The organism is Streptomyces hygroscopicus subsp. hygroscopicus (assembly GCF_030269125.1).
Lineage (GTDB): Bacteria > Actinomycetota > Actinomycetes > Streptomycetales > Streptomycetaceae > Streptomyces > Streptomyces hygroscopicus_C.
The window spans coordinates 284,887-341,613 of record NZ_BSSM01000005.1; the positions used below are offsets into that span (position 1 = coordinate 284,887).

A 56,727-nucleotide genomic window follows, 5' to 3' on the forward strand; every position below is an offset into this window, starting at 1 on the left:
GTGCCTCGTCGGGGATGATGTTGTGCCGGGTGCCCGCCTCGATGCGGCCCACCGTGAGGACGGCGGACTCGCCCGCGGCGACCTCGCGCGAGACCACCGTCTGGAGCCGGGTGACGAGGTAGGCGGCGGTCACCACCGGGTCCACGGTGGCCTCGGGGCGCGAGCCGTGGCCGCCGCGCCCGTGCACCACGATGTCGACGTCCGTCGCGGCGGACATGATCAGCCCCGGCGCGTGCGGGTACAGGCCCGCCGGGCCGGGCACGGCATGCTGGCCGAGCAGGACGTCCGGCCGCCCGAAGCGCTCGTACAGTCCGTCGGCGAGCATCCGCCGGGCGCCCTGTCCGGTCTCCTCGGCGGGCTGCCCCACCACCAGCAGGGTGCCGCGCCAGGTGTCCCGGCCCGCGGCGAGCGCGGCGGCGGCGCCGGCCAGCCAGGTGACGTGCAGGTCGTGCCCGCAGGCGTGCATGACGCCGGCCGCGGTGGAGGCGTACGGCAGGCCGGTGGCCTCGGCGACGGGGAGCGCGTCCATGTCGGCGCGGAGCAGGACGGTGGGGCCGTCGCCGTTGCTCAACCGCCCGACGACGCCGGTGCCGCCGACGCCCTCGGCCGTCTCGAACCCGGCGTCCGTGAGCCGCCCGGCGAGCTTCTGGGCGGTGCGGTGCTCGCGCAGGGACAGCTCGGGGTGCCGGTGCAGATCCTGGTAGAGGTCCTCGAGGCCGGTCAGGGGGAGGTCGGCGGTGAGGTCCTGCGCGGTGCGGGCGGCGGCAGAGGTCATGCGGGCAGGTTAGGCGGGTTCCCGGGGTTCGCGACACCGCTCGTTCCCGGTGATCCGGCCGGGGCTTCGGCGGGGCCGGTCACCGGGCGGTCGGGAGGACCGTGTCACGGCCGGCCGGCGAGGGGCTCCCGCACCGGCGGGGGCGGGGCCGGCGCTCCCCGCCCGGAGGCTCTCACACCGCACTCGCGCCCTCGGCGGACGGAGGCGGCCGCCCGGCCCCCGCTGCCTCAGCGCTCGGTCGCCGGGGCCGAGGCGGTGACCCGGGCGTCGGGGGCCGTCGGTGCCGAGGCGTGGGCCGGGCCCGTGTTGGCCGCGAGTATCAGGGACGCCGCGGCTATCACGGCGGCGGCGAGCGCCCTCCGCGCGGTGGAGTATCCGTAGGGAGCGGATGGGCGTCCGTACACGGCGACCTCGCAACACGACAGCGGCGTATTAAGCAGGTTTAATCCGCCGTTTAACCTAGAGGCATTCCTTGCCGAACGGCAAGGTCCACCGGGGGAGTTGGGGGTGTTCCGGCGGTGCCTGAGCGGGACGATCCGGAGACCGTGGGGCGTCGGGTGCAGCAGTTGCGCGCCCAGCGCGGGCTGACCCAGCGGCAGCTGGCCGAGCCGGCCTACACACCGGCGTACGTGTCCACCCTGGAGGCGGGCCGGGTGCGCGCCTCCGACGAGGCGCTGCGGCACATCGCGCGGCGGCTCGGGGTGAGCTTCGAGGAACTGGCCCTGGGCCGCCCCGCCCATCTCGCCACCGAGCTGCGGCTGCGGCTGACCGAGGCCCAGCGGATGCTCGCCGACGGCCGGGCGGAGGAGGCGGCGCGGCGGTACACGGAGCTGCTGGACGAGGCGGAGTCGCACGCCCTGCCGGGCGAACAGGTCACCGCGCTGCTGGGGCTCGGTGAGTGCGCCGTGGAGACCGGCGAGCTGGCGACCGCTCACACCCACTTCGAGCGCGCCGAGGAACACCTCGCGGACGCCTCCCCCGCGGCCCGCGTCCCGGCCGTCCGCGGCCGCGCGGTCGCCCACTACCTGGCCGGTGAACTCCGCTACGCCGTCTACCTGCTGGAGTCCACCCTCGACGAACTCAACCGGAACGGCCTGCACGACCCGGACGCGCTGCTGCTCCTGTACGCCAGCGTCATCGGCCCCTACATGGACATGGGCGCGCACGCGCGTGCCGCCCAGGCCGCCGAGTTCGCGCTCGCGCTCGCCCCGCGGGCCGGGGACCCCGCGCTGATCGCCCGGATGCACCGCTCGGTCGCCCGCACCCTGCTCGCCCAGGGCCGTACCGCCGAGGCCGACGCCTCGCTCGCCAAGGCGGCCGAGCTGTACCGCCAGCTCCGCCTGCGCACCGAGCTGGCCAACTGCCACTGGATGCGCGGCTACGTCCACGCGCAGAACGGCCGGCTGGACGCGGCGGAGGCCGAACTGCGGCAGGCGCTCGCCATGCTGTCCGAGACCAGCGCCGCCCTCTACCGCAGCCAGGCGGCGGTGGAACTGGCCGACGTCCTGCACCGCCGCGGCCGTTCCGCCGAGGCCGCCACCCTGCTGGAGGGCGTGCTCGGGGACTTCTCCTCCGAACGCGGCGCGGTGCACGCCGCCGCCGCGCACCGCCTCCTCGGCATCATCGCCGAGGACACCCGCGACACCGAGTCCGCCGAGGAGCACTACGTACGCGCCCTCAGCCTGCTGGAACGCGCGGGCGCCGCGGGCGACCTGGCCGACCTGTGCCGCCTCCTGGGCGACCTGCTGCGCCGCACCGGCCGCACCGAGGCCGCCCTCGACGCCTACCGCACGGGACTGGGCCACCGCACGACCCCGGGCACCACGACACTGGGCCCGGCCCCGGCCCAGCCACCGCTCTAGACGTCCACCCGCCCCTGCCTCCGCACGTCCGCCAGCCGCAGCGCGCCCACCTGGACGGCCGCCTGGGTCGCGTCGCCCGCGACGCCGCCCAGGCCGCCGTTGGTGAAGGCGAAGGCGTCGTCGCCGACGCGGACGGTGGCGACGTCGAGGGTGAGGCGGATGTCCTGGTCGTCGTCGGTGGTGGCGGAGACGGTGATGTGCAGGCCCTGGCGGGCGTCGCCGACCTCGGGGAGGGCGAGTTCCGTGACCTGGACGTCCTCCTGGAGGTCCTGTTGGGTGGTGGCGGTGAAGCGGGCGCAGTTCGCCGGCATCGTGCGCAGCCAGTCCAGCGCGGCGTCCACGTCGGACGGGCGGCGGGCGCCGATCTGGTAGCGCAGCTGGGCGTCGGTGTCGGCGTCGTCCAGGCCGACGGCGACGCGGGCCGGGCCGCCGAGGAGCCGATCGGTGTAGAGGGCGTCGAGGAGTTTCTGGCACTCACCGGCCGACGTGCTCGCCTTCAGCATCCCGTCCCGCCAGGTCGCCGCGCCGCGCGTCGCGGTCCACGGGGCCCCGAGGTCGCTCTGCCCGATGAGCGCGGCCTGCGCCTGCGCGTCGGTGAGCGTGGAGCCGTCGGGCCGGGCGGACGCCCGGGGTCCCTGCGACGGACGGTCGATCGTCGGAAGCGGCTGCGGCGCCGTCTCCGGGTGCTTCAGCGTCAGTGCCGCACACCCGCCGACCCCGAGCAGCCCGAGACCGGTCAGGAACGTCAGAAGGCGTCCGCGCGGGCGTATGCCGTCGTACCTCACGCTGCCTCCCGGTCCTCGTCCCTGCTCCCACGCCACCACCACCCCGGCCGCCCCACCAGCGCGGAGGGCCGGAAGGGTGAGGCACGGACGCCCGGGTGAGGACATGCGGCGGGCCGGGGCCGGTGCCCCGGCGGGTGGCGGCCCGCGGTCCCGAGCGCGGGACCGGGCCGGGAGCCTTCCGCGTGCCTGGACCAGCGCCGCGTCAGCCGACGTCCGCCCCGCCGACGACCCGGCGCGGGCGTGGCGCGGCGGCGTGCACGGGGTGCGGCGGGGTGCGCGGAGCCGTCGGCCTGTCGGCCCGGGGCTGTGCGTCGCCGAGGTGGTACACGGCCCCGGACTCACGGCGGGGGGTGTCCACGACCAGCCGGCCCAGGGTCCGGCCGCGCGTGTCCCGGACCTGCCAGGGATCGGGGCCGGCCCCCCAGTACACCCGTTGGTCGCAGCGTTCTCCGGGTGCGAGCGGGCCGCTCATGTCGTGACAGCCGTGTCCACGGCTGTCGCCGCACTCGAACAGGACGGCCGGGGAGCCGGTGTCGTTGACGAAGACGACGGCGCTGAAGTCGGCCGGGTCCGTGGGATCCACGGTCGCCGGATCGCAGGCACACAGAAGCACCGGGACGAGTACGGCGGCCGGCCAGGCCCTGCGTGGACGAGCGCCCATGGCGAAACCTCCCGGTCGGCGGACGGAGCCTGCGGAAGGCGACACCGCCCGATGCGGCACTAGTGTGTGATCCCCCTCGGCGAAGGAGACCCTCATGGCCCGTCGGCCCGTGCCCGTGATCATGGATTGTGACACCGGTGTCGACGACGCCCTCGCGCTGTTGCTCGCCGTGCGGCACCCGGGGATCGAGCTGAGGGCCGTGACCTGCGTCGCGGGGAACACCGACGTGGACGGGGTGGTGCGCAACACGCTCACCGTGCTGGAGCGGGCCGGGGCGCCGGAGATACCGGTGGGGCGCGGGGCCGAGCGGCCGTTGCTGGAACCCGTCCGCCCGGCCACGCACGCGCACGGTGCGGACGGCATGGGGGACCTGGGGCTGCCGGCGCCGAGCCGCGGGCCCGCCGACGCGGACGCGGTGACCCTGCTGCGGCGCGAGATCCTCGCGTCGCACCGTCCGGTCACCCTGGTCCCCACCGCGCCGCTGACCAACATCGCGCTGCTGCTGCGCACCCACCCCGAGGTGACCCGCAACATCGAGCGGATCGTCTTCATGGGCGGCGCGGTCGAGGTCGGGAACGCCACGCCCGTCGCGGAGTTCAACGTCTGGCACGACCCGGAGGCGGCGGCCGTCCTGCTCACCGCCGGGGTGCCGATCACGATGTACGGACTGGACGTCTTCCGGCAGGTCGTCGTGGACGCGGGGGAGGTGCGCAGGCTCAGGGCGAGCGGTGATCCCGGGGCGCGGCTGGCCGGCGAGCTGCTCGCGTACCGGCCGGCCGCCCAGGGCAGGCCGCCCGGGGCCGACGAGGCGGGCGGGCTCGGGGACGCGGGGGCGGTGTGCGCGGTCGCCGATCCCGAGGGGCTGACCACGCGGCGGCTGCCCGTCGAGGTCTGCCTCGCGCCCGGACCGGCGCGCGGGCAGACGATCGTCGACCGGCGGCTTGGGCCGGGTGAGGCGGAGATCCACCACGGCGAGCGCGAACGTCCCCTGGTCGACGTGGCGTTGGAGGTCGACGCGGAGCGGTACGCGCGGCTGTACGTGGAGACGGTCGGGCGGCTCTGACGCCGGCCCGGTTTCCAAGGTTCCCTTTCCGGGCAATGTGGACAGATTCTCTACGTCTTGTCCGTGTCTCGCGCGGGCGGCATCCGTCTTCCCGAAGGGAGCCCGTATGGCAGACCTCTCCTCCAGGAACCCCGACTGGTGGCGGCAGGCCGTCATCTACCAGGTGTATCCGCGCAGCTTCGCCGACGCCGACGGGGACGGGCTCGGGGACCTCAAGGGCATCACCCGGCGCCTGGACCATCTCGCCACCCTCGGTGTGGACGCCCTGTGGCTGAGCCCCTTCTACCCCTCCGAACTCGCCGACGGCGGCTACGACGTCGCCGACCACCGGGACGTCGACCCGCGCCTCGGCAGCCTGGACGACTTCGACGCGCTGGTCGCCGAGGCCCACCGGCTGGGCCTGAAGGTCGTGGTGGACCTGGTGCCCAACCACACCTCCCATCAGCACCCCTGGTTCCAGGAGGCGCTGCGGGCCGGCCCCGGGTCCGCGGCCCGCGAGCGCTACGTCTTCCGGCCCGGACGCGGCGCGCACGGTGAACTCCCGCCCTCCGACTGGCAGTCCGTCTTCGGCGGCAGCGCCTGGCACCGGGTGCCCGACGGCGAGTGGTACCTGCACCTGTTCGCCGCCGAACAGCCCGACCTCAACTGGGACAACGAGGAGGTCCGCGCCGACTTCCGCACCACCCTGCGGTTCTGGTCCGACCGGGGTGTGGACGGGTTCCGGGTGGACGTGGCGCACGGCCTGGCCAAGGAACTGACCGAGCCGCTGCGGGACGTCGGGGACGTCGGTGCCACCGCGGAGACGGCTCTGCTCTGCTTCCCCTCCGGGGACCACCCCCACTGGGACCGCGACGAGGTGCACGAGATCTACCGCGACTGGCGCAAGGTCTTCGACGCCTACCGGCCGCCGCGCAGCGCCGTCGCCGAGGCCTGGGTGCCGGGCGCCCGCCGCGCCCTGTACGCCCGCCCCGACGAACTCGGTCAGGCTTTCAACTTCGAATACCTCGAAGCGCGTTGGGACGCCGAGGAGCTGCGCCGCGTCATCACCGACGAGCTGGCCACCGCGCGGGCCGCCGGCGCCTCCGCCACCTGGGTGCTGTCCAACCACGACGTCGTACGGCACCACTCCCGGCTGATGCTCCCGCCCGGCACCGACCCCGCCGCCTGGCTGCTGTCCGGCGGCCGGGCGCCCGCGCTGGACGCCGCGGCGGGGCTGCGCCGGGGGCGTGCCGCCACGCTGCTGATGCTGGCGCTGCCCGGGGCGTCGTACCTCTACCAGGGGGAGGAACTCGGGCTGCCCGAGGTCGCCGACCTGCCCGCCGAGGTGCTCCAGGACCCCATCTGGGAGCAGACCGGGCACGTCCGCAAGGGCCGCGACGGATGCCGGGTCCCGCTGCCGTGGACGGTGGACGGGGCGTCGTACGGCTTCGGGCCCGGCGGTGCCTGGCTGCCGCAGCCGCCGGTCTTCGCGGCGTACGCCGTCGAGGCGCAGCGCGGCGTCGAGGGCTCGACGCTGGAGCTGTACCGCACCGCGCTGCGGCTGCGCCGCAAACTGCTCGACGGGGAGACGCTGGCGTGGGCGCCCGAGGCCCCCGAGGACGTGCTGGACTTCCGCCGCTCCGAGGAGTGGCGGTGCGTCGTCAACCTGGGCGCGGAGGCGGTGGCGATGCCCGCGGGGGAGGTGCTGCTGAGCAGCGGGCCGTTGTCGGGGGACGGCGGGCTGCCGCCGGACACCACCGTCTGGCTCGGCTGACCAGCGCTTTTGGGGAGTCCGTGAGGGAACCGGCCCCGCGGGGCCGGTTCCATTGCCACGACTTGGTGTGCATGACACATGGTTGAGGAAACGTTGACCAGTGCCCGGGAGAGGCGGGGACAACGCGCGCCTAGATTCGCCGCATGTCCCCACCGCCACCACCCAGGACGCCCGTGGCCCGCACCCCGGGCGCGCTGCCCGTGCTGCCCTACCGCAAGCCCACCAAGGGCCGTGACTACTGGGTCCTGGACGACGTCCTGCCCGACGTGGACGGCGTGCGCGCGCGCTGCCTGGCCAAGGACGACTGGGTCGAGGGCCACCCGTACACCTCCGAGACCTGGCCGGGCCTGCGCGCCATGCCGGGCCTGGAGCCCGCCGAACTCGCCGTCGTCGAGAAGCTGGTGAAGAAGGCGACCGGCGCCAAGGAGCTGTGGGTGCAGAAGGCGCCCGGCGGCGGCACGCTCAACCACAACTGCGTCCAGGTCGTCGGCGCCGGCGAGAGCGAGCCCCGCCCGCACACCGACTCGCGCGCGCTGTGCCGGTACGCGGCCGTGCTCTACCTCAACCCGGGTGTCCCCAAGGACTGCGGCACCAGTTTCTACCGCCAGCACCTGCCCGGCGGCCGGCTCGGCGGCAACGTCGTGCAGGCCCCGCACAACAACCTGGTCGAGGCCCTGGGTACCCGCTTCGTCGCCCCGGACGCCTTCGAGGAGGACGTCCGCGTCCCGCACAAGTACAACCGCCTCCTGCTCTACAACGCCAACCTCGTGCACAGCGCGACCGGTTACACCGGCAGCACGCTGGAGGAGAAGCGCATGACGGCCGTCTTCTTCTGGATGGCCTGACGGTCGGCCCGGCGGTTCGGGCGCGAGGGGTACGACATCGCCCTCGTCGCCCGCGACCGGCTCGACGGCCTGGCCCGGGAGCTGTCCGAGGGCGGCGTGCGTGCGCGCGCCTTCCCCGCCGACGTGCGCGAACCGGAGCGGCCGCCGGGCACCGGCAGCTGACCGGCCCCGGCGGGTTCTCGGCGTACGGCCCCGTGGCCGCCGCGCGGCAGGTGCTGCCCGGGATGCGGCGGCTGGGGCGCGGGACCATACTGTTCGTGAACGGGGGTACCGCCGCCGTGCCTCATGTCGGGCGCGCCGGTACGTCCGTGGCGTTCGCCGCGCCGAGTGCGTACGGGCATCTGCTGCACGAACGGCTCGCCGCCGAGGGCATCCATGTCGCGCCACTCGTCGTCCCCGGCGCATCACGCCCAGACACCCCCGCAAGGACCCCGCCGTGCTCGCCGAGACGCTACCGCGAGCGGCACGGGTTCCGGCACTGCGCGGACGATCTCGGCAGCCCGTGACGGGCCCTGCTCACGCGAAGGGGTGACGGTCCTTCGACTCGCCCTGCATGAAGAGTATTTGTAGGCCAATATGGGGACGTTGGCCGTTTTGCTCCTCTTCAAGGGGGCCTTTCATGGCTGTCGAAATTCCGTCGCTGATCAAACCCTCCAAGCTGCGGGCCAGAGGTGGCCTGCTGGGCGAGTGCCTGGCGGAGTTCCTCGGGACGTTCGTCCTCGTCTGCTTCGGCTGCGGGGTGGTCGCGATGGCCGTCGCCGCGCTGCCCGGATCGGGCCGCGCCGCCACCCCCACCACGATCTTCCTCGCCGCGGGCGACTGGCTGCTGATCACCTGGGGCTGGGCGATGGCCGTCGTCTTCGGCGTGTACGTGGCCGGCGGCGTCAGCGGCGCCCACATCAACCCCGCGGTGACCCTCGCGATGGCGGTGCGCCGCGGCTTCCCCTGGGTCAAGGTGCTGCCGTACTGGTTCGCACAGGTGGTCGGCGCCTTCGTCGGCGCCGCGCTGGTGTACCTGGTCTACCACCAGGCGATCGGCGCGTACGACGCCGCCGCCTCCGGCCCCAAGGTGAACGGGCACACGAACGCCACGTTCTCCATCTTCGCGACCTTCCCGGCCCCGTACTTCCACGGCGGGATCTGGGGGCCCCTGATCGACCAGATCGTGGGTACGGCGTTCCTGGTGATGTTCGTCGTGGCCGTCATCGACCTGCGCAACCAGGCCGTGCAGGCCAACCTCACCCCGCTGATCATCGGCTTCATCGTGGCCGCCGTCGGCATGTCCTTCGGCGCCAACGCGGGCTACGCCATCAACCCGGCCCGCGACTTCGGCCCCCGCCTGCTCACCTACGCGGAGGGCTGGGGGAGTCTGGCCTTCCCGGGCAGCGTGGCCGGGGCGTTCAGCGGCTACTGGTGGATCCCCATCGTCGGACCGCTGGTCGGCGGCGTCATCGGGGTCCTGGTGTACGACCTCTTCATCGGCGACGTCCTCGTGGCCCGCGCCGCCCGGAACCAGCCGCCGGAACCGGGCCGCGCGCGCCCGGAGCCGCCGCGGTAGCCCGGTCGGGATCCGCCGGAGGGCTCCCGGCGGCGGGGTGAGGCGGACTCAGAGCGGCTGGCCGGGCCAGCCCAGGAGCCGGGCCCCGATGACCGCGGTCTGGAGCTTGTAGCGGTGGGCCGGGTCGGCCGGGTCGGCGGCGGTGAGGTGGTGGATGCGCTCCAGGCGGTAGGTGAGCGCGCGCACGCTGAGGGAGAGCCGGCGTGCGGCCTCGGCGGCCACGCAGCCCGAGTCGAAGTAGGCGACCAGGGTGTCCAGCAGGGGCCCCGCGCCGCCCCGGGCCCCGGTCAGCGGGCCCAGCGTGTGCAGCACCAGGTCGGCCAGCGCCTGCCGGTCGCGCGCGAGCACCGGGTAGACCAGCAGGTCGGCGGCGCGCAGCACCGTCCCGGGCAGATCGAGCCGCTCGGCCATCTCCAGGGCGGCGAGGGCCTCCTCGTACGACTGCACGACGCCGCCGGGACCGGACTGCGGGCGCCCGATGGCCACCCGGCCGCCTTCGGTGGCGGTGTACGCCTGCCGGGCGAAGTAGGCGAGGACCTCGTCGGTGTCGCCGGGCGCGATGCACAGCAGCCGGCCGTTCTTGGTGGTGAGCAGGATGCTGTGGGAGTCGAAGCGGGCGAGCACCTCGGCCTCCACCCGCCGGGCCACGGCGCCGCCCTCCGCGTAGGACCGCGCCCCCTCGGCGACCGCGACCGCGTGCGCGCGCGAGAGCCGCAGCCCGAACCGCTCGGCGCGCTCGGCCAGTCGGCCCAGGTCGCTGCGGCCGTAGAGCAGATCGTCGATGAACTCCCGCCGCGCCGCCTCCTCCCGGCGCACGGTCAGCCGCTGGGCGCGCTCGTACCCTTCCGCGAACACGTCGACGGCCTGTTCCACGGCGGCCAGCGCGGCCAGGGTGCTTTCGGTCGAACCCGGTCCGACCGGCCAGGCGGCGCGGGCGGCGGCCAGGTGCGCGACGACCAGCGCGCGCAGCCCGAGACCGGCCTCGGCGGCCTGTTCGCCCAGCGTCCGGCGGGACTTCAGCTCCTCCCGGGTCAGCCGTCGGCCGGTGGTCGCGACCTCGGTCAGCACATGGGCGAATCCGTCCAGATAGCGCTCGGATATCTCGTGCTCGGCCACCCTGCCCCGTTTCCCCCGTGATCTTGACGCTCCGGTGACGCTTTCCTGACGCGTTTCCGGCATGCAGACAGTAGTGAACACTGCCGGAAACCGGCAATGCGGAAACGGCCGTCCTGGCCGCACCATCCTCTGCGGGGAGCACTACGGAGGGCTCCGGTGCCGGGCATCGCGGGGGGATGCCCGGCACCGGAGCCTCGGGGGAGCTCCGACCCACCGTCTGACGCAAGGACGTATGCCATGGAAGCCCTCGGCGTGCTCGCCGCCGCCTGTGTGATCCTCGCCGCGCTGTTGCTGCTCGGATTCTCCAGGCTGTACCGCAAGGTCGACCAGAGCCAGGCCCTGATCGTCTCCAAGACGCGCCGCGTGGACGTGTCCTTCACCGGACAGGTCGTGCTGCCGATCCTGCACAAGGCCGAGGTCATGGACATCTCGGTGAAGACCATCGAGATCAGCCGCTCCGGCCGGGACGGGCTGATCTGCCGGGACAACATCCGCGCCGACATCCGGATCCTGTTCTTCGTCAAGGTCAACAAGACCGTCCAGGACGTCATCAAGGTCGCCCAGTCCGTGGGCACCGAGCGCGCCAGCCACCAGGACACGCTCCAGGAGCTGTTCCACGCCAAGTTCTCCGAGGCGCTGAAGACCGTCGGCAAGCAGATGGACTTCACCGACCTCTACACCAAGCGTGAGGAACTGCGGTACCACATCATCGAGTTGATCGGCGTCGACCTCAACGGCTACCACCTCGAGGACGCGGCGATCGACTACCTGGAGCAGACGCCGCTGACCCAGCTGGACCCGGCCAACGTCCTCGACGCCCAGGGCATCCGCAAGATCACCGAGCTGACCGCGGTGGAGCACGTGCGCACCAACGAGGCCAAGCGCACGGAGCAGAAGGAGATCACCCGGCAGGACGTCGACGCCCGCGAGGCCATCCTGGAGCTGGAGCGCCGCCAGGCGGACGCCGAGATCAAGCAGAGGCGGGAGATCGAGACGTCCCGCGCCCGCGAGGAGGCCGAGACCGCCCGGGTGATGGAGGAGGAGCGGCTGCGCGCGCAGACCGCCTTCCTGCGCACCGAGGAGCAGTTGGGCGTGCAGCGGGAGAACCAGGCGCGGGAGATCGCGGTCGCCGCGAAGAACCGCGAGCGGGTCATCGCCGTAGAGAACGAGCGCATCGAGAAGGACCGCCTGCTGGAGGTCATCGCCCGGGAGCGGGAGACCCAGCTGACCCGGATCTCCGCCGAGAAGGAGGTCGAGGCGGAGAAGCGGGAGATCGCCGAGGTCATCCGGGAGCGGGTCGCGGTGGACCGTACGGTCGCCGAGCAGGAGGAGTCCATCAAGAAGCTGCGCGTGGTCGAGGAGGCCGAGCGCGAGCGGCAGGCCCTCGTCATCGCCGCCGAGGCGGAGGCGCAGGAGAAGCTGGTCAAGGACATCAAGGCCGCGGAGGCCGCCGAGCAGGCCGCGACGCACCGGGCCGCCGAGGAACTCACCCTCGCCGAGGCCCGGCTGAAGACCGCCGACTTCGACGCGCGGGCCAAGCTCCGGCTCGCGGAGGGCGTCCAGGCCGAGTCCGCGGCCGAGGGGCTCGCCGCGGTGCAGGTCCGCGACAAGGAGGCCGAGGTCACCGTCAAGGCCGGGCGCGCGGAGGCGGAGGCGACGCAGGCGCGGCTGCGGGCGGAGGCCGAGGGCACGCAGGCCAAGGCGCTCGCGGAGGCCGAGGGCGCGCGGGCCAGGGGTCTCGCGGAGGCCGAGGGCACGCGGGCCAGGGGCCTCGCGGAGGCCGAGGGCGCCCAGGCGGCGGCCGCGGCGACGGAGGCGCGGCTGCGGGCCGAGGCGGAGGGCGCGCGGGCGAAGGCGCTCGCGGAGGCCGAGGGCAGGAAGGCCGCGGCGCTCGCGGAGGCCACCGGTATCGGCGAGAAGCTGAAGGCCGAGGCCGCGGGTCTCACCGAGAAGGCCGCCGCGATGGCCGCGCTGGACGAGGCCTCGCGCGGGCACGAGGAGTACCGGCTGCGGCTCCAGGCCGAGAAGGAGATCCGGCTGGCCGGGCTGGAGACGCAGCGGCAGGTGGCCGAGGCGCAGGCGACGGTCCTCGCGACGGGGCTGGAGAACGCCGACATCGACATCGTCGGCGGGGAGTCCGTCTTCTTCGACCGGCTGGTCTCGGCGGTCTCCCTCGGCAAGGGCATCGACGGTTTCGTGGCCAACTCCCGTACGGCGCAGACCCTGGCGAAGCCGTGGCTGGACGGGTCGGGGAGCTTCACGGAGGACCTGAGCCGGGTGCTCGGGTCCGTGGGCACGGCGGACGTCCAGAACCTGACGGTCTCCGCCCTGCTGATGAAGCTCATGAACGGGGGCGGCGCGGACGCGGGCCAGTTCCGCCAACTGCTGGAGAAGGCGGGCGAGCTGGGGCTGGCGGAGGTTCCGGTGGGCGCGCTGAACGGGGCCGACCGGAGCTGAGGCCGGCCGGGGCGGGACGGGGGCGGGTGCGCTCACCCCCGTCCCGCCGGCCGGCGGGAGCGCGGTTCTCCCGGGGCGCGCGCGGGGAACCGCGCGACCAGCACGACGCCCCCCCCGACCGGCCAACGATCCGCACCCCACGGCGAGCAGCCCGCACACGAAAGGGACCCGCATGTCCACCGCCCCCGAGCCGGAGGCATCCGTCGACGCCGGCACCTACGACGTCCTGCGCGACCGGCTGGCCGGCCACGCGGCCGAGTTGGCGCGGCGGGCCGAGGCCCTCAACGCCCGCCGCGCGGAGGAGTTCGGCTCGACCCGGCTCGGCCTCGCCGCCACCACCAACCTGAAGACCGCCCACGCCTGCGTCCGGCAGGACATCGTCGCGGTGGGCGACACCCTGCTGTTCGGCAGCACGGGCCGCGGCGGCGAGAACGCGCAGGTCGCGGACGTACTCGCCCTCTACGACCGGGAGGGCAACCGCCTGACCGGGAACACCGGCCTGCTCGACGACCCGGCGTTCGTCCGCGAGTTCACCGCCCTGCACCGCTACTACCGCGACGCCCGCCTGCTGCGCCTGCGCCGGACCGACGGCCGGCTCCTCGCCGTGTTCCGCACCGGCGAGAAGGCCGACGACATCCGCGCCCTGCGCTGGAACCTGACCGAGGACGGCCGCGCCGAGTTCCTGGACGCCCGCGGCGACCGCGACGACGTCGTGCCGCCGGCCCAGGACGTCACCTGGACCGACACCGGCCGCGCCGACCACGTGCTGGGCAGGGAACCGTACGTCGCCGTACCCGGCGGGCTCGGTGTCGCGGCCCTCGGCGGCACCCTCACCGTCCGCGCCGAGGACGGCGAGGAGCTGTACGCCGAGCCGGTCGACGAACCCCTCCAGTCCCTCGCCGACGCCGCCGTGGCGCACGCGCGGGTCGGCCCGCTGACGCTGCTGCGCGTGCGGCCGTACAAGGAGGAGACCGACCGCTACCTCGTCTTCAACGCCCTGACCCGCGCGGTCGTCCGCCTCGACGGCCTCGGCCAGGCGTGCCGCCGGCTGCCGGAGGAGCAGGGCGTCGTCTTCCCCGGCGGCTACTGCCTGGCGAGCGGGCAGCACAAGACATACGAACTCGACGTCGCGGGACTGGAGTTCGAGCAGGAGGTCCGGGCGCCCAACGGCGAGGACGTGCTGTACGCGTTCCGGGACCGGTCCGGCGGCGGCACGCTCCTGCTGTCGTACAACACCCTGCGCAAGGAGGTATCGACCCCGCTGCCCTGCCGGGGCTGGGCGCTGTTCGAGGACGGCGCGCTGGCCGTGCTGCGCGCGGGGGGCGACGAGCCCGCGCACACCCATCCCTTGCAGTGGTGGACCTCGCCGTACGTCTCCGACACCCACGCCGCCGCCCTGCGCACCGGCACCGGCCCGCTCGCGCGCGTCGGCAACGCGGACCTCGTGCGCGGCCTCGCCGACTGCCTCTCCGTGGCCCGGCTGGTGGCCGACGGCATCACGACCGGCGAGGGCTACCGCGCGCTGACCGCCGCGTGCGTCCGCGCGGCCGACACCCACCACTGGCTGGCCGACCCCGAACTCGGCGACATCCGGTCACCGTTGGCGGCCGTACGCGAGACGGCCGAGCAGGTGCTGGCCGAGTTCGAGAGCGTACGGGAGCTGACCCGGCGGGCCGCCGACGCGCTGGAGGAGGCAGCGGAGCGGATCGCGGCCGTGGTGCGCCGGCTGCGCGGCGAGGCCCCGCGCGAGGCCGCCGCCTGGGTGCGCGGACTGACCGAACTCCGGCACGCGCACGGCCATCTGCTCACCCTGCGCGAGCTGCGCCACGTCGACGCGGAACGGGTGGCCGCGCTGGCCGCCGAGGCGGAGTCCGACCTGGCCGCGTTCGGCAAGCGCGCCGTGACCTTCCTGTCCCGCGAGGACGCCTTCACCGCCCAGCGCGCCGACGTGGAACGGCTGGTGGCCGAGGCGGACGCGATCGGCACGGTCGCCGACGCCGTGCCCGTGGCCGAGCGCCTGGACGACCTGGCCGACGGGCTGCGCACGGTCACCGAGGTGGTCACCGGCCTCGACATCGCCGACGCCACCGTGCGCACGGCCGTACTGGAGCGGATCGCCGACGTCCTCGGCGGCGTCAACCGGGCCCGCGCCACCCTCGACGCCCGCCGCCGCTCCCTCCAGGACCAGGAGGGCCGCGCAGAGTTCGCCGCCGAGACCGCCCTGCTCGCCCAGGCCGTCACCGCCGCGCTCGCCGCCGCCACCACCCCCGAGGCATGTGACGACCAACTCACGTCGGTGCTCGCCCGGTTGGAGGACCTGGACGGCCGGTTCGCGGAGTTCGACGACTTCCTGGCCGAACTCGCCGACAGACGCACCGAGATCTACGAGGCGTTCGCCGCCCGCAAGCAGTCCCTCGCCGACGCCCGCGCCCGCCGCGCCGAGCAACTCGCCGTGTCGGCGGGCCGGATGCTGGAGACGGTCGCCCGGCGCGCGGCGACCCTGGCCGACGCCGACGCGGTCACCGCGTACTTCGCCTCCGACCCGCTGGTCGCCAAGATCGTCCGCACCGCCGGCGAACTGCGCGCCCTCGGTGACAGCGTGCGCGCCGAGGAACTGGACGGCCGCCTCGGGGCCGCCCGCCAGGAGGCCGCGCGCGCCCTGCGCGACCGGGGCGACCTGTACGCCGACGACGGCCGCACCCTGCTGCTCGGCGGCCACCGCTTCGCCGTCAACACCCAGCCGCTCGACCTCGCCCTCGTCCCGCACGGGGACGGCCTGGCCCTCGCGGTCACCGGTACCGACTACCGCGCCCCGGTCACCGACCCCGGCTTCGCCGCCACCCGCCCCTACTGGGACCGGCACCTGCCCTCCGAGTCCCCCGCCCTCTACCGCGCCGAGTACCTCGCCGCCCGCCTCCTCGCCGAGCACGGCCCGGCCGCCCTCGCCGCCGCGGAGGACCTGCCCGGCCTGGTCCGCCGGGTGGCGCAGGAGTCGTACGACGAGGGGTACGAGCGCGGGGTCCACGACCACGACGCGACGCTGATCCTCACCGCGCTCCTGCCCCTGTACGACGCCGCGGGCCCCCTGCGTCACGAGCCCGCGGCCCGCGCCGCCGCGCAGCTGTTCTGGGCCCACGGCACGACCGAGGCCGCCCGGACCGCCTGGACCCGCCGCGCCGTGTCCCTGGCCCGCGCCCGGGACGCCTTCGGTCCCACGGCGGCGGTGGCGGACCTGGTGGCGGAGCTGGCGGGGGCGATCGGGGCGTGGGAGGCGGGCGTGGGCGGCACGGAGGCGCCGGGCACGCGCGGCGGGGCGCCCTCGGCGGCGGACGGCGCCGAGCCCCCGGCCCCGGACGGCGGGGAGCCCTCGGACATCCGCGACGCCGGTCCGTGGGGCACCCGCGACACCGGTCCGTCGGCCGTGCCCGGTGTCGAGCCCCCCGTCCCGGGCGGCGCGGACCGTGGGAGCACCGCGGCCGCCGCCTACCTCTTCGACGAGCTGACCGGCGGCCCCGAGGGCTTCGTCCTCGGCGGAGCGGCCCGCGCGCTGCTCGACAAGTTCCGGCAGGCGCTGGCGGGTTCGCGCTACGGCCGCGACCTGGAAGGGCTGACCGGACTCCGGGCCCGCCGCCAGGTGGTCGAGGCCTGGCTCACCGCCTACGCCACCGCCGGCGGGAGCGACGCCGCCCCCGGCGAGCTGGCGGAGGCGGTGGCCGCCGAACTGTGCCCCGCGCTGCCCCGCTACGACGGCGACGCCCGGCTCACCGCGACCGTCGAGGGTCTCCTCGGCGCGCACCCCCGGGTCTCCGGCGGGCGCCTCACCCTGCGCCTGGACGAGTTCCTGGCCCGTACCGCCCGGCACACCGCGCACGAGGTGCCCGGCTTCCGCGCCTACCAGCGCCGCCGCACCGCCCTGCTGGCCACCGAGCGCGAGCGGCTGCGCCTGGACGACCACCGCCCGCGCGTGTTGTCGGCGTTCGTCCGGGGCCGGCTCGTGGACGAGGTCTACCTGCCGCTGATCGGCGACAGCCTCGCCCGCCAGCTCGGCACCACGGGCGCGACCAAGCGCACCGACACCGGCGGCCTGCTCCTGCTGCTCTCCCCGCCCGGATACGGCAAGACGACGCTCATGGAGTACGTCGCCGACCGGCTCGGCCTGATGCTGGTCAGGATCAGCGGACCGGCGCTCGGCCACACCGTCACCTCGCTGGACCCGGCCGACGCCCCGAACGCCACCGCGCGCCGCGAGATCGAGAAGATCAACTTCGCGCTGGCGGCCGGCAACAACACCCTGCTCCACCTGGACGACATCCAGCACACCTCGCCCGAACTCCTCCAGAAATTCATCCCGTTGTGCGATGCGACGAGGCGCGTGGACGGCGTGTGGGACGGCGAGCCGCGCACCTACGACCTGCGGGGCAAGCGGTTCGCGGTGTGCATGGCGGGCAACCCGTACACGGAGTCGGGGGAGCGCTTCCGCGTCCCCGACATGCTGGCGAACCGCGCCGACGTGTGGAACCTGGGCGACGTCCTGACCGGCAAGGAGGACGTCTTCGCCCTGAGCTTCGTGGAGAACGCCCTCACCGCCAACCCGGTGCTCGCCCCGCTGGCCGCCCGCGAGCGCGCCGACCTGGAACTGCTGGTCCGGCTGGCCGCGGGCGATCCGACGGCCCGCGCCGACCGGCTGTCCGCCGCGCTGCCGCCCGCCGAACTCGACGCGGTGCTCGCGCTGTTGCGCCATGTCCTCGCCGTCCGCGACACCATCCTCACGGTCAACGCGGCCTACATCGCCTCCGCCGCCCAGTCGGCCGGCGCCCGCACCGAGCCGCCGTTCCGCCTCCAGGGCTCCTACCGCGACATGAACAAGATCGCCGGACGGCTGCGCCCGGTGATGAACACCGCCGAACGCGAGGCCGTGCTCCAGGACCACTACACGGCCGAGGCCCAGACCCTGACCACGGGCGCGGAGGCCAACCTGCTCAAACTGGCGCAGCTGCGGGGCACGTCGACCCCCGCCGAGGCGGCCCGCTGGGCCGAGATCAAGTCGGCCCACGCCCGCACCCTCGCCCTCGGCACCCCCACCGACGACCCCCTCACCCGTGCCATCGCCGCCCTCACCCTCCTCGCCGACCGTGTGGCGGCCGTGGAGTCCGCCATCACCCGAGCCACCACCGGCGGCACCGCCCCGTGAGTGAGGACCGCGCGCCTCAGCCCTGTCCGTCGTGTCCGTGCGCGTGCCCGGCGTGCTCCCCGTGTGCGTGGCCTTCGGCGTTCTCCGGGGAACCGCCCATCATCCGCAGCATCGCCGGGCCGCCCGTGCGCAGGAAGCGGACGACCAGGGCGGCGGCGAGGACGAGGAAGGCGATGTTGAGCCAGGTCGTGTAGTTCCAGCGGACGCCCTCTTCGGGGAGCCTGGCGACGGCCTGGTCCGGGACGAGGCCGAGGCCGCCGAAGAGGAACTCCACGAGGTAGCCGGCCACGGCGATGGCGGCGAAGAAGGTGGCGAGGAGGAAGGCGGCCATGCGGGGGCCGTAGTACTTCCGGTAGATGTTGAGGATCGGCAGGATCAGCAGGTCGGCGTAGATGAAGGCGATGACGCCGCCGAAGCTGATGCCGCCCTTCCACAGGACGACGGCCAGGGGGACGTTGCCGATGGAGCAGACGAAGGTGGCGATGGCCACGAGGGGGCCGATCAGCGGGCCGACCAGCTTGGCGGCGAGGGGGTGGCCGGCGAGGAAGAAGGTGTGCCACACGTCGCCCGGGACCCAGGCGGCGATGGCCCCGGCGATCAGCAGCCCGGCCACCAGGTCGCGCAGGATCGCGGCCCACTCCATGACGAAGATGTGCGACACGGACGTGAGACCGTCGCGGGAGAGGAGCCGGCGCAGGAAGCCGCCCTCGCCCTGGACCGACATGTCCATCGCCGCGTGCCCCTCCATCGACCCGGCGACCCCGCGCTCGGCCTGCTCGCGCGCCTGACGCAGCAGGCGTTCGCGCAGGAAGACGCGGAACAGCGCCGCGAGGACGACGATCATGATCGGGCCGCCGACGAACTCCGCCGCGGTGAACTGCCAGCCCATCAGCAGGGCGAGGATCACGCCGAGTTCGATGACGAGGTTGGTCGAGGCGATCTCGAAGGCCATCGCCGCGGTGAAGTCGGCGCCCTTGCGGAACAGGGAGCGGGCGAGGGCGACGGCGGCGTAGGAGCAGGACGACGAGGCCGCGCCGAGGCCCGCGGACAGGGCGAGGGTGCGCGGGCGGTCGTCGCCGAGCAGCCGTACGACCGTCCGGCGGCGCACCACCGCCTGGACGACGGCCGACAGGGCGAAGCCGAGGATCAGCGCCCAGGTGATCTCCCAGGTCATCGAGCCGGCGATGAACAACGCGTGCCCGATCGCATGCATGAGCGCACTCCCTTCGCCGAGAGGTGGTCCCGGCACCCGACCGCTCGACCACTCGACCGAGAGTACCCCGGTGGGGTATCCGGAAACCCGGAAGGCGGCGCCCCGCGGTGATCGCTATCCTCCGCGCATGGATATCCGTGTAGAGGTCGTCCAGGAGGCGGGCCCGGAGCTCGTCGACGCCTTCGGCCGGCTGCTGCCGCAGCTCTCCTCCACCGCCGCGCCGCTCGACCGCGCGGCGGTCGAACGCCTCGTGGCCTGCGACGCCAACACCCTGCTCGTCGCCCGCACCCCCGAAGCGATCGTCGGCACCCTCGTCCTCGTCCTGCTGCCCCTCCCCTCCGGCCTGCGCGCCCGGATCGAGGACGTGGTGGTCGACGGCGCCGCCCGCGGGCACGGCGTCGCCGCCCTGCTCACCGACGAGGCCCTGCGCATCGCCCGGAAGGCGGGCGCCCGCACGATCGACCTCACCTCCCGCCCGGACCGGACCGCCGCGAACCGGCTCTACGAGCGCGCCGGGTTCCGGCGGCGCGAGTCGACGGTCTACCGGTTCGAGGGGTAGGGCCCGCGGGCGCGGGCGCGAGGGCGGGCCGCTGGGCCGCCGGGGCGCCGGGCCGGGCCGACGACACGATCCGCCGCAGCGCCGCGCGGGCCGGCGGGCCCCAGCCGGTCCTGCCGCCGGGGCGGCCGTGGCGGCCCGCTTCGCCGATGAGGAGGCAGCCGAGGGCGCGGAAGACGGCCCAGCCGCGGGCGCGGCGCGGGGTCGCGGGGTCCGGGGCGGTCCGGAAGGCGGCGTGGAAGCGGTCGAGGGCGCCGTCGGGCAGCGTGGTCCAGCCGGCGGCGAGGCCGCGGGCGGGATCACCCGCGCAGAGGTCCCCGAAGTCGGTCACCCCGCAGAAGGTGCCGTCCGCGGTCAGCGCGTCGGCCGGGAGGTCGCCGTGCAGCCGTACCGCCGGGCCCGGCCACGGCGGTCGGCGGCGGCGTCCGCCCGGACCGGGCGGACGGCCCGTACGGTTGCCGGATCGGGCAGCAGCCCCAGTCCGACGGCCTCGGTCAGCCCCGCCTCGAACCGCCCGGCCAGGGGGGCCGGTTCGCCCCCGCGGTCCCGGTCGGCGGGCGCGTCGTCCGGGGCCCGCCGGTGCGGGGCCGTCAGGAAGGCGGTGAGGGCCTCGGCCGCCTCCGGGCCGCGCGTCGCGGGGGGCCTGGTCGGCGGGTGTGCCGGGAACCCAGGTGGTGGCGAGCCGGGGGCGCGGGAACGCCTCCGAGGAGGCGCCGAGGCGCTGCGGGACCGGGACGGGCAGGGGGAGGCTCGGGGCGAGCGCGGGGAGCCAGGTGTGCTCCTTGGGCAGGAGCGCGTCCGCGGTCCGGGTCGCCCAGGGCAGCCGGACCGCGAGGTCGTCGCCGAGCCGCCAGAGCTGGTTGTCCCACCCTCGCGCGCCGAGCCGCAGGGGCCGCTCGGCGAGGTCGGGGTGCTGGGCGCGCAGGAGGCCCCGGACCGGGTCCGCCGTGATCTCGGTGCCTGGGATGTCCGTGCGGGCGACCGTGGCCGCCCGCACCGTGCGTCAGGAGGGCTGCGACGTCAGCAGCGGGCGCAGGGCCCCCGCGCGGAGGCGCTCGACCAGGGGCGGCGCGGTGCGGCGGAGCACGAGCACGACGACGAGGGAGACGACGCTGCCGACCAGGGCGCCCACGGCGACGTCATGGGGGTAGTGCGCGCCGACGTACACCCGGGAGGCGCCCATCGCGATCGCGGTGACCAGGGCGAGGGCGCCGAGGCGGCGGCTGATCAACAGGAGGGCCACCGCGAAGGCGAAGGCGACGGTGGTGTGGTTGCTGGGGAACGCGTAGTCGTCCGGCGCGGGGCACGCCTCCAGCAGGAAGTCGTGGGGGAGCGCGCGGCACGGGCGCGGTTCCTCGAAGAACGTCTTGATCCCGCTGTTGACCACGTAGGCGAGGACGACGGCGAACGGCGTCGCGAGCACCGCGGCCATCGCCGTGCTGCCCTGACCTCTGGCCCGCCACCAGGCCACCAGCAGATACACCGCGAACAGGCCGATACCGAGGGCGCTGAACACCGACACCGGTTCGTTCAGCCAGTGCGTGTGCCGGGCGAAGTCGGTGACGTCGGTGTACAGACCGCCGTCTATCGCCGCGCCGTCGAGCGTCTGGGCGGTCGGGGAGGAAGTCGTCATCAGGTGGGTCTCCGGGCCGTGCTGCATGTGCCGCGGCCTGTGGTGAACGGGCACGGGCACCGATCGGACGTACGGATGAAGCGGGGACGTCCCCAAGGTAAATGTCTACAGGGGTGTAGACGATATCAGGTTACGGCGCCGGGTGCCGCGCCCGCGCGGCACCCCTGACCCGAACGGCCCCGCCCTGCTCGCGTCCGCGGGCGCGGGGAGGTGCGCTGGCAGCGAGGAACCGGCGGAACAGGTGGAGCGGCGGCGGCCGCGGCGATGCGCACGGCGAGGAGGTGCCGGTGACGAACGGCATGAGCCCGGACCGACCGGGCGACCCCGAGCACCCGGACCCCGGTGACCCCGGCCGCCCCGGCGGTTCGGGCCGTCCCGGTGGTTCTGACGGCCCCGGTGACCCCGGCCGCCCCGGCCGGTCCGAGGGTTCCGGCGGGCGTGGCCGCCCCGGCGGTCCGGATCGTCCCGGCGGCCCCGACCACCCCGCCCGCGCCGACCGCCCCGTCCCCTCCGAACTGGACGAACTCCGCGCCCGGCTCGCCGCCCTCGAAGCGGAGCGGAACGGGCGTCGGGCCGCCGGCTCCCGGGCCCGGCGCCGTCCCGCCTCCGCCCTCGCCGCCGTCCTTCTCGTCCTCGGCTGTCTCCTCGCACCGCTCGCCGTCGTCGCCGTCTGGGCCGCCGATCTGGTGGGCGACACCGATCGCTACGTCGCCACCGTCGCCCCGCTCGCGTCCGAACCCGCCGTGCAGGAGGCCGCGGCGAACCGGGCGACCGACGCGTTGATGGACCAGATCCATCTGCCCACGCTGCTCGCGGACGTGGCACCGAAGGACCGGCCGCTGCTGGAGAAGGCGCTGGGCGGGCTGGGCGGGGGGCTGGAGAACGCGGTACGGGGGTTCGTGCACGACCAGGCCCGCAAGGCCGTCGCGTCGAAGACCTTCGCCACGGTCTGGACCGACGCCAACCGCAGGATCCACGCCTCCCTGGACAAGGCCCTGACCGGCGCCGGCGGTGCCGCGGTGCAGCTGAAGGGCGACACCGTGACCCTCGATCTCGCGCCGCTCATCGAGGACGTGAAGAAGCGGATGGTCCAGGCGGGCCTGACCTTCGCGAGCCGCCTCCCCACGGTCCACACCGACTTCACGCTCGTGCAGTCCCAACAAATCGGCAAGGTACGGACGTACCTACGGCTGCTGCGCGTCGCCGGCAACTGGCTGCCCGTGCTCGCCGTCCTCCTGATCGCCGCCGGCGTCCTGCTGTCGCTGCGCCGCCGCCGGGCCCTCGTCGCCGGCTGTCTCGGCGCCGCCGCCGCCACCGCCGTGCTCGGCATCGGGCTGCGTGTCTTCCGCGTGTTCTACCTCGACCGGCTGCCCGCCGACGTCTCCCGGGACGCGGCCGGCGCCGTCTACGACACCCTGACCCGCTTCCTGGGGACCGCCGTCCGGGCGGTGATCGTGCTCGCCGTCGTCATCGCGCTGGGCGCCTGGCTCACCGGCGCCGGGCGGCGGGCCGGTGTGGTGCGGGGCCTGTGGACCGAGGGCATCGGCGCGGCCCGCGGCACCGCCGGGCGCGCGGGCCTGCGCACCGGTCCCGTCGGCCCGTTCGTGCGCCGGCACCGCGCCTGGTTCACCTGGATCCTGGTCGCCGCCGCGGTGCTGGTCTGCCTTCTGTGGCCGTACCCCACGGGCTGGGTGGTGCTCGGGATCGCCCTGTGCCTGCTGTTCGCGCTGGCGGTGGTCGAGTTCCTGGCGGCGGAGCACCCGTAAGCGCCCGACCACCCGCAGGCCCCCGGCGCCACGGCCACGGAGCGCATTCCCGCTCCAGCGGCTTCTCGCCCGTGCAGTGGCTTTCCGACGCCGCCCGAACCCCGGCGAGCCGGAGAGCCGCCCATGCCCCGAGAAGCGCCCTGCCTCGCCGTGGCCGACGCGCTGCGCGCGGATCCGTGCGGGGAGCGGGCGGTCGGCGGGCGCCTGCCGTCCCGGGTGCGGCTCGCCGTCGGGCGCGACGTCGTACGGCGCGCCGTGGACCGGCTGATCGCCGAGGGCCTGCTCGAAGGGCGCGCGGGGTCGGGGACGTACGTACGGGCGCCCCGCGAGCGGCTGCCGATGATCCGGGCGCGTCGTCCCGGCGGCCCCCGACACCCGGCCACCAGCCCGGCGGAGCGCGGCCGGGCGGGCATGTGGGAGGCCCACACCCGGGTGCGTTTCCCGGCGCCCGCGGCGATCGCCGAGCGGCTCGCCGTCGCGCCCGGCGATCCGTGCGTCAGCACGCACCACGAGTTCCTCGCCGATGGACAGCCCGTCCAGCTCTCCCGTTCCCGGGAGCCGTCGGCGATCACCGGCGGCACCCCGATCGTGCTGCCCGGGAAGGGGCCGCTCGCCGGACACCACCCGTCCTGGGACCGGCCTCACGCCGGGCCGGGAGGCCCGCGGCGGACGACACCCGCTGCTGGTGGGCTCGTTGACCTCTCGTACGCGTCGCCGCCTCGCGACGCTCCCCCCGGCCGGGTGCACGGGGCGCGGGGCTAGGATCCCGGTCATGGCCCTGACCGTGGACGACGTGGACCGGTTCGAGGCGTCCAGGCACCGTCTGGAGGCCATCGCCTATCGCCTGCTCGGCTCGGCGAGCGAGGCGGAGGACGCCGTGCAGGAGACGTACCTGCGCTGGCAGGGCGCCGACACCGGGCGCATCGAGGTCCCCGAGGCCTGGCTGACCAAGGTGCTCACCAACCTGTGCCTCAACCAGCTCACCTCCGCGCGCGCCCGCCGCGAGACCTACGTCGGCGCGTGGCTGCCCGAGCCGCTGCTCGCCGGGGACCCGATGCTGGGCCCCGCCGACACCGCGGAGCAGCGCGAGTCGGTGTCGTACGCCGTCCTCACCCTGCTGGAGCGCCTCACCCCGAACGAGCGCGCCGTGTACGTGCTGCGCGAGGCATTCGACTACCCGCACCGGGAGATCGCCCGGATCCTCGACCTCACCGAGTCCGCCAGCCAGCAGATCCACCATCGCGCCAGGAAGCACGTCGCCGCCGGCCGGGCGCGCGCCGAGATCGACGAGGCGGCCGCGCGGCGGGTCGTGGACGAGTTCCTCGCCGCGGCCACCAGCGGCCGGACCGAACCGCTGGTACGGCTGCTCACCGAGGACGCCATCGCGATCGGCGACGGCGGCGGCAAGGTGCCGGCCCGCGCCCGCGCGTTCGAGGGCGCCCGCGCGGTCGCGACGTTCATGCGGGGCCTGTTCAAGCCCGGCAAGGCCAAGCGCAACCTGGTCGGCGGCTCGCCCGACGTGTACGTCTCCGTGGCCAACGGCGCCCCCGCCCTCGTCGTGGTGCTCGACGGACGGGTCATCGGCGTCACCTGCCTGGAGATCACCGAGCAGGGCATCGCCGCCTTCCGCAGCCAGGTCAACCCGGACAAGCTGGAGCGCGCGACCCGTCGGTGGGCGGCCGGCGAGCACGGCGAACCCGTGATCAAGTCCTTCTGACCCAACTGTGACCCAGCTCACAGCCTGCTCCTGTCAGGGAACGGCGGGCCGCCCGGTTCAAGGGGCGAACCGCTTGCGGAACCCCGCACGACCGACAGGAGCAGGCCATGCAGCACCGCATCATCGTCCTCGGCGCCGGATACACGGGAGCCACCGCAGCCGGCCGCCTCGCCCGCCGGCTGCGCCGCGAGGACGTCGCCATCACCCTCGTCAACGCCGAGGCCGACTTCGTCGAGCGCGTCCGGATGCACCAGCTCGCGACCGGTCAGGACCTGCCGCCCCGGCCCCTCGACGCGATGTTCACCGGTACCGGCGTCTCCCTGAAGCTCGCCCGGGTCACCGCCGTGGACGCCGAGCGCAGGGCCGTGACCGTCACGGGCGAGCGGGGCACGCGGGAGGAACTGCCGTACGACACCCTCGTCTACGCCCTCGGCAGCGGGTGGCACGACCAGGGCGTCCCGGGCGTCGCCGAGCACGCCCACGACATCGCGAACCGCCCCGGCGCGCTGCGACTGCGCGCCCGCCTGGCCGAACTCGGTGCCGGCGCTCCGGTGGTCGTGGTCGGCGGCGGGCTCACCGGCCTGGAGGCCGCGACCGAACTCGCCGAGGCCCGCCCGGACCTCGACGTCGCCCTCGCGGTGCGCGGCGGCCTCGGCGACGGGCTCTCGGCCAAGGGCCGCCGGCATCTGCGTGAGGTCTGCGACCGGCTCGGCGTCACCGTGCACGAACACACCGCCGTCGACGCGGTGGCGGCCGGCCACGTCACCACCGCCGCGGGAGCGTCGCTCCCGTCCGAGGCCACCGTGTGGACCGCGGGCTTCGCCGTCCATCCGATCGCGCGGGCCACCACCCTGGAGACCGGAGACAACGGGCAGATCGTGGTCGACCGTTCGATGCGCTCGGTCTCGCATCCGCAGGTGTACGCCATCGGTGACGCCGCCCTCGCCATGGGCCCCGGCGACAAGCCGCTGCGGATGTCGTGCGCCTCGGGCGTACCGGCGGCGTGGCAGGCGGCCGACGCGATCGCGGCGCGGCTCAGCGGCGGAAAGGTGCCGGTGACGCCGGTGCGGTACTACCAGCAGTGCATCTCCCTGGGCCGCGGTGACGGACTGATCCAGTTCGTCACCGCCGACGACCGCGCCGTCGACCGGGCCCTGACCGGACGCCTCGCCGCCCGCTACAAGGAGGCGATCTGCAAGGCGGCCACGTGGGGCGTCGCGCACCCCCTGCTGGTGCCGAGCCGCGCGCGCCGGGTCGTGCCGCGACAGGAGCGGGCGGGGGAGGCGGTGGCGGGGACGGTGCTCTGACCGCCGAACGGGCTTCCCCGCTACGGCAGCCGGCTCCGGTCGGTGGCCGCGCGCAGGTGCTCGATCCCGGTGTCGACGGCCGCCCTGAGGTGGGTCGAGTCGCCGGTGGACATCAGGATGGACACGCCGCCCTGGATGCCGGCGAGCAGGGCGGCGGCCGCCCGGTCCACGTCGAGGGCGGGGGAGACCAGGCCCTTGGACCGGAGGGCGCGCATGCCCGCGGCGAGCTGATCCTGCCACTGGCGCATCAGCGCGGTGACGATCGCGCGGGCGCCGGGCCGCCGGCGGCCGACCTGGAGGAAGAGCGCGCCCAACGGGCAGGTGTCACCCTGGCGTTCGTACCGCTCGACGAGGACGTCCCGCCACTGTTGCCAGGACTCCCAGGAGTCGAGGCGACCCAGGTGCGGCTGCTGGTCCGCCAGGACGCGGTCGGCCTCGAACCGGGCGACGGCCAGCAGCAGTTGGTCCTTGCCGTCGGGGAAGTAGTGGAAGAGCTGGCTCTTGCTGGCGCGGGTGCGGGCGAGGATGTCGTCCAGGGTGGCGGCGGGGCCCTGCTCGCGCAGGATCCCGGCGGCGCCCTCGATGATGCGGGCGCGGGTGGCGCGGCCCTTCGCGGTCAGGGTGTCCGGCATGAGGTCGTCTTCCTTCGGCTGGACCGGTGGGTCCACCGTAGCGCGATTTTGGACTTGCTGGTCCATTTTTGGCGGCGCACAGTGGGCGGCACACGGCGAGACAAGGAGATCGCGTCATGACCGACACCACGAGCGGGCGGCTGTCCGGCAAGGCCGCGCTGGTCACGGGCTCCACCAGCAACATCGGGCGGGCGATCGCGGAGGCGTTCGCGGCCGAGGGCGCCCATGTGGTCGTCTCCGGCCGCGACCGGGGCAGGGGCGCGGAGGTGGTCGAGGGCATCCGCGCGGCCGGGGGCCGGGCCGACTTCCTGGCGGCGGACCTCGACGGGAGCCCGGAGGCGTCCCGCGACCTGGCCGAGCGGGCCGTCGCGGCCCTGGGCGGACGGATCGACATCCTGGTCAACAACGCCGGCGTCTATCCGGGCCACGACACCGCCGGCACCGACGGGAAGACGTTCGACCAGGTCTACGGCGTGAACGTCAAGGCACCCTTCTTCCTCACCGCCGCCCTCGCCCCGCGGATGGCGCGGGCCGGCGGCGGGGCGATCGTCAACCTCGGTTCCTGGATCGCCCGCCTCGGCGTCCCCCTCGGCGCGCTCTACAGCTCGACCAAGGGCGCGATGGAGACGCTGACCCGCGCGTGGGCCGCGGAGTTCGGGCCGCGCGGCGTGCGGGTGAACGCGGTGTCGCCGGGCGTGGTCCTGCCGCCGTCCCCGGCGGGCACCGAGCCGCATCCGGGCGAGGTCATGATGAAGGGGACTCCGGCGGGTGCCGTCGGGACGCCGGAGGCGATCGCGCGGGCCGTGGTGTGGCTGGCGAGCGACGAGGCGGCGTTCGCGCACGGGACGGTGGTGGACGTCGACGGGGGCCGGACGGGGGTGGCGGTCATCGCGGCGTGAGCCGTACGGGGAGGGCCCGGAAAGCCCCTCGACACGGGGTCGACACAGGGGGGTCGGCCCGGGTTCACCCGCTCTTGGGGCAGCTTCACACCGGCCGCGTTCTCGCACTACGTTAGAGGTTGAACGACCGGGTGCCGCCGTGGGCCGAGCCGTGGAGAAGGCCGCGTGCGTTCCGTCCCGAGCGCGCAAGGAGCCGCATGCTGCCCTCGACCTCGCCTCCGACCCACCGTCCTCCGCTGGGTGTCGAGCGTCTGCTGACCGCCGCCGTACGGGTGGTCGCGACCCTCCCCGCGACGCGTTCCACCCTCGGCGTCGTCCGCAGCCGCCACCAGTCCGACCGCGAACGCGCGGGCACCCTGCGCTCCCGACTGGCCGAACGGGGCGTCTCCAGCACGGAGTTGAGCCCGGTGCCGGAACCCGGCGAGCGCGGCGGCGCCCGCCACGGCCTGCCCTCCCGGACGGTGGGCCTGCTCGCGCACACGCCGGGGGTGCGGCCGGAGCAGGCGATGCGGGCGGCGGCGTTATGGCGCCTCCCCTTGCTGACCGACCGTTGTGAGGGGGTACCGGGGACGGCCCGCCGCAAGGACGTCATCGGTATCCACCTCGCCGGCCGGGGTTTCGAACTAGCCCTGGACCGCGCCGAGTTGGTTGCCCTCAACCCGGACCCCGGCCCGGTCCGCCTCATCCTCGACAACGAGAAGATCACCATGCCGGGGGGCCGGCGCCTCAGCGTCACGGTGACGGGCTCGGGGCTGCTGGAGGTGCGGGGCGAGTCCTTCGGCGTACGGCGGGTACGGCGGCTGCGCTTCGAACGGGCGTGGGGCGCGCACCGCCTGGACATGGACGGCACCCCGGTACGGGAGGTGCGGGCGCCGCTGCGGATGGAAGTGGACCCGGGGCGGCTGGAGTTGGTGCGGGTGTGAGGGGCCGCCCTGGTGGGGGAGGGCGGCCCGTGTGACCCGTGCCGATGCTCAGGAATAAGGAAGCACCGACGGCAGGTGGTTCGCTATCAGAAAGAGCATGCATGTCATGGTCACGTAAAGAGGAATCTTTTTCACGGACTGCGCTTCCTTGTGCTGGGGACACTGCGACTCGCGCGTACGGGCATCGGGGTTCGACCGTCAATCGCCCAAGATCGCGTCTGCGCTATTTCTAGCGCCACTGGGGCCCCAAGTCCAAATATTCCTGCGTGATGAACGAAAGGGCTGGTCACCCTGTCGATGTCCGCGGAGTGGTGCGCAAGGCGGCAAGGGTCTGCGAGGCACGTGCCGCTTCCGCGTGGGCGCCGATTCGCATACTCATTTTGAAACTTTCGCTGGCATATGCCAGAGCCTGGGCCATGCGCCCGGTGTCCCGGTGGGCCAGCGCCGCGTCGTGGGCCGCGTCGACCACCTCGCCCGCGGCGTTGATGCCCCGGGCCAGGGTGAGTGCGGCGATGTGCAACGGTATGGCCTGCTCACTGCGGCCGGCGGCCTGGTGCGCCCGGCCGATCCGGTTGAGGGCGATGGCCTCTCTGCGCCGGTCGCCGACGGTTCGGAAATAGTCCAGGCTGTGGTGTGCGAGCGTGAGTGCTTCCGTTGTGTTCCCCAGGCTGATGAGTGCGTTGGCCAGGTTCATCCGGAGCGTTGCGAGTTCCCTTCTGTCGGACCTTCGCAACGCCAGGGAAATGGCTTTTCGGTAAGCCTGCTCGGCGGCCTTCGGGTCTCCCGTTCTCGTGGCGAGTTCGGCCATGTTGTTCAGTGTGCTGAAGATTCCGCGCTCATTATTTATGGCGGTGAATTCGGCCAGTGCGGAGTTGAAGTAATCCCGCGCCGAGTCGATTTCCGACAGGTGGAGGTGGGTGACTCCCAGGACGTTGTAACTGCGGGCGATCTGGAGGGAATCACCTGTTTGCAGCAGGGAATCCAGGATCTGTTCTTGCAGGGACTGCATCATTCTGTACTGGCCCGTCTGCCACAACGGGATGCACATCTGGTTGACGCACTCGATCTCCAGTTCGGTGTCGCCGAGGTCCCGCGCCAACTCCAGTGCCTCTCGTGCGGCCGAGATCGCCTCTTCGTAGCGGGAGTGATGGCCGCGCGCCACGCCGAGGTCGAGCAGCGCCCGCGCCCGCGCCTCCCGGTCCTGGGCGGCGGCCCAGTGGTCGACGGCCCGCTGCAGCAGCGGTTCGGCCGTGGCCAGATGACCGCGCATGTCGAGGAGTCCCGTCAACACATGAACACACAACGCGAGTTGACGCTCCGATCCGTGCCGGCTGATCCACTCCAGGGTGTCCGAGAGGTTCCCGCTTTCCGTGGTCAGCCATTGTTCGGCGGCGTGTACGTCGTCGATCTCCGGCAGCATGATGAAATCGCCGGAGTCCAGGCTCATGCGGGATCGGTAGGGATGTACTAGACGGTCGGCGCGATCCGCCGCTCCCATATAGAACTTCGCCAGCCGGGACATCGCGGCCTGCGACTGCGTGTGTTCCGGATCGCTCAGTGAACGCGCGTACCTGCGCAGCAGATCGTGCATGGTGAACCGGTGCGGAGTCGGTTCGGCGATCAAATGCCGGGTGTGAAGCTGCTCCAGGGCCCGTTCCGTCGCGGCGAGGGAGAGACCCGTCAGCGCCGCCACCGCGTGCGACCCGAACTCCATTCCGCTGTGCAGGCTGATCCGCCGGAAGACCAGCTGTTGTTCGGCGTTCAGCGCACGATAGGAGAGGGCGAACACATGCTCCAATGTCCGTTCCCCGTCGCGCAGTTCGTCCAGTCCACCGGATCCGGCGGTCAGCTGCCGCAGCAGGTCGGCGGCGGTCCACGACGACCTGGCGAGCAGCCGGCTCGCCGCGATCTCGATGGCGAGCGGCAGGTACCCGCAGACCCGCACGATGTCGGAGATACCGGCTCGGTCACTCTTGTCGGCCCGCCCGCTCGGGCCGAGCCGCCGTAGGAAGAGGGCGACCGCGTCGTCAGGGGGCAGCACATCGAGCGACACCGACCGCGCGCCGGGCAGCCCGGTGAGCCGGCGGCGGCTGGTCACGACGACGGCGGTCGGCGAGGACCCGGGGAGCAGCCGCCGTACCTGCTCCGAGGACACGGCGTCGTCGAGGATCACCAGCATCCGCTTGTCCCGCGCCAGCGAACGCCACAGGGCGGTGAGTTCCTCGACGTCCTGGGGCAGCTCCGCGCCCCGCGGGCCGAGCACCCGCAGCAGCGTGGTCAGCGCCCGCCCCGGCGCCTGGCCGGCGAGCCGTACGAAACACCGGCCGTCCGGGTACCGGTCCGCCAGCCGGTGCGCCAAGTGCACCACGATGCCCGTCTTGCCCACGCCCCCCATCCCCTCGACGGTCACCACGGCACCGGCCTCGTCCCCGCTCTCGCACAGGGCCGAGGAGAGCCGCCGCAGTTCCTCGCGGCGGCCGATCCAGGGCACGTCCCGCGGCAGGTTGTCCGGCACGGGCCGCGCCGGCCGGGCGGCGGGCGTGGCGCGGGGGCCGTGCCCGTGGAGCGCGCCGGCCGACGCACCGGCGAGGATCCCCTCCTGGATGCGGTGGAGCCGCCGGCCGCCGTCCAGGCCGATGTCCCGGATGACGCGCTGCCGGGTGCGGTGCAGCAGCTTGGTCGCCTCGGCCGTACGACCGCCGCCGTGCAGCGCGACGGCCAGCAGCCCGACCAGTGCCTCGTCCACGGGGTGGTCGTCCACCAGGGGCGCGAGGACGGGCACCGCCTCGGCGAACCTCCCGGCGTTCATGAGGAGTTCGGCGCGCGTCATGGCGGCGACGAGGCTCGTCTCGCCCACCGTGGCGCGCAGGTGATCGGGCCAGGACCCGGAGATCCCGGCGAGCGGCTCGCCGTGCCAGTGGGTGTCCGCCCGCTCCAGCAGCCGCAGGGCCGCGCCGTCGTCGCTCCCCTTGAGCGCACGGGCCTGCTCGACGCAGCTGGTGTAGGCCCGCAGGTCCACGCGGTCGGGGTCCACGTGCAGCACGTACGAGTTCGTCCGGCTGACGAGGGCCGGCGCGTCCGGGTCGGCCGCGCGCAGGGCCCGGCGCACCCGCGAGACATGGGCGTGCAGCGTTTCCCGGGCCGTGGCCGGCGGATGGTCGTCCCAGATCCGGTGGACCAGGCTGTCGACGCTCACGGGCCGTCCCGCGTCCCAGGCCAGCGAGGCGAGGGCGAGCCTCGTCTTGGTGGGCCCCGTCTTCCCGGCCCGCCCGTCGACGCGCACCTCGACCGATCCTGAGAGCCGTATCTCCAACTCCACCAGAGTCCTCCCGCCGGTAGGACCTGTACTGGCCGGGCCTACGAGGGTGTCACGACCCCGGCGACGCACGCTACGCGCGTACCGCTCGATGCTGAATTTGACCGATTAACAAGGTGTTCCCACCGGCTCGCGGCCCGGGGCTGGGCGTTCTGCCGAGAGGGGGCCGGCGGACGGCCTCCGGGGCCGCGCGGCGTGGCGGGAATCGGACGCGTGCGGCCCGCCGGCGGTCTTCACACGACCTTCCCGGAACCCGAGGCTCGGTCGGACGGCTTCCGTGCCACAGTGGCCGAGCGGGGACGAGCAGGGAAGGGAACGGCCTTGGCGGCGGAGTTGACCGAGCGGGTACGGGAGCGGCTGGAGGGGACGAACTTCTGGTTCGTGGCCACGGTGACGCCGGACGGCGCGCCGCATGTGACGCCGATGTGGGTGGGCCTGGAGGACGGACTGGTCGTCTTCAACACCTCGGTCGGCCGGATCAAGGAGGAGAACCTCCGCCACGATCCCCGCGTGCACCTGTCCCACGCCGACACCGGGAACCCCTACGACCGCGTCCAGATCTCCGGCCGCGCGGTACGCCTCGTGGAGGGCGACGAGGCCGAACGCGGCATGGACCGGCTGGCCCGCAAGTACCTGGGCCTGGACGTCTACCCGTGGCTGATCGAGGGGGAGCGGCGGGTGCACGTGCTGGTGGAGCCGGAGAAGGTGCGGCACGTCGTCGGGGTGGAGCCGTTCCGGGCGGGGATCATTCCCTCGTGAGAGCGATGGGCCGTCCGTAGGCCGTGACGGCGGGAGCGGGCGGGCCGGAAGCGGCTGGAAGAGACGGGGCGGCACACGACCGAGGCGGACACCAGGGCGCGTCACCGGGTGAGTGGACCCCGGCTGACGTCGGCGCCGGGCGGACGAACCGCCACGGCGTAGCCGACCTCGGCGTCCGGTCCGACGTACGTCCGCGCCGCCCCGCCCGGCCGTGGGTACGGCGGTTCGCCGGTGCCGTGCCGCTTCAGCCGTGCGACCGCCTCCCCCGCGTCGGTCCGGGTGCGCCGGGTCGGGACGGCCCGACGCGCGGGCGGGGGTTCGGACCGGGGGCCGGGCGGCGGCCGCGGGCTCCGCGCCACTCGTGCGCGGCGCGCGGCCGTGATCCTCGGTCGGCCGTCGCCGGGAGTCCCGCCGTGTTCGCCTCGGCGCCGCACGCCGACGGATCTTCGGCCGGCCGGCCCCGACGACCACCACGCGCGGGCCCCGTCGAGCCGAAGAGCGGTACCCGTTGGTGTCCAAGTCCTTGTAGCCCGGGTCGGTTTTGGTCAGACTCGTCCTGAAACTTCTTTCTGGTCATGGGGGACGGGATGAGGCGTTCGACAGGGAGCGGTCCGGGGAGTGAACCGGCAGGGGGTGGGCCGGGGGAGCCGGGCGCGCGGAGCGGTGGGGAGTTGGTGCGCGAGGACGCCGGCGCCGCCGGACCCGCGCCCTCGCTCGCGGAGGTCGTCGGCGCGGCCGGCGGGCTGCCGGAGGACGCGGTGCTGTGGATCGCGGCGGGGCTGGCCGGTGCGCTGACGGTGCTGCACCGGGCCGGGAGGGCGCACGGGGACGTGCGGGCCGGGAACGTGCTGCTGACGCGGAGCGGGCCCCGGCTGACCGGTAACGCGCCGGAGCGCGGCGGTGGGTCGTCCGCGCCCTCGGCCGACATGGTCGCCCTGGGGATGCTGCTGGTCACGGCGTACACCGGCGTCAGCGGCCTGCGGCCCGACGTCGGCAGACTGCCGGTGCGGCTGCGGCAGGTGGTCGCCGTGTGTCTGGCCGAGGACCCGGAGCAGCGGGCGACGCCGGCTCAACTCCTGTCGCTCATCACGTCGTTGACGCCCGAGCCGCCCGTCTGGACGGTCGAGGTGGACGAGCCGTTCACCCCCGGGGAGGCTCCCGGCGACACCGTCCCGCCGTCGGACACCCCGGTCGAGGCGCCGCCGCGCGGCCTCTCCGGTGCCCGGCTCGCCCTCGTGGTCGTGGCCGCGGTCCTCGTCGGCGTGGTCGTCACGGCGCTGCTGCTCCTGGTGCCGGGCCGCGACGGCGGCACCCGTACCGCGGACGCCCCTGTGACCGGCGAGCCGACCCGGTTCGAGCCGACGCGGGAGGACACACCGCAGCAGCGGACGACCCCGCAGGAGGAGCCGAGCGAGGAGCAGGACCCCTCCCCGGAACCCGCGACGCCCACCAGCCAGGCACCGCCCCCTCCCACCCCGCAGCGGACCAGGCAGACCGGCGCGATCCACGACTGCGAGGGCAAGCCCCTGTCCGAGCCCGTCTCGTTCCTGCTGTTCTGCGGGGACGGGAAGGCCATGCTGCACGACCTGGTCTGGACCGACTGGGGCAGCGCCACGGCGACCGCGCAGGGCATCGTCTCCGAGGTGGTCTGCCAGCCCAGCTGCGCCGAGGGGCGGGAGGTCTCCTCGGCCGCCACGGTCATCGTGTCCGGTCTGGCCGGCGGCCGCTACACCCTCATGGAGGTCAGGGCGCCGCAGGTGCCGATCGGCCCCGACGCCCACTTCACGCTCGACCGGATCGGCCCGATCTACCGGGGCTGACCCCGCTCACACCCCCCACGCCGTGAACGCCGCCCAGTGGACGGGCGAGGCGAAGGGGCACGCGTCGGCGTCGCCCCCCGGCCGGGCGTACCGTCCGGCCAACGCCGCGAGGTGCGGATGGGCCTCGGTGTACCGCGCGAGGCCGTCCCACGTCAGCCGCCGCAGCCAGGTCCGGGCCCGGCGCAGCGCGGCCACGGGCGGTTCGCCGGGCGTGCCGGGGGCGAGCAGCTCGTACAGACGGGTCATGAGCAGCGCGGTCGCGAGGTCGTTCACCTGCCAGAGGCTGGTGATCACACACGCGGCCCCGGCCTGGAGGAAGCCGCCCGGCAGCCCGGTGAACTCGTCGGGCGCGTCGATGATCTCGTACCGCCCGGACTGACAGGCGCCCGCCACCACCAGCCGGCAGCCCGGGAGCCGGTTCCGTACGAGTGTGTCGAGGTCCAGTGGGCCGTCGGCGAGTGCCAGCGAGGCCCCCGCGCCGACGCGTTCCGCGCTCCCGTGGCAGCTCAGATGCAGGTACGACGCCTCGCCGAGGTGCGCCAGCAGCCACCCGACCGTGGCGTCGGCCCCCACCGCGGACACGGTCTCTCCACCCCGCTCGAACAGCGCGCGGATCTCGTCGAGTTCACTCCGCGCGCCCGGCAACGAGCCATCGGGGTCCGACACGGCGACCAGCCGCGGCACGGGCGGCACCGGTCGCGCGGCGGCGGCACGCGAGGCGGCGTACACGCCGGCCGCCGGCGCGAGCGTCAACGTACCCAGGTCGTCGAGCAGTTCACCCTCCGGTCCCACGGGCACGGCCTGCAACGGCACATGCCCCAGCAGCCCGGTCGGTACGACGACCACCTCGTGCCCGGGATCCTCCGCCAGCAGCCCGGCGAGGGGCCGCAGCAACGGAGCGAGCCGCCGCAACCGGTCCACCGCCCGCGGCAGCTCGCGGCGCCGCTTGAGCGCACCGGCCTGCTGGACGACGAAGAGCCCCGCCTCGCGGGCCTCCAGGTCCAGCGTCAGGAGCTGGACGATCGAGGTACTGGTCACCTCGGGGACGAGAACGGCACGCACGCCGGCCCGCGGGTCCCGCGGAACCACGAGGACGCAGCTGCCCCAGGGCGAGTTCACCAGGTAGGCGAGCGGCATCCCGCCGGCGGCCCGCACGACATCCGCCACCTCGGTCGTCCGCAGGAACCCCTCGAACCCGGGGATCGCCCGGATCTCCTCGACCACGGCCCGCACATCCCGCTCGGCAGCGGCCCGGACTCCCGCCGGGACGTCGACGCTTCTGCCGGGGGCGGCGCCCGTTTCCGCCGAGCCGCCGGGTCCTTGGCGGGGGGCGCCGCCCGCTCCCGGCAGGGCATCGAGCCCTGCGGGGACGGCTCCCGCCCGCGCCGGGCCGGTGCCCGGCCCCGCCTCGGCGCCGCCGCCCACGTCCTCCACCTCGCCGACCACCACCCGGTACCGCTCCCGTGCCTCGCGGTACCGGCGGGTCAGCAGCGGGTCGACGCGCTCCAGTGCCTCCAGATCCACCGTGTCCCGCCCGGTCAGCACCGACAACTCGCGGGCGAGCCCCCGTTCGATCGCCTCGACCGCGCGTTCCGGGCGCCCCGCGCGGGCCAGCAGGAAGGCGGCCTGGCGGGCGGTACCGCGGGTGGCCAGGAGCACGCCGCGGCGGGCGGCGGCGGTGACCTGGGCGTCGTAGAGCGCGTGGACGGCGGTCAGCATGTCCGCCGCCACGTCGGCCGCGCCGTCCCAGTCCCCGGCGTCGGCGAGTGCGCCGACCGTCTCCCGGGCGATGGACAGGTGCAGGGGCGGAGAGACGCGCGGCGGTACGGCGGTCAGCGCCGCGCGCCGCAGCCGTACGCCCTCGGCGCCCCCCGGACCGTCGAGCAGATCGGCGGCGCGGGCCAGGAGCCAGAGGGCGCGGCTGGTGTCGAGGAGCCCCGGACGCGCGGCGTCGAGGGCGACGACGGCGTTCGCCGCGGCACGGGCGCCCACCGGGTCGAAGGTGTCGTGCTCGGAGCGCAGCAGCAGGTCGGCCAGGTTGCACTGGAGCTGCGCCCACAGGACCGGGTCGTCGTCCGGACGCAGTCGGCCGAGGGCGTCCCGGTAGCACCGCTCGGCCTGCCGCAGGTCGTCCGGTCCGCCGCGCCGGAACAGGAGGAACCCGAGGTTGATCAGGGAGAAGGACCAGTCGACGCGGTTGCGCCGGGGGGAGCGCTCGTCCAGTCCGGCCCGGACGTGTGCGATGCCGAGGGCGAGGTCGTCGGGTCCGCCGCCCGGACGTTGGCCGAGCACCAGCCCGTAGTCGGTCTGCACCCGGGCCCATAACTCCCGGTGGGTGCGGCGGTCCACCGCGGCGGCGGCGCGGGCGAGCAGGTCGCGGGCCGCTTCCCAGCGCTCGACGCGGTCGCCGTCGCCGCGCACGTGGTGAACGGAGGCCAGGTTGGCCGCGACCTCGGCCCACTGGAGGGAGCCCTCCGGCAGCCGGTCCAGGGCGAGTCGGAGCACGCGCACCGCTTCGGCGGGATCGGCCGGGTGCGCCGTGTGCAGGGTGCCGGCCAGCAACGCGCCGAGCCGGGCGGCGAGTTCCGTCTCCATGTCCGTCTCGCCGACCTGCCCGGCGAGTTCGAGCGCTTCCCGTGCGAGCGGGACGGTCTCCGGGTCCCGCGCGCCCCGTACCCGGTCGTACATCGTGTGCAGCCGGGCCCGCAGCCCCTCCCCGAAGCCGGCCAGCGAACCGGCGTACCGCTCGATGGCCGTGTCCACGGGCACGCGCCCGCCGCACAGATCCTCCAGCAACCGCTGCCGCAGCCGCAGCGGCGCCTCCAGCGGGGTGCCGGCCACCTCGCGCAGCTCCTCGGCCGCCGCGTCCCGCACCAGGGTGCCCTCGGTGAGCCGGGGATGCGCCCGGACCAGCTCGGCGAGCCGGTCCGGCATGGTCACGGTGACGGCGTACAGCAGCTTCCCGACACCGGCGTCCGCCAGTTCGACGGCCACGTTCTCCAGGAAGACCCGGTAGTTGCCCACCGTGGGCGCCCCGTACGACGTCAACTGCGCGCACGCCGCCTCGGGATCGGCCAGGTCCCTCTCCACGTCACGGCTCAGCGCGAACGGCAGCAGGCGGCGCGGCAGTGCTACCACGTTCCCGCCGAACCGCCCGCTGGTGAAGGCCCCGGCGAGCCGTGCCTCCTCCACGAGGGCGGCCGCGCTCGCCGTGGCATCCCGCCGAAGCTCCGCGACGGAGGTGGCGAACAGCGACGGCACGACTGCCCCGGCCCGCAGCACCAGCACCGGCGCCTCGATGTGCTCCCGCGTCCCGCAGTCGGGGCAGTCCACCCAGCACAGCCCGTCCCGGTACCCGTCCGGCCCGCCGGGACTCTCCAGGACGTCGCCCCGCTCACGGCTGTCCACGACACGCCACACCGGCGCCCGGCACTCCCGTTCGCACCGCTCGCAGCGCCACGCGTACGGCGCCCTCGTGGAGACGGCCACCGCCGGCCTACTTGCCGTCGGTGAGATGGGACAGCAGCGCCGTCAGCAGCCGCCCGAGCGCCGCGTCCTTCAGCGCCCGCTTGTGCACGGTCACGCTCCACCGCCCCCGCGGGTCCCGCTCGACCACCACCTCGGTCTGCAACAGCGTGACGGCCAGCACCCCCACGGAGACGGACACGGGATCGAACCGCTCCATCGGCGACCGCGCGTACTCCACGGCCTCCCCGACGACACCGTCCCCTCGCAGCGCGGCGTACTCCAGCGCCGCCCGCGCGACCTCACCGGCACCCCCGTCGGCGCCGGGCGTGACCCCGGCCGCCTTCAGGGCGTCCGCCAACTCGCCGTCGAGCGGGCCCAGTTCCCTGGCCGAGGACAGCAGCCCCCGGTCCTCCATCAGCACCGTCAGCGCCCGCGCGGCCTCCGCGTCGGAGAGCGCACGAATCTCCCGTACCAACTCGTCTCGCTGCGACATGACCCAAGTCTGCCCGTCCACGGTGCGGCGCGGGGCCGGGTACGGACGACTCGCCACCCGGGACGCCGGAGTGTCCGGTTCCCGTACGGCGCGGGCCCGTCGTCGGCCCCGTTCCGCCGGGCCGGTGACTCCGCGGCGGACGCGACGACACGGACGGCCGGTACGAGCGGGGGCTCGTACCGGCCGTGAGAAGCCTGTCCCCGTGTCCGGGCTACGGGTTGTTCCTCCGGGGGGCCCGGCGGACCTGGGCGCCCGCCCGGCCGCTCCCGCCGCGGACGGCGGCACCCTGGCCGCCACCGCCGCCGGCACCGCGGCCCGCGGCGGCACCCTGACCGCTCGCCCCGCCGCGGCCGGCGCTCTGCCCGGCCGCGCCACCGCGCCCGCCCCGGCCCCTGCGGCGCCGGCCGGTGGACCCCTCGCCGGACCCGCGTCGTTCCTCGGCCGGGGCCGCGAGGACGACCGGCGTGCCGGAGGGCGTCCTCGCGCCGGTGATGCGCTGGAACTCCTCCTCGCCGGGGCGCACCCGTGCGGTGAGCGGGGTGATGGCGGCGTCGGCCATCAGCCGGTCCATCGCGCGCCGCTGGTGCGGCAGCACGAGGGTGACGACGGTGCCGGACTCGCCCGCGCGCGCGGTGCGGCCGCCGCGGTGCAGGTAGTCCTTGTGGTCGGCGGGCGGGTCGACGTTCACGACGAGGTCGAGGCCCTCGACGTGGATGCCGCGCGCGGCGACGTTGGTCGCCACCAGGGCCGTGACGTGCCCGTTCTTGAACTGTGCCAGCGTCCGGTCGCGCTGCGGCTGGGTCTTGCCGCCGTGCAGGGCCGCGGCGCGCACCCCGACGGACAGCAGGTGCTTGGCCAGCCGGTCCACCGCGTGCTTGGTGTCCAGGAACATGATCACCCGCCCGTCGCGGGCGGCGATCTCGGTGGCGGCGGTGTGCTTCTCCGTGTCCCGCACGTGCAGCAGGTGGTGCTCCATCGTGGTGACCGCCCCGGCCGACGGGTCGACCGAGTGCACGACGGGGTCGTGCAGGTAACGCCGGACCAGGAGGTCGATGTTGCGGTCCAGGGTGGCCGAGAACAGCATCCGCTGCCCGCGGGCCGGGACCTGGTCGAGCAGCGCGGTCACCTGCGGCATGAAGCCCATGTCGGCCATCTGGTCGGCCTCGTCCAGGACCGTGACGGCGACATGGTCGAGACGGCAGGCGCCGCGGTCGATCAGGTCCTTGAGCCGGCCGGGCGTCGCGACGACGACCTCGGCGCCGGCGCGCAGGGCGCTCGTCTGGCGGCCGATCGACACGCCGCCCACGACGGTGGCGAAGCGCACGTGCAGGGCGCGGGCGTACGGCGCGAGCGAGTCGGTGACCTGCTGGGCCAGCTCCCGGGTCGGTACGAGGACCAGCGCGAGCGGCTGCTTGGGCTGGGCCCGCTGGCCCTCCAGCCGGGCCAGCACCGGCAGGCCGAAGGCGAGCGTCTTGCCCGAGCCGGTGCGGCCCCGGCCCAGGACGTCCCGGCCCGCGAGCGTGTTCGGCAGGGTGGCCGCCTGGATGGGGAAGGGCACGGTCATGCCCTCGTTGACGAGCGCGGTCGACAGCCGCTCGGGCATGTCGAGCTCGGCGAACGACTCGACCGCGGGCAGCGGCTCGGTGACGGTGGCCGGCAGGGCGAACTCCTGCCGGCGCTCGGCGGGCCGGGCGCCCTGGCCGGTCTTGCGGCCGGCTCCCGGACGGGAACGCGGGTACCTCCGGGCGGCGCGGGGATCAGTGGAAGCGGACCCGGTACGACGGGTGCGGTTCATGGGGGGAACCCTCCTCGATGCGGCGTATCGAGGAATTCCGTCCGGCGGTGCCCACCGCGTGAGGATTCGCAAGAATGAGCCGAATAAATGGTGAAGAGTCGGGTCCCTCTCGGCGCTGGAGCGGTCCAGGGAAATATGGGGACCCGGAAAAAGCAATGAGCTGGGACCCGCACCCCGAGAGCGCGGGTCCCAGCCTCATGATGCGCGAACCACGTGGTTCGCGACGATGCGCGTCAGCGTCAGGCGGGAAGGATGTTCTCGGCCTGCGGGCCCTTCTGGCCCTGCGTGACGTCGAAGGTGACCTTCTGGCCTTCCTGAAGCTCACGGAAGCCGGAGGTGGCGATGTTCGAGTAGTGGGCGAAGACGTCAGCGCCGCCGCCGTCCTGCTCGATGAAGCCGAAACCCTTTTCCGAGTTGAACCACTTCACGGTGCCAGTTGCCATGTGAATCTCCCTTGGGGGGCAGTGCCGGACTCCGCGCTCCGCGAAGTCGAGTCGCCGCTGTGATCACCCCTCCGGAAAGATCCGGAAAGCTCTGCAAAGAAAAAATTCTCTGGCAACCAAAACTGCAACGCCTATCACGCTAACACATGTCGGTTGGCCGTGCCCATGCGCTTTTCCGGCCGTCCGGCCAATTCTCATCCGTGGCGCCCGGTAATTCTGCACCGGCGGAACTAGGTATTCGCGTCACGCCCGTCCAGCTCCCGGCGCATCTCCCGGTTCAGCCGCAGGGCGTCCTCGAGCTGGTCCTCCAGGGCGACGATGCGGCACGCGGCCTCGACCGGAGTGCCCTGGTCGACCAGCTCGCGGGCGCGGGCGGCGATGCGCAGCTGGCGGCGGGAGTACCGGCGGTGGCCGCCCTCCGAACGCAGGGGCGTGATCAGGCCGGTCCCGCCCACGGCCCGGAGGAAGGCGGGGGTGATACCGAGGGCGGCGGCGGCCCGCCCCATCGTGTAGGCGGGGTAATCGTCGTCGTCGAGGTTGCCGGCGCCAGGGGCGTTCTCAGCGGGCATGACACCTTCGTTCCGGGGACTACGGCGAGGAGTCCGGCGCCCGCGTCCGCGGATCCGGCGCCGTCCGCCTCGTGTGACCACATTAATGCCGCCGGACGCGGAGATGTGTCCCGGCCGTGACAGATTGCCGAGCACGGCGCGCGAAGAAGCGGTGGCGGCCCCGACCACGGAGCGGACCCGGTCCGATGACCCTCGTCACCTCGGCGTCTTCCCCCCGTCGCCGTGGTGTCGTCGAGAGGTTTCCGTCCCGGGGCCGGCCCGACCGGCCCGGGGCCGCCGCCCGCCTCCTCGGCGCCCGGCCCACGCCCCGGGCCGCGCGGACGTCGCCGAACGGGTGGAGGGGAACCTCGCGGCGGTGGTGCCGGCGGCGTCGGCGGGAAGGGGTGAGCCGGGGGCCGGCCGGTATCGAGGAGGCTGCCGTGGACCTCGGCGTCCCCGTCGCGCGCGAGGACCTCCGCCATGCCTGAGCTGCCGGACGTCGAGGGATTCCGCCGGGTCCTCGCGTCCTGCGCGAAGGGGCGGGTGGTACGCCGCGTCGACGTGCGCGACACGGGCGTCCTGCACGGTGTCGGCACGCGCGGACTGCGCGACGCGCTGGAGGGGCGGCGGTTCGCCGAGCCGGAGCGGCACGGCAAGTGGCTGCTGGCCCGCACCGACGGCCCCACCGTCCTGCTGCACTTCGGCATGACCGGCCTCCTGCTCCCCGCCGGTCCCGGCGACGCGGTCGAGGCCCATGACCGCGTCCTGTTCACCCTGGACGACGGCCGTCAGCTGCGCTACCGCGACCAGCGCAAACTCCGCGGCCTGTGGCTGGCGCACGACGACCTCGACGTCGACCGGCTGCTCGCGCGCCTGGGTCCCGACGCGCTGACCGTCACCCGCGACGACTTCGAGACCGCCCTCCGCGCCCGCCGTGGCGCCCTCAAGACCACCCTCACCGACCAGTCCGTCCTCGCCGGCCTCGGCAACCTGCTCGCCGACGAGATCCTGTGGCGCGCCGGACTGCGCCCCGACCGCCGGGCCCGCGACCTCACCCCGGCCGAACTGCGCCGCCTCCACGTCCAGTTGGGCCGCACCCTCCGCCCCGCCGTCACCGCGGGCCGCGTCCCGCCCCGCCCCTCCTGGCTCACCGGCCACCGCGACGACCCCGACCCGGCGTGCCCCCGCTGCGGCACGCACCTACGCCGGACGCGCATGGGGGGCCGGGGGACGGTGTGGTGCCCGCGGTGCCAGCCGGACGACGACTGACCCGCGCCGCCACGTCCCCGGCCCAGAACACCCTGCCGTCCGATGTCCGATGTCCGACGTCCGACGTCCGACGTCCGACGGCAGCCGGACCCGGGCCGTCCGCCCGCTCACCCGGCCGGCACCGGCCGGCCCGCCATCCCGGCACCGGCCGGCCCGCCACCCCGGCACCAAGCTCTTCGCCTCTCCGGCCGACGCGGACACCGATACGGGAACTGCCGGTCCGCCCGGTCCGCCCGGTCCGTCTCCGTCCGGTCTGCCGTGTCCGCCCGATCTGCCCGGTCCGCCTGGTCTGCCCGGTCGGTCGCGTCTGCCTGGTCCGCTTCGTCCGTCGGGTTCGCCTGGCCCGCCGTCGGCCCGGTCCGCCTAGTTCGCCTGGTCGGTCGCGGGCGATCGGGCCCTGGGCCGGGTTCGCCGCGGGCTGGTCCTTCTGGGCGCTGCTGTGCACCGCCGTCGGATCGTCGGCCCGGTCCGCCGCGTCCGGCCGGTCCGCCCGTCCACTCCGTCCGGCTCGCCCGGGTCCGCCGCGCCGCCCGGTGCGCCCGGCCGTATCAGGCGATCAGGCCCGGGGGGCCGGGGGCCGGCCGGCAGGCAGGTGAGGCGCGGGGTCCGACAGGCCGGCCGAGGCCGCCGCGATCGTCTCGTCAAGGATCTCCCGGGAGAGGGACAGGTCGGCGATCAGGCGGTCGATGCGGGCGCGCTCCGCGGTGAGTTCGTCGACCAGTCGCCCGGTGGCGAACTCGTTCGGGCCGCCGTCCGCGTCCCGCATGCAGGGGAGCAGCCGCCCGATGGTCGCGCTGTTCAGACCGGCGGCGTACAGCGCCTGGATGCGGATGACGCGGTCGACGGCCCAGTCCCCGAAGTTCCGGTGGCCCCCGGGACTGCGCTCGGAGACCAGCAGCCCCTGGTCCTCGTAGTAGCGCAGCGACCGCTCGCTCACCCCGCTGCGCCGGGCCAGTTCACCGATCCGCATCCCTCACCTCGTATCCCGGAGCGGGCTTGAACCTGACACCGGTGTCAACTTCTACCGTACGGCCATGACGAGCACAGCCGCTGAATCCAGCCTCTTCGAGCCCGCCCGAGTGGGCCGCCTGGACCTGCCGAACCGGCTGGTCATGGCGCCCCTGACCCGCAATCGCGCCGCGGCGGACGGCGTCCCCGAACCGATCATGGCCACCTACTACGCGCAGCGGGCGTCCGCCGGGCTGATCATCGCCGAGGCCACCACGCCGAACGCGGTGGGGCAGACGTACCCCAACATCCCCGCCATCCACGGCCGGGACCATGTGGCCGGCTGGCGCCGGGTCACCGACGCGGTGCGTGCCGCGGGCGGCCGGATGTTCCTGCAACTGCAGCACGGCGGTCGCGTCGGCCACCCCGACACCAGCGGGCTGATCCCCCTCGCCCCCTCGCCCGTCGCGCTCCCCGAGACGATCCACACCCCGAGCGGCCGCCGTACCTCCGTCGTGCCGCGCGAGATGACGACCGCCGACATCGAGTCCACCGTCGCCGACTTCGCCGCGGCCGCGCGCAACGCCGTCGAGGCGGGCTTCGAGGGGGTCGAGGTGCACGCCGCCAACGGCCATCTGCTGCACCAGTTCCTGGCGGCGAACACCAACCACCGCACCGACGCGTACGGCGGCTCGGTCGCCGGGCGGATCCGGTTCGCGGTGGAAGTGGTGCGGGCGGTCGCCGCCGCGATCGGCCCCGAGCGGGTGGGCCTGCGCGTCTCCCCCGGCAATACGGTCAACGGCATCGAGGAGGGGGACACGGACACCCTCTACCCGGCACTGGCCGAAGCCCTCGCCGACGCCCGACTCGCCTATCTGCACATCGTGTTCGCCGACCCCGGCCGGCCCCTCTTCCACGACCTCCGCGAGGTCTGGCCGGGCACGCTGATCGCCAACCCCGCGCTCGGCTGGGGCGGCCCGCTCCCCGCCGACGGCGGCGGGCACGCGGGCCGGCGCCTGCTCGCCGCGGGTGCCGACCTGATCGCGCTCGGCCGCGCCTTCCTCGCCAATCCCGACCTGGTCGAACGGCTGCGCGTCGGCGCCCCGCTGAACCAGGTGCGGGACGAGTACGCGATGTACACCGGCGGGGAGACCGGTTACACGGACTACCCCACCCTGGCCGCCACCCGCTCGCCCGCCTTCGCGCGCACCTGACCGGCGTGCCCGCGCGGATCACTCCACCGGGTCCGGGAACCGGGCCGGCCGGGCCTCGCGCGTGAAGAAGGTCTTGGCCCGTACGACCGCCCGCTCGTCGTCCAGTACCTGCCCCGGCCGGGTGCCGTTGCCGAGGAGCACGCCGCCGAAGTCCATCCCCATGTAGGCGGCGGTGTGGTGCAGGGTGAGCACCAGCGGCCGGGCCACGGCCTCTTCGCGGTGCGCCATCGCCGTCACACCCCACAGGGAGCGCCCCGCCATCGCCGCCCTGAACCCCGGGTCCGGGACGGACAACCACTTCGACCAGTAGTCGAGGTAGCGCTTGGCGCTCGACGAGAGGGAGTACCAGTACAGCGGGGAGACGATCACGATGTCGGTGGCGGCGAGCGTCGCCCGCCGCAGCGCCTCCTCGTTCTCCTGCTCCGGCCAGGGCTCCTCGGCGTGCCGCGTGTCGACGTAGTCGGGCAGCCGCAGCTCCGCCAGGTCCAGCCAGCGCCGCTCGGTCGCGGCCGGCAGCTGCTCGGCCGCCAGACGGGCCAACTGCTCGCTGTTGCCGCCCGGTCGGGCGCTGGCCAGCAGGAAGAGGAACGAACGGTTCACGCGGGCTCCCGGGACGGTGCGGCTGGGTCCGCCCCTGCAACCGGCTTCGGTGGCACGGTATTTCCGGCCGGCCCCGGACGCGCCGACCTCGTGTCCGCACGGCACAACGCGACTGACAGCGCGGCATCGCCGTGCTTATGATGCTCGCGATGAAGACCTTCTCCTTCTGCGGATTGGGGGAATCGTTCGCGCAAGGTGAGTGCTGATGGCACCACACGTCGCGAACGACATTCCGCCCCACCTGTCGATGTGGCAGCGCGTGCGTGAGTACGCCGTGCCACCGTCCATGATCGAGACCGCGACCGCGCGCCGTGCGGTCGGCGACTGGGCGGGGGCCTGCGCCGCCGCCCGGATCGACGTCGATCTCGATCTGCGCGCCGTGCGCGACCGCCACGGCACCGAGGTCGGCACCCGCCTCCGCGCTGACCTGCGCCGGCTCGCGCCCGACCTGCTCCGCTGGCACATGCCCCGGATCGCCCCCGACGGCCGCCTGCGGCCCGGCCTCACCCTCTCCCTCGCGCAGTACGGCGGTCACGACACCGTGCCCGTGCGGCTGGTGGTGCGGACACCGCCGGCCTGGGCGGACGCGGGGCAGCGGATGTCCCTCGCCCTGTGGGAGGGACCCGGCGACGGCGCCCCCGGACACCACCCGCACCCGCATCCCGAGCGACGCTTCCGGCTCGACCTGCACCGGCATCTGTGGGACGCCGCGCGCAGCGGTGAACTGGCCTGGCGGAGCGGGATGTTGGGGGCACCGGCCGATCCGCCGCCCGGTCCACAGGGCCACTGCGAGCAGCCCACCGGCCTCCTCGACCCGCCATGGGCGGTGGCCAACTGGGCCGCCGAGGCGGAACTGCTCCTGCGTGCCGAGGGGCGCCCTCGCGGGCCCTTCACGGTACGGCTCGGTGCGCGCAGCCGCGTCGTACTCGACCTCACCGCCCCCGACGACAGCCATGCCCCGACGCTCCGGCCGCTGCGGGACACCCTGCCGCCACAGGAAGTCGCCGCGCTCCCGGTGCTCCCGGAGGCCGCGGCCCGGCTCCTGCCGGATCTGGAGCTGCTGCGGGCGGGGCTGGTCACGGCCGGGCGACTGCACCCGCTCGTCGCCGGGGCGCTGACGGCGGCCGGTCCGGCATGCGCGGCGGCCGATCCCGCGTCGGTGCTCCACCCCGTCCCCGGACACCAGGACCCGCACCGCGTGGAATGCCGCGGCGAGATCCACCGGATCGCGCTGCGGAACGGCGTGCTCACGGCGGTCGACCACTCCCCGGCCGAACTGCGCCGCGAGGAACTCCTCGTGGCGCTCGGCGGCCCCGCGCTGCCGTGCCTGCGGGCGATCGACGCCGTGCACCGCAACCCCGAGGCGCTGCCCGCCGTCCGGGAGCGGCTCCGCCACGGTGATGTCGCCGGAGCGCTGGCCGTGGTCGAGGGGCTGCTCGGTCCCGACGCGGTGCTGCGCGACGGACCGCTCAGGGAGGAACTGGAGTCGGCGGCCGCCCGCCGCATCGACCACGGGCTCTTCCGCTCGGGACTGGTCGCCGTGCACCCTGCCGCCGGTACGGCGGGGAGCGCCTCGGCAGCCGGGCGCACGAAGGGCCACCGCCCGCGGCTGGACCGTCGCGTCCCCGCCGCGATGCGCAGCAAACGGGGCGGCCGGAGCCGCCCCCGCACCGGCCAGCGCTGACCCGCCCCAGTCCTTCCCCTCCTTCCCTCCCTCTTCCCTTCCTTCCCCGCCTGCGCCGGACTGCCGACCGCCGCTCCCGACGAAACCCCGGGACCGCGCACCGCGCGCCACTTCGACCTCCGGCACGGGCCGCCCCCGTCCCCTCTCCCACCCCAGGTGATGCCCATGACCACCAGCACCCTCGCGCGAATCGCCACCCCGGTCGCCGCGTCCGAGGCAGGACCCCGACTCGCCGTGGCCGACGACCTGTTGGCCCTCCTTCGCACGACCACCACCGAACCCCGCCCCGACGACCAGCTCGAAGCCCTCACCCTGGCCGTCGCGGCCGACCTGCCCGTGCTGCTGTGGGGCGAGCCGGGCATCGGCAAGACCGCCGCCCTGACGCAGCTCGCCGCCTCCCTCGACCTGCCGCTGACCACCGTGATCGCGAGCGTGCACGAGCCGTCCGACTTCTCCGGGCTGCCCATCGTGGGCGACGACCCCGCGGTGCAGGGCGTGCCGATGGCGCCGCCGCAGTGGGCCGTGGAGCTGGTACGGGCCGGCCGGGGGCTGCTCTTCCTGGACGAACTCTCCACCGCCACCCCGGCCGTGCAGGCCGCGCTGCTGCGGGTCGTCCTGGAGCGGAGGGTCGGCGCGCTCCGACTGCCGCCCGGGGTACGGATCGTAGCCGCGGCCAATCCTCGCGCGTCGGCGGCGGACGGCTGGGAGCTGAGCCCGCCGCTGGCCAACCGGTTCGTGCATCTGTACTGGGTGCACGACCGGGAGGTGGTGGTGCGCGGCCTCGGCGGGGTCTGGCCCCGGGCGGAGCTGCCCCGGCTGGTGCCGGAGCGGCTGCCGGAGGCGGTGGCGTTCGCGCGGCGCGCGGTGTGCGGGTTCCTGGAGGCCAGGCCCACGCTGATCCACCGGCTGCCGAGCACCGAGACCCGGCGCGGCGGCGCCTGGCCCTCGCCGCGCAGCTGGGAGGCCGCGCTGACGCTGCTGGCCTTCGGCACGGCGGCCGGCGTCTCCCAGGACGTGCTGGCCCTGCTCGTGCGGGGCGCGGTGGGGGACGGGCCGGGGTTCGAATTCCTCGCCCACCTCGACCGGATGGACCTGCCGGACCCGGAGTCGCTGCTGGCGGACCCGGCCCGCGCCGAGCTGCCGGAGCGGGGTGACCTGCGGCAGGCCGCGCTGGAGGCGGTGGTGGCCGCCGTCGGCGCGCGGCCCCGGCGCGAGCGGTGGGAGGCGGGCTGGGCGGTACTGGTGCGGGCGCTGGAGACCGGCGCCCCCGACCTGCTGGTCGCCCCGGCGACGGCGCTGGCCGCGCTGCGCCGCGACGACTGGGAGGTGCCGGAGGCGGTGGAACGGCTGGCCACGGTGATCGGCCTCGCGCAACGGGCGGACCGTTCGGTGAGACGGGCGACGGCGACGGGCACCTCCGAGCCGGCCCGGCCGGGGCAGCGAGCCCAGCCGACCGGGCCGGCCGCCCCCGCCCCCGCGACGGGGACGTGCCGGTGACGGGGCCGGGGCCCACCGGCCGTCCCCTGCCCCGCCCGATGGGGCCGCCCCCGCCCCCGCGCCCGGTGCGGGCCACCGTTGCGAAGCCGCCGGCCGCCCCCGGCGCACCGGGCGCGCGACCGGCACTCCGCCTGGACCGGGAGAAGCTGCTCGCCGCCCGGCTCCACGCCGTGCGGGTCCGCCCCTACCTCGCCGCCGCCCTGTTCGCCCTGCACGTCGTGGAGGACAGGTCGGTCCCGACGATGGCGGTGGACGCGCACTGGCGCTGCTACGTCTCGCCCGGCTTCGTGGCGCGCACCCCGGTGGAGGAACTGGCGGGCGTGTGGGTGCACGAGGTCTCCCATCTGCTCCGGGACCACCACGGGCGCAGCGAGCGGTATGCGCGCGAACACGAGGAACCCGGCGCGGGGGAACGGGGCGCCGCGGCCGAAGGGCGGGAGCGGCTGCGGCAGAACATCGCCGCCGACTTCGAGATCAACGACGACATCTACGGTGACGGCCTGCCCATGCCCGCCGGCGCGGTCCTGCCGTCCCTGCTGCGGCTGCCCACCGGGCTGTTGATGGAGGAGTACCTGCGCACGGCGTCCATGTCCGGGCTCACCGGCGACCTGGCCTGGCTGGACTGCGGCAGCGGCGCCGACGGGCGGCACCGGCCGTGGGAGCTGGGGCCCGACGGCGCGCACGGGCTGAGCGGACAGGAGCGGGACGCGGTCCGGTTCCGGGTCGCGGAGGGGATCAAGGGCCGGCCGGGCGACGCGCCCGAGGGGTGGCGCCGGTGGGCGGACGAGGCGTTCCATCCTCCGCAGCCCTGGCGGCAGTTGCTCGGGGCGGCGGTCCGCTCGGCGGCGGGCGCGCCGGGCGTGGGCGAGAACCACAGCTACCGGCGCCCGTCCCGCCGTTCGGCCGGCGTCCCCGAGGTGCTGCTGCCGAGCCTGCGCCGCACGCCGCCCCGGGTCTGCGTCGTGATCGACACCTCCGGCTCGGTGAGCGACGCCGAGCTGGGCGGCGCGCTGCTGGAAGTGGCGGCGATCTCCCGGGCGGTGGGCGGGCGGCGCGACCTGGTCTCGGTGATCTCCTGCGACGCGGCGGCCGGGGTCGCCGTACCGCTGTGCCGCGCCGAGAACATCGCCCTGGTCGGCGGCGGGGGCACGGATCTGCGCTCCGGCTTCGCGCGGGCCCTGCGCTCCCGGCCCCGCCCGGACGTGATCGTCGCCCTGACCGACGGCCAGACACCGTGGCCCTCCGCGCAGCCGCCCTGCCGTACCGTCGTCGGCCTCTTCCCGCGCCCCGCCCGCGCCGTGAACGAGGAGGACCCCGACTACGTCCCGGACGCCCCGCCGTCCTGGGCGCGCGTCGTCACCATCGGCTGAGCGGAAGCGGCCGGCGGCCCGTCCGGGAGGAGCCGCCGCGGGCCGGCCCCGCCCGCGGCGGCGGAAGCCGAGGAACAGCGCGCCGCCGAACGGAACGGCCGCGACCGGGGTACCGGCCGCCGGTGGCGCCACGGTGCCCGTGCCGGTGCCGGCCGTGGAGGCAGCGTGCGGGGGCGGGGGCCCGACTCCCGCGCGCTCGCCCCCGGCACCACCGCCGCGCCGCCCTGTCCTGCCCGCTCTCCGCCGAGGTGTAACGCGCACCCGCCCCCACCGCGTGTAAGAGGAGACGTCCGACCACGAAAGGACCAACACGGTGGGGGAAGCACCCGCGGACTACCTGGAGTTCGCCGTCGCCCGCAGCGGGCCGCTGTTCCGGACCGCCTGCATGCTCACGGGCGACTGGCACCTCGCCGAGGACCTGGTCCAGGAGACGCTCGCCAAGATGTACCGCTCCTGGCGGCGGATCAGCCGTGCCGGCTCACCGGTGGCGTACGCCGACACGGTGCTCGTCCGCACCTACATCTCCCAGCGCCGCCGCCGCAGTTCCACGGAACGCCCCAGCGACCGGCTGCCCGAGGCGGCGGGGACGGCCCCGGACGCGGAGCTGCGGATGGCGCTGCTCGACGGTCTGGCCCGGCTGACGGCCAAGGACCGGGCGGTGCTGGTGCTCCGCTACTGGGAGGACCGCTCGGTCGAGGAGACCTCCCAGGTCCTCAGGCTGTCGCCGGGAGCCGTCCGCGCCCGGAGCATGCGCGCCCTGCAACGGCTGCGCGCGCTGCTCGGCGCCGAGCACGCCGACCTGGCCGCGTGACGAGCAGACCCCGACGACGACCGGTACCGCGCGCACGACCTCGCCCGTACGCCCCGAACACCACGAGAACGGAACCCCCATGTCCCTGGACAAGGACCTCGAGACCCGGGTGGCCCACGCCATGCGCCGCGCCGCCGGGGAGTTCCCGCCCCACTCCGCCGACCTGGTGCGGCGGTCCGTCGCCCGGGGCCGCCGGATGCGGTGGTACGCCACCGCCCGTATCGCCGTCACGGCCGCCACGGTGGTGGCCGTGGGCGGCACCCTGATGGCCACGGACCCCTTCGGCGGTCACGGCGCCGGCACCCGCGACCAGGTGCGGGCCGGCGCTCGGGCGGCCTCCGGCGGGCAGCCGTCCTCGCGCACGCCCTCCTCGGTCAGCGGCGAGGAGATGGTCCGCACCCTCGAAGGTCTGCTGCCCGCGGGCGGCACCGTCTCCGCGGCGTCGGGCAGGGCGTCCGAGGCGGGCCCGCCGTTCGTCTCGCCGATGGCCAAGCTCACCTACTCCACCGCGGAGGGTTCCTCCGGCATCGACGTCACCCTCGCCCGGCTGGACCCCGGTATCCCCCGCGACCAGCAGGGCAACGGCGGTTGCCTCCCGGTGGAGGTGCGTCCCTACGACACGTGCACGACCGAGAGGCTCCCCGGGGGCGCGGTGCTCAACACGACCAGGTCCTTCACGTACCCGAGCAGCGAAACCGGGCAGAAGCGCTGGTACGTGGTCCTCACGAGGACCGACGGGGTCCAGCTGACGGTGGAGGAGTTCGGCGGGGGCGACGAGAAGGGCTCGTCCGGCGGGGCCGATCCGCTGCTGTCCATCGCCCAGCTGACCTCGATCGTGCGCAGCCCGGCGTGGAACAAGGCGATCAGCGCGCTGCCGGTCCCCGCCGAAGGGTCCCCCTCCGCCGCCGAGCCGCGGGTGTCCGGCGCCCGGATGACCAGGGTGCTGAAGTCCCACCTGCCCCGGACCGGGACCGTCTCCGACGTGAACGCCGGTGACGGGATGGTCCAGTTGGTGTACGACGACGGCCACGGGAAGAGCATGGTCGAGGCCGACGCGCAGTACGGCATGACCGCCGCCCTGGCCGGGCACATGGGCTGCGCCGGCGTCCCCGGTCACTGCGAGGCCACGACACTGGCCGACGGCACGCGGATCAAGAAGGTCCGGAGGCCGTCGGAGAAGGGCGGCGCGGCCCAGGTGTGGCTGGTCGACGTGCTGTACCCGGACGGCCGCCGGGTGGTGGCCCAGGAGGTCAACTCCTACGCGGAGAGCGGCCCGGTCACCCGTCCCCGGCCGGCGCTGGGCATGGCCGAACTCCAGAGCATCGCGCGCGACCGGCAGTTCGTCGCCGACTGACCGGCACGGACGACGAGCGGGCCGCGCGGGCACGGCGACGCGGCGGTGGGGGGAGGCAGGCGGGTCCGGGGCGGTCGGTGCGAGGACGGCCCCCGTCGGCGGCAGGAGTTGTCGTCCCTCTTGCTTGCTCACCTTTTCCACAGGAGCTCCATGAGCCTCAAGCAGGTCTCCGCCGTCGCGGCGATATCGGTCCTCGCCGGGCTGACCACGGCCACCGTCGGTCTCACCGGCCCCGCCGCCTGGGCCGACAGCACGGCGGCGCTGCCCCTGTCCCACTACTCGCACATGCTGGTCGACGCCGCCCACCGGCACATCTTCTTCAGCCAGGGCGCCGGTTCGACCGGCATCGTGGTGACCGACTCGACGCGCAGAGCGCCTCGACGGCCCAGCTGAGCCTCACCAACCCGGTCAACCAGAAGTTCCGGGTGCGCTCGCAGTACGTGCACAGCGCGAAGGACGACACCAACCTGACCACGTGGAGCGGCCGGCTCTACCTCACGGTCCGTACCTGAGGCACCCCGGCGGCGAACGGCCCGGACACGCGCGAGCGCGGTGTCCGGGCCGGTGCGCCTGGCGCCGCCGTCACGGGATGGCCCAAGCTGGCCCGCATGGATTGGTTGCCACTGCTTTCCACCCTGGCCGGGGCCGCGATCGGCATCGTCGCCACGCTCATCGCCGATCGCAACCGGTGGAAGCGCGAGGACGCGAAAGAGGCCCTTCGGCTGCGGCTCGACATCTACACGCAGTACACCACCGCCGTGAAGGTCCTCGGCGAGACCCTGCGGGCCCTGGCCGAGCGGGAGCACGCTCGTGACGACGAGCGGGCGCTCGCGCTGCGCGAGGCCTTTCGGGACTCGGGCATAGCCGTGGCGTCGGAACGGATGTGGCTCATCGCGCCCGAACCGGTCGTCAAGGCATCCAACAGCGTGTTCCACTGCCTGCGGCGCATCTGCGCCGGCTACGTCGACGGCACCGCCGTCAACAGCCCGGAGGATCGCGCCCGTTGGGAGGCGCGCGGCACGGCGGCCGCCAGGATGCGCAAGCTCATGCGCGAGGATCTCGGCGTCGGCCCCCTCACCGAACGCCACAGCCCCCTTCTCGACGACTACGGCGACCCCGCCACGCGGTGATCGTGACGGTGGCACCGGCCCTCATGAGACGGCACGAGCGCCCGGAGCGGCTGAGAGGGCGCGGACGCGCCGCACCGGAGCGGCCTTCGGACGCCGGCGAGCTGTGCGCGTGGTTCACTCCGGCACTTCGGCCGTGCCCCCGAGGCGCCCGGTTTCGGCGAGTGCCAGCATCCGTGCGGCGGTCAGCGAGTTCTCGGGATCAGCGGCGGCGGCCAGCAGCCGGGCGGCAGTTCCGACGGGCTCCTCGGGAGGTACGACGAGGAGTACCCAGCGTCCCACGGTGCCGCAGTCCAGAGTGATGGCATGCGCCTCGCCACCGGGGCCGGTCTGCTCCACGGCGATCTCCCGGTCGGGCGACATGACCGCGTGCGGGGCGTCGGGCCATTCTCCCGGGTAGACGGTGACCCGTACCGCTGTCTCCGGCTCCGGTTCCAACGAGCTGACGAGCGAGGGGAGTTCGAGTTCCAGTGCGTCACAGCGGGGCCACCAGGCCCCGTCCAGCGGACCGTGGCTGACGTCGGGGGTGAGGGCCACGCGAGGCAAGGGCATGCGGTACGTGTGCGTATCGGTATCGGCCGGCGCACCGCTGGCTTCCCGCGTGCGGCCCGTTCGTTCCTCCTCCTGCTCCTCCATCAGGCGGATGCCCTCGTGCGTCAGCGAGACGGCGGCAGGAGTCCGGTGCGAGGTCCAGTCGACGTCGATCAGGCCCTCGTCGGCCAGATAGGCGCAGGCGGCGGACAGGTCCTCGTCCGCCAGGCCCAGCTCGGCGCGGAGCGACGATCCGCTGACGTCGGGGCGGTTGCGTTCGACCGCCCCGTACAGGCAGCGCAGGACCGCCTTCCGGTTGTTCTTGCGTTCACGGAGTTTCGTCATGGCTGTGGTCTCCGACGTGTCGACGGCCGTGCGAGGACGGACGCGATGGCGGATTCTGCGGCGGTGTGTCTCCGGATCACACCTCGTCGGCATGTGTCTGTGCCTGCTCCGTCGACTTGCTGGCCGAGAGCCAGGACCGTGCGGGTTCCGAGGCATGTGCGGTGTCGAGGGTGAGATGGAGCCGGGTCCCTCCTTCGCGGCCGGCGGGGTAGCTGCGCTGCTCGGTCGAGGCGAAGCAACGGCGGAGCACTTCGGCGACGCGCCGGGCGACCTCCGGCGTCGCCGTGACGATGCGGACCTCGGCGTGGCCTTCGGGCGGCAAGGGCTCGTGCTCCATACGGACCTCCTGGTCGGCGACGGGCAAGAAGTACGCATACGGCTCCTGCCCGGACACCGGACGACGGTGCGGCGTGTCTCCGCGTCTGGCCCCTTTCCTGAAGGGTATGCCCGGGAGGACGCGGTGGCGTGCCCCCGGCGGTCCGGCCGGGGCACGGGGAGGCACCGGGGCCCTGCCGAAGGCATCGCCGGTCCGTGGCGGGCGGCCGCGACGGACCCGTGCGGGTGATCTGCTTCCGGGCGCCACCCGGCCCGTTCCGGTGCCGGCCCCGGGCGCGACCCGTTGTCGATCAGGGCTCGCCTCCGGCGCCGGGAGCGGGCGGTACGCGGCGGACGACCGCCGAAGCGAGGCGGGCGGCGCGGAGCAGTCCGGTCCGGATTCGAGGTACCGGGGGTTTCCCGGCGGGGCCGGCAGCAGGGGGCGGCGGGTGCCCGGCACTGGGCCGGTGAGGTGTCCACCGGGCCCGGACGGCGCGCACCGGTCGCGGCCCTGACCGGTTCCCCGCGGCGCGGGCAGCGGGGCGGTGCTCGTCCCGGGGTCCGCTCGACGGGGCCGGTGCGGTGCTCGTCCCGGGGTCCGCTCGACGGGGCTGGTGCGGTGCACCGGACGCGCGGGAGCCGGGCCGACATGATCCTTTCGCCGCCACGAAGCCGACCGCCGTCCTCCACCCGCCCGGCGATCTCCGGGCCGTGCCTCTCCGTCGGACGCCGTGCCGCGCCCGGGTCTCAGCCGGAGCCGGAACCGCCCGTCGCCCCGCCGGCGGCACGGCGGTACTCGGCGTTGATGCGCTGCGCCTCCTCCAGCTGGTCCTCGAGGATGACGATGCGGCATGCGGCCTCGATCGGGGTCCCCTTGTCGACGAGTTCGCGCGCGCGGGCGGCGATCCGCAACTGGTAGCGGGAATAACGGCGGTGTCCGCCCTCCGAGCGGAGGGGAGTGATCAGCCGGGCCTCACCGATGGCTCGGAGGAAGGCCGGGGTGGTGCCGAGCATCTCGGCTGCCCGCCCCATCGTGTACGCGGGGTAGTCGTCGTCGTCCAGACGATCATTCAGGGGGTTGTCCGATGTCATGTCACCTCGCTGTGCAACGCGTCGAGGGGCCCTGGTGCCGTACGGCACCAGGGCCCCGAAGGAAATTCAACACCATCTGTCGGCCCTACTGCTGGGCCGGCCTTCTCTTTCCGCTACCCGGCCCGGCAGGGCGGAGCGGGGGATCGCAGCTGCGTGACCGGGGACCACCATCCATTCCGGGGTCTTGCGGTACCCGGGCCGACTGTTTCTCGGTCCCGGGCGATCCTGATGGCGTCTGCTTCTTCCTTCCTTTCTCTTCTCACCGAACCACTGGGTGAACCGGTACCGCTGTCGGCGGCTCCTCGACGTGCGAGCCGCCCAGTGCGGCTCCCGGCTCCGTCGCCGCTCTGGCAACACCTCGGCTTCGAGGCTCGGGAGCCGCACTGACTTGCGTACTTCGTCTTCAGCCACCCGCCAGTTCGTGTCTGGCGGGTCTCGTTCGACCCTCTCTACGGAATGAAGCGTACCCACGTCTGGGAAAAAATGTCTACTGGCAACTGTAGTTTTCACACTTCCAGTGGAGGAGGAACCTTCCGGCGTCCAGCACTCCCCTCGGGGGCGGAGCCGCCTCCTGCCGCAGGTGCGGCCGTCTCCCGCAGGCGGTCGGGGAGAGGTGGGCGAACAAGCTCCACGGTGGGCGCATAAGCTCTGTCGCATGTCGAACCCTGATGAGCTGCTCGTCGCCATTTCCGCAGCGGTGGAGTCCGAGCGAAGCAATCAGATGTCGCTGACCGTGGTCGTCGGCGGTGCCGTCCTCACCGGTCGGCTGGCTCCCGAGGCCGTGTGGAGGGAGCGGGTGGCGGAGGTCCTGAGGGACTCGGATCGTCTCGGCGTGTTCTCCGACGTCTTCGCCCGGGGCCCGCGAGGGTACCGGCCCGGCCGCGGCGAGTCGCCCACGCATCTGCACTTCCACCTCGCCCGGATCCTGCAGGGCAGTCTCGGGATCCCGGAGACGGGCGGCATGTACCGAGTCGCGATCGAGGACGTCAGCGCCTGGACCGTGGGCGATCTCAGCTACTCCGACCGGTGAGACGCCGCCCGCGCCCCTCTTCCGGCCGGCGCCTCCCGAGCGGACGGTGACGCAGCGGTGGGGGCCCTGCCGACGCGTGTCGACAGGGCCCCCACCGGGGTCCGAGGGCGGTTTACGCCGGTCCTCAGGCGGTCGTGGAGCCGGTGCCCCCGAGCGGTGCGGACGCCGCTCGGAGGGGAGTCGGGC

At 74.4% G+C, this 56,727-nt stretch carries 46 protein-coding genes and 2 pseudogenes (2 of these 48 cut by a window edge); 27 read left to right on the forward strand and 21 right to left on the reverse strand.

Annotated elements, in window-relative coordinates; translation table 11 throughout:
• Positions 1–775, reverse strand: the 5' portion of a protein-coding gene (locus QSK45_RS14390) for an amidohydrolase (protein WP_285556742.1). It extends 470 nt beyond the left edge of the window; only the first 775 of its 1,245 coding nucleotides appear in the window; it begins with the start codon at positions 773–775; the stop codon falls past the left edge of the window.
• 227 nt (positions 776–1,002) lie between these two features.
• Entirely contained in the window at positions 1,003–1,179 is a 177-nt protein-coding gene (locus tag QSK45_RS14395; RefSeq protein ID WP_285556744.1) for a hypothetical protein, read from the reverse strand.
• A gap of 114 nt (positions 1,180–1,293) precedes the next feature.
• Between QSK45_RS14395 and QSK45_RS14400 the strand changes: the two genes are divergently transcribed.
• Positions 1,294–2,637, forward strand: a complete 1,344-nt coding sequence (locus QSK45_RS14400; protein ID WP_285556746.1) for a helix-turn-helix domain-containing protein — start codon at positions 1,294–1,296, stop codon at positions 2,635–2,637.
• Here QSK45_RS14400 and QSK45_RS14405 read toward each other — a convergent pair.
• Both QSK45_RS14405 and QSK45_RS14410 read right to left on the reverse strand, forming a co-directional pair.
• Complete coding sequence (locus QSK45_RS14405) at positions 2,634–3,422, reverse strand: hypothetical protein (protein WP_285556748.1); 789 nt, start codon at positions 3,420–3,422, stop codon at positions 2,634–2,636. The genes QSK45_RS14400 and QSK45_RS14405 overlap by 4 nt on opposite strands.
• A gap of 202 nt (positions 3,423–3,624) precedes the next feature.
• A complete protein-coding gene (locus QSK45_RS14410; protein ID WP_285556750.1) occupies positions 3,625–4,083 on the reverse strand; it encodes a hypothetical protein in 459 nt (152 codons plus the stop codon).
• Between the two features lie 94 nt (positions 4,084–4,177).
• Here QSK45_RS14410 and QSK45_RS14415 point away from each other — a divergent pair, with 94 nt between their 5' ends.
• From QSK45_RS14415 to QSK45_RS14435, 5 genes and pseudogenes are all read left to right on the forward strand, one after another.
• On the forward strand, positions 4,178–5,146 hold the full coding sequence (locus QSK45_RS14415; protein WP_285556752.1) for a nucleoside hydrolase: 969 nt from the start codon (positions 4,178–4,180) through the stop codon (positions 5,144–5,146).
• A gap of 106 nt (positions 5,147–5,252) precedes the next feature.
• The gene (locus tag QSK45_RS14420; protein ID WP_285556755.1) at positions 5,253–6,899 is read left to right on the forward strand and encodes a glycoside hydrolase family 13 protein; all 1,647 of its coding nucleotides are present in this window, start codon (positions 5,253–5,255) and stop codon (positions 6,897–6,899) included.
• 143 nt (positions 6,900–7,042) lie between these two features.
• Positions 7,043–7,744: a DUF6445 family protein gene (locus QSK45_RS14425; protein WP_285556757.1), complete on the forward strand. Its 702-nt coding sequence runs from the start codon at positions 7,043–7,045 to the stop codon at positions 7,742–7,744.
• 6 nt (positions 7,745–7,750) lie between these two features.
• Positions 7,751–8,250: pseudogene (locus QSK45_RS14430) on the forward strand (SDR family oxidoreductase); the annotation flags it as partial.
• A 113-nt stretch (positions 8,251–8,363) separates the two neighbouring features.
• Positions 8,364–9,302 carry an MIP/aquaporin family protein gene (locus QSK45_RS14435; protein WP_285556758.1) on the forward strand — a complete coding sequence of 313 codons (939 nt, stop codon included), beginning with the start codon at positions 8,364–8,366 and terminating at the stop codon, positions 9,300–9,302.
• A gap of 48 nt (positions 9,303–9,350) precedes the next feature.
• Here the strand turns inward: QSK45_RS14435 and QSK45_RS14440 are convergent, their stop codons facing one another.
• Complete coding sequence (locus tag QSK45_RS14440) at positions 9,351–10,418, reverse strand: PucR family transcriptional regulator (RefSeq protein WP_285556759.1); 1,068 nt, start codon at positions 10,416–10,418, stop codon at positions 9,351–9,353.
• Positions 10,419–10,655: 237 nt separating this feature from the next.
• Between QSK45_RS14440 and QSK45_RS14445 the strand changes: the two genes are divergently transcribed.
• Both QSK45_RS14445 and QSK45_RS14450 read left to right on the forward strand, forming a co-directional pair.
• Complete coding sequence (locus QSK45_RS14445) at positions 10,656–12,875, forward strand: flotillin family protein (protein WP_285556761.1); 2,220 nt, start codon at positions 10,656–10,658, stop codon at positions 12,873–12,875.
• A gap of 172 nt (positions 12,876–13,047) precedes the next feature.
• Positions 13,048–18,066 carry a DNA repair ATPase gene (locus QSK45_RS14450; protein ID WP_285556763.1) on the forward strand — a complete coding sequence of 1,673 codons (5,019 nt, stop codon included), beginning with the start codon at positions 13,048–13,050 and terminating at the stop codon, positions 18,064–18,066.
• A 16-nt stretch (positions 18,067–18,082) separates the two neighbouring features.
• On the opposite strand, the gene QSK45_RS14455 is transcribed toward QSK45_RS14450, so the two are convergent.
• Positions 18,083–19,279, reverse strand: coding sequence for a permease (locus tag QSK45_RS14455; RefSeq protein WP_285556765.1), 1,197 nt, complete (start codon positions 19,277–19,279; stop codon positions 18,083–18,085).
• A gap of 127 nt (positions 19,280–19,406) precedes the next feature.
• Here QSK45_RS14455 and QSK45_RS14460 point away from each other — a divergent pair, with 127 nt between their 5' ends.
• Positions 19,407–19,838, forward strand: a complete 432-nt coding sequence (locus tag QSK45_RS14460) for a GNAT family N-acetyltransferase (RefSeq protein WP_285556767.1) — start codon at positions 19,407–19,409, stop codon at positions 19,836–19,838.
• Positions 19,839–19,896: 58 nt separating this feature from the next.
• Here the strand turns inward: QSK45_RS14460 and QSK45_RS14465 are convergent.
• Together QSK45_RS14465 and QSK45_RS14470 are read right to left on the reverse strand one after the other, a co-directional pair.
• Positions 19,897–20,802: pseudogene (locus QSK45_RS14465) on the reverse strand (phosphotransferase); the annotation flags it as partial.
• A gap of 36 nt (positions 20,803–20,838) precedes the next feature.
• Complete coding sequence (locus tag QSK45_RS14470; RefSeq protein WP_285556769.1) at positions 20,839–21,468, reverse strand: phosphatase PAP2 family protein; 630 nt, start codon at positions 21,466–21,468, stop codon at positions 20,839–20,841.
• A 287-nt stretch (positions 21,469–21,755) separates the two neighbouring features.
• Here QSK45_RS14470 and QSK45_RS14475 point away from each other — a divergent pair, with 287 nt between their 5' ends.
• From QSK45_RS14475 to QSK45_RS14490, 4 genes are all read left to right on the forward strand, one after another.
• Positions 21,756–23,234 (forward strand): hypothetical protein, encoded by a 1,479-nt coding sequence (locus QSK45_RS14475; protein WP_285556771.1) that lies wholly within the window; start codon positions 21,756–21,758, stop codon positions 23,232–23,234.
• 123 nt (positions 23,235–23,357) lie between these two features.
• A complete protein-coding gene (locus QSK45_RS14480) occupies positions 23,358–23,996 on the forward strand; it encodes a GntR family transcriptional regulator (RefSeq protein WP_285556772.1) in 639 nt (212 codons plus the stop codon).
• A 10-nt stretch (positions 23,997–24,006) separates the two neighbouring features.
• A complete protein-coding gene (locus QSK45_RS14485) occupies positions 24,007–24,951 on the forward strand; it encodes an RNA polymerase sigma-70 factor (RefSeq protein ID WP_285556774.1) in 945 nt (314 codons plus the stop codon).
• Between the two features lie 107 nt (positions 24,952–25,058).
• Positions 25,059–26,258 carry an NAD(P)/FAD-dependent oxidoreductase gene (locus tag QSK45_RS14490; protein ID WP_285556776.1) on the forward strand — a complete coding sequence of 400 codons (1,200 nt, stop codon included), beginning with the start codon at positions 25,059–25,061 and terminating at the stop codon, positions 26,256–26,258.
• 20 nt (positions 26,259–26,278) lie between these two features.
• On the opposite strand, the gene QSK45_RS14495 is transcribed toward QSK45_RS14490, so the two are convergent.
• On the reverse strand, positions 26,279–26,890 hold the full coding sequence (locus tag QSK45_RS14495) for a TetR/AcrR family transcriptional regulator (protein WP_285556778.1): 612 nt from the start codon (positions 26,888–26,890) through the stop codon (positions 26,279–26,281).
• Positions 26,891–27,006: 116 nt separating this feature from the next.
• On the opposite strand from QSK45_RS14495, the gene QSK45_RS14500 reads away from it, so the two are divergent.
• Together QSK45_RS14500 and QSK45_RS14505 are read left to right on the forward strand one after the other, a co-directional pair.
• The gene (locus QSK45_RS14500; RefSeq protein WP_285556781.1) at positions 27,007–27,789 is read left to right on the forward strand and encodes an SDR family NAD(P)-dependent oxidoreductase; all 783 of its coding nucleotides are present in this window, start codon (positions 27,007–27,009) and stop codon (positions 27,787–27,789) included.
• 197 nt (positions 27,790–27,986) lie between these two features.
• Positions 27,987–28,712, forward strand: coding sequence for a hypothetical protein (locus QSK45_RS14505; protein ID WP_285556783.1), 726 nt, complete (start codon positions 27,987–27,989; stop codon positions 28,710–28,712).
• A gap of 286 nt (positions 28,713–28,998) precedes the next feature.
• Here the strand turns inward: QSK45_RS14505 and QSK45_RS14510 are convergent, their stop codons facing one another.
• Entirely contained in the window at positions 28,999–32,031 is a 3,033-nt protein-coding gene (locus QSK45_RS14510; RefSeq protein ID WP_285556785.1) for an AfsR/SARP family transcriptional regulator, read from the reverse strand.
• A 318-nt stretch (positions 32,032–32,349) separates the two neighbouring features.
• On the opposite strand from QSK45_RS14510, the gene QSK45_RS14515 reads away from it, so the two are divergent.
• Together QSK45_RS14515 and QSK45_RS14520 are read left to right on the forward strand one after the other, a co-directional pair.
• Positions 32,350–32,787: a PPOX class F420-dependent oxidoreductase gene (locus QSK45_RS14515; protein WP_285556787.1), complete on the forward strand. Its 438-nt coding sequence runs from the start codon at positions 32,350–32,352 to the stop codon at positions 32,785–32,787.
• Positions 32,788–33,461: 674 nt separating this feature from the next.
• Entirely contained in the window at positions 33,462–34,607 is a 1,146-nt protein-coding gene (locus QSK45_RS14520; protein ID WP_285556789.1) for a hypothetical protein, read from the forward strand.
• 6 nt (positions 34,608–34,613) lie between these two features.
• Here the strand turns inward: QSK45_RS14520 and QSK45_RS14525 are convergent, their stop codons facing one another.
• The 5 genes from QSK45_RS14525 to QSK45_RS14545 all read right to left on the reverse strand — a co-directional run bounded on the left by QSK45_RS14525 (position 34,614) and on the right by QSK45_RS14545 (position 41,375).
• Entirely contained in the window at positions 34,614–38,096 is a 3,483-nt protein-coding gene (locus tag QSK45_RS14525) for a CHAT domain-containing protein (RefSeq protein WP_285556791.1), read from the reverse strand.
• Positions 38,097–38,103: 7 nt separating this feature from the next.
• Complete coding sequence (locus QSK45_RS14530; RefSeq protein WP_285556793.1) at positions 38,104–38,568, reverse strand: hypothetical protein; 465 nt, start codon at positions 38,566–38,568, stop codon at positions 38,104–38,106.
• A gap of 211 nt (positions 38,569–38,779) precedes the next feature.
• On the reverse strand, positions 38,780–40,363 hold the full coding sequence (locus QSK45_RS14535; RefSeq protein ID WP_285556795.1) for a DEAD/DEAH box helicase: 1,584 nt from the start codon (positions 40,361–40,363) through the stop codon (positions 38,780–38,782).
• Between the two features lie 239 nt (positions 40,364–40,602).
• Positions 40,603–40,806, reverse strand: a complete 204-nt coding sequence (locus QSK45_RS14540; protein ID WP_005318814.1) for a cold-shock protein — start codon at positions 40,804–40,806, stop codon at positions 40,603–40,605.
• A gap of 230 nt (positions 40,807–41,036) precedes the next feature.
• Positions 41,037–41,375, reverse strand: coding sequence for a helix-turn-helix domain-containing protein (locus QSK45_RS14545; protein ID WP_285556797.1), 339 nt, complete (start codon positions 41,373–41,375; stop codon positions 41,037–41,039).
• Between the two features lie 459 nt (positions 41,376–41,834).
• On the opposite strand from QSK45_RS14545, the gene QSK45_RS14550 reads away from it, so the two are divergent.
• Positions 41,835–42,623 carry an Fpg/Nei family DNA glycosylase gene (locus tag QSK45_RS14550; RefSeq protein ID WP_285556798.1) on the forward strand — a complete coding sequence of 263 codons (789 nt, stop codon included), beginning with the start codon at positions 41,835–41,837 and terminating at the stop codon, positions 42,621–42,623.
• A 556-nt stretch (positions 42,624–43,179) separates the two neighbouring features.
• On the opposite strand, the gene QSK45_RS14555 is transcribed toward QSK45_RS14550, so the two are convergent.
• The gene (locus tag QSK45_RS14555; protein WP_285556799.1) at positions 43,180–43,593 is read right to left on the reverse strand and encodes a MerR family transcriptional regulator; all 414 of its coding nucleotides are present in this window, start codon (positions 43,591–43,593) and stop codon (positions 43,180–43,182) included.
• Between the two features lie 64 nt (positions 43,594–43,657).
• Here QSK45_RS14555 and QSK45_RS14560 point away from each other — a divergent pair, with 64 nt between their 5' ends.
• Complete coding sequence (locus tag QSK45_RS14560; RefSeq protein ID WP_285556800.1) at positions 43,658–44,785, forward strand: alkene reductase; 1,128 nt, start codon at positions 43,658–43,660, stop codon at positions 44,783–44,785.
• An 18-nt stretch (positions 44,786–44,803) separates the two neighbouring features.
• Here the strand turns inward: QSK45_RS14560 and QSK45_RS14565 are convergent, their stop codons facing one another.
• Entirely contained in the window at positions 44,804–45,385 is a 582-nt protein-coding gene (locus QSK45_RS14565; protein WP_285556801.1) for a flavodoxin family protein, read from the reverse strand.
• 205 nt (positions 45,386–45,590) lie between these two features.
• On the opposite strand from QSK45_RS14565, the gene QSK45_RS14570 reads away from it, so the two are divergent.
• From QSK45_RS14570 to QSK45_RS14600, 7 genes are all read left to right on the forward strand, one after another.
• Positions 45,591–47,069, forward strand: a complete 1,479-nt coding sequence (locus QSK45_RS14570) for a hypothetical protein (protein ID WP_285556803.1) — start codon at positions 45,591–45,593, stop codon at positions 47,067–47,069.
• Between the two features lie 165 nt (positions 47,070–47,234).
• On the forward strand, positions 47,235–48,566 hold the full coding sequence (locus tag QSK45_RS14575) for an AAA family ATPase (RefSeq protein WP_285556805.1): 1,332 nt from the start codon (positions 47,235–47,237) through the stop codon (positions 48,564–48,566).
• Positions 48,567–48,604: 38 nt separating this feature from the next.
• Positions 48,605–49,936 (forward strand): vWA domain-containing protein, encoded by a 1,332-nt coding sequence (locus QSK45_RS14580; RefSeq protein WP_285557098.1) that lies wholly within the window; start codon positions 48,605–48,607, stop codon positions 49,934–49,936.
• 313 nt (positions 49,937–50,249) lie between these two features.
• Entirely contained in the window at positions 50,250–50,747 is a 498-nt protein-coding gene (locus QSK45_RS14585) for a SigE family RNA polymerase sigma factor (RefSeq protein WP_285556807.1), read from the forward strand.
• A gap of 79 nt (positions 50,748–50,826) precedes the next feature.
• The gene (locus QSK45_RS14590; RefSeq protein ID WP_285556809.1) at positions 50,827–52,101 is read left to right on the forward strand and encodes a hypothetical protein; all 1,275 of its coding nucleotides are present in this window, start codon (positions 50,827–50,829) and stop codon (positions 52,099–52,101) included.
• Between the two features lie 150 nt (positions 52,102–52,251).
• Positions 52,252–52,494, forward strand: coding sequence for a hypothetical protein (locus QSK45_RS14595; protein WP_285556811.1), 243 nt, complete (start codon positions 52,252–52,254; stop codon positions 52,492–52,494).
• A gap of 215 nt (positions 52,495–52,709) precedes the next feature.
• Positions 52,710–53,231, forward strand: coding sequence for a hypothetical protein (locus QSK45_RS14600; RefSeq protein ID WP_285556813.1), 522 nt, complete (start codon positions 52,710–52,712; stop codon positions 53,229–53,231).
• Positions 53,232–53,345: 114 nt separating this feature from the next.
• Here the strand turns inward: QSK45_RS14600 and QSK45_RS38525 are convergent, their stop codons facing one another.
• The 3 genes from QSK45_RS38525 to QSK45_RS14620 all read right to left on the reverse strand — a co-directional run bounded on the left by QSK45_RS38525 (position 53,346) and on the right by QSK45_RS14620 (position 55,511).
• Positions 53,346–54,104 carry a DUF5994 family protein gene (locus QSK45_RS38525; protein ID WP_490993569.1) on the reverse strand — a complete coding sequence of 253 codons (759 nt, stop codon included), beginning with the start codon at positions 54,102–54,104 and terminating at the stop codon, positions 53,346–53,348.
• A 76-nt stretch (positions 54,105–54,180) separates the two neighbouring features.
• Positions 54,181–54,441 (reverse strand): hypothetical protein, encoded by a 261-nt coding sequence (locus tag QSK45_RS14615; protein ID WP_285556815.1) that lies wholly within the window; start codon positions 54,439–54,441, stop codon positions 54,181–54,183.
• A 725-nt stretch (positions 54,442–55,166) separates the two neighbouring features.
• On the reverse strand, positions 55,167–55,511 hold the full coding sequence (locus tag QSK45_RS14620) for a MerR family transcriptional regulator (RefSeq protein ID WP_285556817.1): 345 nt from the start codon (positions 55,509–55,511) through the stop codon (positions 55,167–55,169).
• 655 nt (positions 55,512–56,166) lie between these two features.
• On the opposite strand from QSK45_RS14620, the gene QSK45_RS14625 reads away from it, so the two are divergent.
• Positions 56,167–56,541 (forward strand): GvpU-like protein, encoded by a 375-nt coding sequence (locus QSK45_RS14625; protein ID WP_285556819.1) that lies wholly within the window; start codon positions 56,167–56,169, stop codon positions 56,539–56,541.
• 124 nt (positions 56,542–56,665) lie between these two features.
• On the opposite strand, the gene QSK45_RS14630 is transcribed toward QSK45_RS14625, so the two are convergent.
• On the reverse strand, positions 56,666–56,727 hold the 3' end of the coding sequence (locus QSK45_RS14630) for an SCO5918 family protein (protein WP_285556821.1). The gene runs 259 nt beyond the window's last position; only the last 62 of its 321 coding nucleotides appear in the window; the start codon falls outside the window, past its right edge — the gene reads right to left on this strand; the stop codon is at positions 56,666–56,668.

What these genes read in the sequence shown, in the direction of transcription:
- QSK45_RS14495 (WP_285556778.1), bottom strand. Translation starts at nt 26,890, where the DNA reads ATGCCGGACACCCTGACCGCGAAGGGCCGCGCCACCCGCGCCCGCATC.
- QSK45_RS14505 (WP_285556783.1), top strand. Translation starts at nt 27,987, where the DNA reads ATGCTGCCCTCGACCTCGCCTCCGACCCACCGTCCTCCGCTGGGTGTC.
- QSK45_RS14625 (WP_285556819.1), top strand. Translation starts at nt 56,167, where the DNA reads ATGTCGAACCCTGATGAGCTGCTCGTCGCCATTTCCGCAGCGGTGGAG.
- QSK45_RS14580 (WP_285557098.1), top strand. Translation starts at nt 48,605, where the DNA reads ATGGGGCCGCCCCCGCCCCCGCGCCCGGTGCGGGCCACCGTTGCGAAG.
- QSK45_RS14540 (WP_005318814.1), bottom strand. Translation starts at nt 40,806, where the DNA reads ATGGCAACTGGCACCGTGAAGTGGTTCAACTCGGAAAAGGGTTTCGGC.
- QSK45_RS14535 (WP_285556795.1), bottom strand. Translation starts at nt 40,363, where the DNA reads ATGAACCGCACCCGTCGTACCGGGTCCGCTTCCACTGATCCCCGCGCC.
- QSK45_RS14480 (WP_285556772.1), top strand. Translation starts at nt 23,358, where the DNA reads ATGCCCCGAGAAGCGCCCTGCCTCGCCGTGGCCGACGCGCTGCGCGCG.
- QSK45_RS14445 (WP_285556761.1), top strand. Translation starts at nt 10,656, where the DNA reads ATGGAAGCCCTCGGCGTGCTCGCCGCCGCCTGTGTGATCCTCGCCGCG.
- QSK45_RS14490 (WP_285556776.1), top strand. Translation starts at nt 25,059, where the DNA reads ATGCAGCACCGCATCATCGTCCTCGGCGCCGGATACACGGGAGCCACC.
- QSK45_RS14420 (WP_285556755.1), top strand. Translation starts at nt 5,253, where the DNA reads ATGGCAGACCTCTCCTCCAGGAACCCCGACTGGTGGCGGCAGGCCGTC.
- QSK45_RS14550 (WP_285556798.1), top strand. Translation starts at nt 41,835, where the DNA reads ATGCCTGAGCTGCCGGACGTCGAGGGATTCCGCCGGGTCCTCGCGTCC.
- QSK45_RS14435 (WP_285556758.1), top strand. Translation starts at nt 8,364, where the DNA reads ATGGCTGTCGAAATTCCGTCGCTGATCAAACCCTCCAAGCTGCGGGCC.
- QSK45_RS14410 (WP_285556750.1), bottom strand. Translation starts at nt 4,083, where the DNA reads ATGGGCGCTCGTCCACGCAGGGCCTGGCCGGCCGCCGTACTCGTCCCG.
- QSK45_RS14470 (WP_285556769.1), bottom strand. Translation starts at nt 21,468, where the DNA reads ATGACGACTTCCTCCCCGACCGCCCAGACGCTCGACGGCGCGGCGATA.
- QSK45_RS14595 (WP_285556811.1), top strand. Translation starts at nt 52,252, where the DNA reads ATGAGCCTCAAGCAGGTCTCCGCCGTCGCGGCGATATCGGTCCTCGCC.
- QSK45_RS14450 (WP_285556763.1), top strand. Translation starts at nt 13,048, where the DNA reads ATGTCCACCGCCCCCGAGCCGGAGGCATCCGTCGACGCCGGCACCTAC.
- QSK45_RS14560 (WP_285556800.1), top strand. Translation starts at nt 43,658, where the DNA reads ATGACGAGCACAGCCGCTGAATCCAGCCTCTTCGAGCCCGCCCGAGTG.
- QSK45_RS14500 (WP_285556781.1), top strand. Translation starts at nt 27,007, where the DNA reads ATGACCGACACCACGAGCGGGCGGCTGTCCGGCAAGGCCGCGCTGGTC.
- QSK45_RS14460 (WP_285556767.1), top strand. Translation starts at nt 19,407, where the DNA reads ATGGATATCCGTGTAGAGGTCGTCCAGGAGGCGGGCCCGGAGCTCGTC.
- QSK45_RS14620 (WP_285556817.1), bottom strand. Translation starts at nt 55,511, where the DNA reads ATGACATCGGACAACCCCCTGAATGATCGTCTGGACGACGACGACTAC.
- QSK45_RS14600 (WP_285556813.1), top strand. Translation starts at nt 52,710, where the DNA reads ATGGATTGGTTGCCACTGCTTTCCACCCTGGCCGGGGCCGCGATCGGC.
- QSK45_RS14425 (WP_285556757.1), top strand. Translation starts at nt 7,043, where the DNA reads ATGTCCCCACCGCCACCACCCAGGACGCCCGTGGCCCGCACCCCGGGC.
- QSK45_RS14615 (WP_285556815.1), bottom strand. Translation starts at nt 54,441, where the DNA reads ATGGAGCACGAGCCCTTGCCGCCCGAAGGCCACGCCGAGGTCCGCATC.
- QSK45_RS14570 (WP_285556803.1), top strand. Translation starts at nt 45,591, where the DNA reads ATGGCACCACACGTCGCGAACGACATTCCGCCCCACCTGTCGATGTGG.
- QSK45_RS14530 (WP_285556793.1), bottom strand. Translation starts at nt 38,568, where the DNA reads ATGTCGCAGCGAGACGAGTTGGTACGGGAGATTCGTGCGCTCTCCGAC.
- QSK45_RS14590 (WP_285556809.1), top strand. Translation starts at nt 50,827, where the DNA reads ATGTCCCTGGACAAGGACCTCGAGACCCGGGTGGCCCACGCCATGCGC.
- QSK45_RS14455 (WP_285556765.1), bottom strand. Translation starts at nt 19,279, where the DNA reads ATGCATGCGATCGGGCACGCGTTGTTCATCGCCGGCTCGATGACCTGG.
- QSK45_RS14415 (WP_285556752.1), top strand. Translation starts at nt 4,178, where the DNA reads ATGGCCCGTCGGCCCGTGCCCGTGATCATGGATTGTGACACCGGTGTC.
- QSK45_RS14575 (WP_285556805.1), top strand. Translation starts at nt 47,235, where the DNA reads ATGACCACCAGCACCCTCGCGCGAATCGCCACCCCGGTCGCCGCGTCC.
- QSK45_RS14485 (WP_285556774.1), top strand. Translation starts at nt 24,007, where the DNA reads ATGGCCCTGACCGTGGACGACGTGGACCGGTTCGAGGCGTCCAGGCAC.
- QSK45_RS14545 (WP_285556797.1), bottom strand. Translation starts at nt 41,375, where the DNA reads ATGCCCGCTGAGAACGCCCCTGGCGCCGGCAACCTCGACGACGACGAT.
- QSK45_RS38525 (WP_490993569.1), bottom strand. Translation starts at nt 54,104, where the DNA reads ATGACGAAACTCCGTGAACGCAAGAACAACCGGAAGGCGGTCCTGCGC.
- QSK45_RS14555 (WP_285556799.1), bottom strand. Translation starts at nt 43,593, where the DNA reads ATGCGGATCGGTGAACTGGCCCGGCGCAGCGGGGTGAGCGAGCGGTCG.